This is a genomic window from Streptomyces sp. NPDC053474, from assembly GCF_044544845.1.
Classification (GTDB): domain Bacteria; phylum Actinomycetota; class Actinomycetes; order Streptomycetales; family Streptomycetaceae; genus Streptomyces.
The window spans coordinates 171,314-226,579 of the sequence record NZ_JBITXV010000012.1 but is presented as its reverse complement, the minus strand read 5'-3'; the positions used below and the strand labels follow the sequence as shown (position 1 = coordinate 226,579).

At 72.9% G+C, this 55,266-nt stretch carries 54 protein-coding genes (2 of these 54 only partly in view); 29 read left to right on the top strand and 25 right to left on the bottom strand.

The window, feature by feature from the left end; translation table 11 throughout:
- The 3 genes from ACIG3E_RS27985 to ACIG3E_RS27975 form a co-directional block, all read left to right on the top strand.
- Positions 1–217: the 3' end of a LuxR C-terminal-related transcriptional regulator gene (locus tag ACIG3E_RS27985; RefSeq protein WP_399621966.1), read on the top strand. The gene continues 1,574 nt to the left of window position 1, outside the view; only the last 217 of its 1,791 coding nucleotides appear in the window; its start codon lies off the left edge, out of view; the stop codon is at positions 215–217.
- A 144-nt stretch (positions 218–361) separates the two neighbouring features.
- Positions 362–805, top strand: coding sequence for a peptidase inhibitor family I36 protein (locus ACIG3E_RS27980; RefSeq protein ID WP_399621962.1), 444 nt, complete (start codon positions 362–364; stop codon positions 803–805).
- Positions 806–868: 63 nt separating this feature from the next.
- Positions 869–1,789 (top strand): hypothetical protein, encoded by a 921-nt coding sequence (locus ACIG3E_RS27975; RefSeq protein ID WP_399621960.1) that lies wholly within the window; start codon positions 869–871, stop codon positions 1,787–1,789.
- On the opposite strand, the gene ACIG3E_RS27970 is transcribed toward ACIG3E_RS27975, so the two are convergent.
- Positions 1,764–3,251, bottom strand: a complete 1,488-nt coding sequence (locus tag ACIG3E_RS27970; protein ID WP_399621957.1) for an amidase — start codon at positions 3,249–3,251, stop codon at positions 1,764–1,766. The two genes, ACIG3E_RS27975 and ACIG3E_RS27970, sit on opposite strands and share 26 nt — an antisense overlap.
- Positions 3,252–3,576: 325 nt before the next feature.
- Here ACIG3E_RS27970 and ACIG3E_RS27965 point away from each other — a divergent pair, with 325 nt between their 5' ends.
- The gene (locus ACIG3E_RS27965) at positions 3,577–4,347 is read left to right on the top strand and encodes a phosphotransferase (protein WP_399621954.1); all 771 of its coding nucleotides are present in this window, start codon (positions 3,577–3,579) and stop codon (positions 4,345–4,347) included.
- Between the two features lie 216 nt (positions 4,348–4,563).
- On the top strand, positions 4,564–6,561 hold the full coding sequence (locus ACIG3E_RS27960) for an alkyl/aryl-sulfatase (RefSeq protein WP_399621952.1): 1,998 nt from the start codon (positions 4,564–4,566) through the stop codon (positions 6,559–6,561).
- Between the two features lie 56 nt (positions 6,562–6,617).
- Here ACIG3E_RS27960 and ACIG3E_RS27955 read toward each other — a convergent pair whose 3' ends face one another.
- Both ACIG3E_RS27955 and ACIG3E_RS27950 read right to left on the bottom strand, forming a co-directional pair.
- On the bottom strand, positions 6,618–9,032 hold the full coding sequence (locus tag ACIG3E_RS27955) for a penicillin acylase family protein (protein WP_399621949.1): 2,415 nt from the start codon (positions 9,030–9,032) through the stop codon (positions 6,618–6,620).
- A gap of 106 nt (positions 9,033–9,138) precedes the next feature.
- Positions 9,139–10,794, bottom strand: coding sequence for a hypothetical protein (locus ACIG3E_RS27950; protein WP_399621946.1), 1,656 nt, complete (start codon positions 10,792–10,794; stop codon positions 9,139–9,141).
- A gap of 226 nt (positions 10,795–11,020) precedes the next feature.
- On the opposite strand from ACIG3E_RS27950, the gene ACIG3E_RS27945 reads away from it, so the two are divergent.
- Positions 11,021–11,599, top strand: a complete 579-nt coding sequence (locus tag ACIG3E_RS27945) for a hypothetical protein (protein ID WP_399621943.1) — start codon at positions 11,021–11,023, stop codon at positions 11,597–11,599.
- Positions 11,600–11,752: 153 nt separating this feature from the next.
- Here the strand turns inward: ACIG3E_RS27945 and ACIG3E_RS27940 are convergent, their stop codons facing one another.
- Positions 11,753–12,160 (bottom strand): hypothetical protein, encoded by a 408-nt coding sequence (locus ACIG3E_RS27940; protein WP_399621941.1) that lies wholly within the window; start codon positions 12,158–12,160, stop codon positions 11,753–11,755.
- A gap of 144 nt (positions 12,161–12,304) precedes the next feature.
- Here ACIG3E_RS27940 and ACIG3E_RS27935 point away from each other — a divergent pair, with 144 nt between their 5' ends.
- Positions 12,305–14,536: a helix-turn-helix domain-containing protein gene (locus ACIG3E_RS27935; protein WP_399621939.1), complete on the top strand. Its 2,232-nt coding sequence runs from the start codon at positions 12,305–12,307 to the stop codon at positions 14,534–14,536.
- Between the two features lie 94 nt (positions 14,537–14,630).
- The gene (locus ACIG3E_RS27930; RefSeq protein WP_399621935.1) at positions 14,631–15,365 is read left to right on the top strand and encodes a VOC family protein; all 735 of its coding nucleotides are present in this window, start codon (positions 14,631–14,633) and stop codon (positions 15,363–15,365) included.
- A 113-nt stretch (positions 15,366–15,478) separates the two neighbouring features.
- Here the strand turns inward: ACIG3E_RS27930 and ACIG3E_RS27925 are convergent, their stop codons facing one another.
- Entirely contained in the window at positions 15,479–17,245 is a 1,767-nt protein-coding gene (locus ACIG3E_RS27925) for a chitinase (RefSeq protein ID WP_399621933.1), read from the bottom strand.
- A 253-nt stretch (positions 17,246–17,498) separates the two neighbouring features.
- Here ACIG3E_RS27925 and ACIG3E_RS27920 point away from each other — a divergent pair, with 253 nt between their 5' ends.
- Genes ACIG3E_RS27920 through ACIG3E_RS27910 form a run of 3 tightly spaced genes read left to right on the top strand, consistent with a single transcriptional unit; the run spans position 17,499 to position 19,911 of the window.
- Positions 17,499–18,035: a hypothetical protein gene (locus ACIG3E_RS27920; RefSeq protein ID WP_399621930.1), complete on the top strand. Its 537-nt coding sequence runs from the start codon at positions 17,499–17,501 to the stop codon at positions 18,033–18,035.
- Positions 18,036–18,037: 2 nt separating this feature from the next.
- The gene (locus tag ACIG3E_RS27915) at positions 18,038–19,249 is read left to right on the top strand and encodes a histidine kinase (protein WP_399621928.1); all 1,212 of its coding nucleotides are present in this window, start codon (positions 18,038–18,040) and stop codon (positions 19,247–19,249) included.
- The gene (locus ACIG3E_RS27910) at positions 19,246–19,911 is read left to right on the top strand and encodes a response regulator (RefSeq protein WP_399621926.1); all 666 of its coding nucleotides are present in this window, start codon (positions 19,246–19,248) and stop codon (positions 19,909–19,911) included. Before ACIG3E_RS27915 ends, ACIG3E_RS27910 begins: the two co-directional genes overlap by 4 nt.
- 42 nt (positions 19,912–19,953) lie before the next feature.
- Here ACIG3E_RS27910 and ACIG3E_RS27905 read toward each other — a convergent pair whose 3' ends face one another.
- On the bottom strand, positions 19,954–20,271 hold the full coding sequence (locus ACIG3E_RS27905) for a hypothetical protein (RefSeq protein WP_399621924.1): 318 nt from the start codon (positions 20,269–20,271) through the stop codon (positions 19,954–19,956).
- A 117-nt stretch (positions 20,272–20,388) separates the two neighbouring features.
- On the opposite strand from ACIG3E_RS27905, the gene ACIG3E_RS27900 reads away from it, so the two are divergent.
- Both ACIG3E_RS27900 and ACIG3E_RS27895 read left to right on the top strand, forming a co-directional pair.
- Positions 20,389–21,897: an acyl-CoA synthetase gene (locus ACIG3E_RS27900; protein WP_399621921.1), complete on the top strand. Its 1,509-nt coding sequence runs from the start codon at positions 20,389–20,391 to the stop codon at positions 21,895–21,897.
- Between the two features lie 124 nt (positions 21,898–22,021).
- The gene (locus ACIG3E_RS27895; protein WP_399621919.1) at positions 22,022–22,360 is read left to right on the top strand and encodes an SCO0607 family lipoprotein; all 339 of its coding nucleotides are present in this window, start codon (positions 22,022–22,024) and stop codon (positions 22,358–22,360) included.
- A gap of 40 nt (positions 22,361–22,400) precedes the next feature.
- Here the strand turns inward: ACIG3E_RS27895 and ACIG3E_RS27890 are convergent, their stop codons facing one another.
- Positions 22,401–22,736 (bottom strand): cupin domain-containing protein, encoded by a 336-nt coding sequence (locus ACIG3E_RS27890; RefSeq protein ID WP_399621917.1) that lies wholly within the window; start codon positions 22,734–22,736, stop codon positions 22,401–22,403.
- Between the two features lie 71 nt (positions 22,737–22,807).
- Between ACIG3E_RS27890 and ACIG3E_RS27885 the strand changes: the two genes are divergently transcribed.
- Together ACIG3E_RS27885 and ACIG3E_RS27880 are read left to right on the top strand one after the other, a co-directional pair.
- Entirely contained in the window at positions 22,808–23,743 is a 936-nt protein-coding gene (locus tag ACIG3E_RS27885) for a GlxA family transcriptional regulator (RefSeq protein ID WP_399621914.1), read from the top strand.
- Positions 23,740–24,084, top strand: a complete 345-nt coding sequence (locus ACIG3E_RS27880) for an alpha/beta hydrolase (RefSeq protein WP_399621912.1) — start codon at positions 23,740–23,742, stop codon at positions 24,082–24,084. Before ACIG3E_RS27885 ends, ACIG3E_RS27880 begins: the two co-directional genes overlap by 4 nt.
- 27 nt (positions 24,085–24,111) lie before the next feature.
- Here ACIG3E_RS27880 and paaK read toward each other — a convergent pair whose 3' ends face one another.
- The 4 genes from paaK to ACIG3E_RS27860 all read right to left on the bottom strand — a co-directional run bounded on the left by paaK (position 24,112) and on the right by ACIG3E_RS27860 (position 27,633).
- Positions 24,112–25,413: a phenylacetate--CoA ligase PaaK gene (gene paaK / locus ACIG3E_RS27875; RefSeq protein WP_399621910.1), complete on the bottom strand. Its 1,302-nt coding sequence runs from the start codon at positions 25,411–25,413 to the stop codon at positions 24,112–24,114.
- Positions 25,414–25,560: 147 nt separating this feature from the next.
- The gene (locus tag ACIG3E_RS27870) at positions 25,561–26,379 is read right to left on the bottom strand and encodes an SAM-dependent methyltransferase (RefSeq protein ID WP_399621907.1); all 819 of its coding nucleotides are present in this window, start codon (positions 26,377–26,379) and stop codon (positions 25,561–25,563) included.
- A 144-nt stretch (positions 26,380–26,523) separates the two neighbouring features.
- Positions 26,524–26,736: a DUF397 domain-containing protein gene (locus ACIG3E_RS27865; RefSeq protein ID WP_138967539.1), complete on the bottom strand. Its 213-nt coding sequence runs from the start codon at positions 26,734–26,736 to the stop codon at positions 26,524–26,526.
- A 21-nt stretch (positions 26,737–26,757) separates the two neighbouring features.
- Entirely contained in the window at positions 26,758–27,633 is an 876-nt protein-coding gene (locus tag ACIG3E_RS27860) for a helix-turn-helix domain-containing protein (RefSeq protein WP_399621904.1), read from the bottom strand.
- 395 nt (positions 27,634–28,028) lie between these two features.
- Between ACIG3E_RS27860 and ACIG3E_RS27855 the strand changes: the two genes are divergently transcribed.
- Together ACIG3E_RS27855 and ACIG3E_RS27850 are read left to right on the top strand one after the other, a co-directional pair.
- Positions 28,029–28,502, top strand: a complete 474-nt coding sequence (locus ACIG3E_RS27855; protein WP_399621902.1) for an ATP-binding protein — start codon at positions 28,029–28,031, stop codon at positions 28,500–28,502.
- 123 nt (positions 28,503–28,625) lie between these two features.
- Entirely contained in the window at positions 28,626–29,369 is a 744-nt protein-coding gene (locus ACIG3E_RS27850) for a hypothetical protein (RefSeq protein ID WP_399621900.1), read from the top strand.
- A gap of 5 nt (positions 29,370–29,374) precedes the next feature.
- On the opposite strand, the gene ACIG3E_RS27845 is transcribed toward ACIG3E_RS27850, so the two are convergent.
- The 3 genes from ACIG3E_RS27845 to ACIG3E_RS27835 form a co-directional block, all read right to left on the bottom strand.
- Positions 29,375–29,845, bottom strand: a complete 471-nt coding sequence (locus ACIG3E_RS27845; RefSeq protein WP_399621897.1) for a GNAT family N-acetyltransferase — start codon at positions 29,843–29,845, stop codon at positions 29,375–29,377.
- Positions 29,846–29,890: 45 nt separating this feature from the next.
- Positions 29,891–30,925 carry a PucR family transcriptional regulator gene (locus ACIG3E_RS27840; protein WP_399621894.1) on the bottom strand — a complete coding sequence of 345 codons (1,035 nt, stop codon included), beginning with the start codon at positions 30,923–30,925 and terminating at the stop codon, positions 29,891–29,893.
- Positions 30,926–31,000: 75 nt separating this feature from the next.
- Entirely contained in the window at positions 31,001–31,858 is an 858-nt protein-coding gene (locus tag ACIG3E_RS27835) for a universal stress protein (RefSeq protein WP_399621891.1), read from the bottom strand.
- A gap of 241 nt (positions 31,859–32,099) precedes the next feature.
- Between ACIG3E_RS27835 and ACIG3E_RS27830 the strand changes: the two genes are divergently transcribed.
- The 5 genes from ACIG3E_RS27830 (at position 32,100) to ACIG3E_RS27810 (ending at position 38,934) form a co-directional block, all read left to right on the top strand.
- Positions 32,100–32,633 carry a hypothetical protein gene (locus tag ACIG3E_RS27830; RefSeq protein ID WP_399621889.1) on the top strand — a complete coding sequence of 178 codons (534 nt, stop codon included), beginning with the start codon at positions 32,100–32,102 and terminating at the stop codon, positions 32,631–32,633.
- 146 nt (positions 32,634–32,779) lie between these two features.
- Positions 32,780–34,828: a restriction endonuclease gene (locus ACIG3E_RS27825; RefSeq protein WP_399621886.1), complete on the top strand. Its 2,049-nt coding sequence runs from the start codon at positions 32,780–32,782 to the stop codon at positions 34,826–34,828.
- A gap of 65 nt (positions 34,829–34,893) precedes the next feature.
- Complete coding sequence (locus tag ACIG3E_RS27820; protein ID WP_399621883.1) at positions 34,894–35,736, top strand: endonuclease/exonuclease/phosphatase family protein; 843 nt, start codon at positions 34,894–34,896, stop codon at positions 35,734–35,736.
- Between the two features lie 263 nt (positions 35,737–35,999).
- Positions 36,000–38,294 carry an FGLLP motif-containing membrane protein gene (locus tag ACIG3E_RS27815; protein ID WP_399621880.1) on the top strand — a complete coding sequence of 765 codons (2,295 nt, stop codon included), beginning with the start codon at positions 36,000–36,002 and terminating at the stop codon, positions 38,292–38,294.
- 82 nt (positions 38,295–38,376) lie between these two features.
- Positions 38,377–38,934 (top strand): 2'-5' RNA ligase family protein, encoded by a 558-nt coding sequence (locus ACIG3E_RS27810; protein ID WP_399621877.1) that lies wholly within the window; start codon positions 38,377–38,379, stop codon positions 38,932–38,934.
- 4 nt (positions 38,935–38,938) lie between these two features.
- Here ACIG3E_RS27810 and ACIG3E_RS27805 read toward each other — a convergent pair whose 3' ends face one another.
- The 6 genes from ACIG3E_RS27805 to ACIG3E_RS27780 all read right to left on the bottom strand — a co-directional run bounded on the left by ACIG3E_RS27805 (position 38,939) and on the right by ACIG3E_RS27780 (position 42,611).
- Complete coding sequence (locus ACIG3E_RS27805; protein ID WP_399621874.1) at positions 38,939–39,973, bottom strand: DNA topoisomerase IB; 1,035 nt, start codon at positions 39,971–39,973, stop codon at positions 38,939–38,941.
- A gap of 40 nt (positions 39,974–40,013) precedes the next feature.
- Positions 40,014–40,427 (bottom strand): SRPBCC family protein, encoded by a 414-nt coding sequence (locus tag ACIG3E_RS27800; protein WP_399621872.1) that lies wholly within the window; start codon positions 40,425–40,427, stop codon positions 40,014–40,016.
- Between the two features lie 79 nt (positions 40,428–40,506).
- Positions 40,507–40,833, bottom strand: coding sequence for a plasmid stabilization protein (locus tag ACIG3E_RS27795; RefSeq protein ID WP_399621869.1), 327 nt, complete (start codon positions 40,831–40,833; stop codon positions 40,507–40,509).
- A gap of 310 nt (positions 40,834–41,143) precedes the next feature.
- Positions 41,144–41,503, bottom strand: coding sequence for a DUF6479 family protein (locus ACIG3E_RS27790; RefSeq protein WP_399621866.1), 360 nt, complete (start codon positions 41,501–41,503; stop codon positions 41,144–41,146).
- A 206-nt stretch (positions 41,504–41,709) separates the two neighbouring features.
- Positions 41,710–42,402, bottom strand: coding sequence for a UdgX family uracil-DNA binding protein (locus ACIG3E_RS27785; RefSeq protein WP_399621864.1), 693 nt, complete (start codon positions 42,400–42,402; stop codon positions 41,710–41,712).
- Between the two features lie 14 nt (positions 42,403–42,416).
- Entirely contained in the window at positions 42,417–42,611 is a 195-nt protein-coding gene (locus tag ACIG3E_RS27780) for a hypothetical protein (protein ID WP_242728142.1), read from the bottom strand.
- A gap of 455 nt (positions 42,612–43,066) precedes the next feature.
- Here ACIG3E_RS27780 and ACIG3E_RS27775 point away from each other — a divergent pair, with 455 nt between their 5' ends.
- The 5 genes from ACIG3E_RS27775 (at position 43,067) to ACIG3E_RS27755 (ending at position 47,063) form a co-directional block, all read left to right on the top strand.
- On the top strand, positions 43,067–43,588 hold the full coding sequence (locus tag ACIG3E_RS27775; RefSeq protein ID WP_399621860.1) for a hypothetical protein: 522 nt from the start codon (positions 43,067–43,069) through the stop codon (positions 43,586–43,588).
- Positions 43,589–43,781: 193 nt separating this feature from the next.
- Positions 43,782–44,264, top strand: coding sequence for a hypothetical protein (locus ACIG3E_RS27770; protein WP_399621857.1), 483 nt, complete (start codon positions 43,782–43,784; stop codon positions 44,262–44,264).
- Positions 44,265–44,271: 7 nt separating this feature from the next.
- Positions 44,272–45,288: a hypothetical protein gene (locus ACIG3E_RS27765; protein ID WP_399621855.1), complete on the top strand. Its 1,017-nt coding sequence runs from the start codon at positions 44,272–44,274 to the stop codon at positions 45,286–45,288.
- 163 nt (positions 45,289–45,451) lie between these two features.
- The gene (locus ACIG3E_RS27760; RefSeq protein WP_399621852.1) at positions 45,452–46,117 is read left to right on the top strand and encodes an HAD family hydrolase; all 666 of its coding nucleotides are present in this window, start codon (positions 45,452–45,454) and stop codon (positions 46,115–46,117) included.
- A gap of 178 nt (positions 46,118–46,295) precedes the next feature.
- Positions 46,296–47,063 carry an aminoglycoside phosphotransferase gene (locus tag ACIG3E_RS27755; protein ID WP_399621849.1) on the top strand — a complete coding sequence of 256 codons (768 nt, stop codon included), beginning with the start codon at positions 46,296–46,298 and terminating at the stop codon, positions 47,061–47,063.
- Between the two features lie 36 nt (positions 47,064–47,099).
- Here the strand turns inward: ACIG3E_RS27755 and ACIG3E_RS27750 are convergent, their stop codons facing one another.
- The 4 genes from ACIG3E_RS27750 to ACIG3E_RS27735 all read right to left on the bottom strand — a co-directional run bounded on the left by ACIG3E_RS27750 (position 47,100) and on the right by ACIG3E_RS27735 (position 51,230).
- On the bottom strand, positions 47,100–47,399 hold the full coding sequence (locus ACIG3E_RS27750; RefSeq protein WP_399621846.1) for a twin-arginine translocation signal domain-containing protein: 300 nt from the start codon (positions 47,397–47,399) through the stop codon (positions 47,100–47,102).
- A 150-nt stretch (positions 47,400–47,549) separates the two neighbouring features.
- Positions 47,550–48,335: an SDR family NAD(P)-dependent oxidoreductase gene (locus ACIG3E_RS27745; protein ID WP_399621844.1), complete on the bottom strand. Its 786-nt coding sequence runs from the start codon at positions 48,333–48,335 to the stop codon at positions 47,550–47,552.
- A 32-nt stretch (positions 48,336–48,367) separates the two neighbouring features.
- A complete protein-coding gene (locus ACIG3E_RS27740; RefSeq protein ID WP_399621841.1) occupies positions 48,368–49,726 on the bottom strand; it encodes a cytochrome P450 in 1,359 nt (452 codons plus the stop codon).
- A 1-nt stretch (position 49,727) separates the two neighbouring features.
- Positions 49,728–51,230 carry a prenyltransferase/squalene oxidase repeat-containing protein gene (locus ACIG3E_RS27735; RefSeq protein ID WP_399621838.1) on the bottom strand — a complete coding sequence of 501 codons (1,503 nt, stop codon included), beginning with the start codon at positions 51,228–51,230 and terminating at the stop codon, positions 49,728–49,730.
- A 611-nt stretch (positions 51,231–51,841) separates the two neighbouring features.
- On the opposite strand from ACIG3E_RS27735, the gene ACIG3E_RS27730 reads away from it, so the two are divergent.
- Positions 51,842–53,293, top strand: a complete 1,452-nt coding sequence (locus ACIG3E_RS27730; RefSeq protein WP_399621835.1) for a DUF4334 domain-containing protein — start codon at positions 51,842–51,844, stop codon at positions 53,291–53,293.
- Positions 53,294–53,406: 113 nt separating this feature from the next.
- Complete coding sequence (locus ACIG3E_RS27725; RefSeq protein WP_399621832.1) at positions 53,407–53,610, top strand: hypothetical protein; 204 nt, start codon at positions 53,407–53,409, stop codon at positions 53,608–53,610.
- Here ACIG3E_RS27725 and ACIG3E_RS27720 read toward each other — a convergent pair.
- A protein-coding gene (locus ACIG3E_RS27720; protein WP_399621829.1) for an AfsR/SARP family transcriptional regulator crosses the window boundary here: on the bottom strand, positions 53,607–55,266 show its 3' portion. The gene runs 980 nt beyond the window's last position; only the last 1,660 of its 2,640 coding nucleotides appear in the window; its start codon lies beyond the right edge, outside the window; its stop codon occupies positions 53,607–53,609. The two genes, ACIG3E_RS27725 and ACIG3E_RS27720, sit on opposite strands and share 4 nt — an antisense overlap.

Sequence of the window (55,266 nt, the reverse complement as noted above, 5' to 3'; positions counted from 1 at the left end):
GGCGCAGCGGGGCCTGGGCGTGTCCGCGCTCTCCCGGCGGGAACACGAGGTCGCGCTCCTCGCGGCCTCCGGGTTGCCCAGCAAGGTCATCGCCGAGCGCCTTTCGTTGTCGGTGCGGACCGTCGACAACCACCTGGGCCGCGTGTACGCCAGGCTCGGCGTCTCCGGCCGCGCCGCACTCGCGGTCCTCATCGGCCAACACCCGGGGCGGACTTGAGTATTGATTACTCAAGACATCGCGAACTCGTACTGCATAGCCTTCCCTGTGTCTTCGATTTTCCCCGAGGAAAGGCGCTGTCAGGGGCCTTGCGAAAGGCCCCTGAACGACCAGGAGAAGGAATTCGGGAGAGAAGGAAATGGCATGAGGATTCCCACATCAGTGAAGGCCGCGATGGCGACCGCCATCGCTTCCGCGGCGGCTGTCATCGGTCTTTCCGCTCCGGCCGACGCGGCGGGCGGCGACGGCGTGTGCCAGGTCCGGGAATGGTGCCTGTACGCCTCCGTGAACCTCGGTGGGTCGCTGTACGACTACAGCGGCGGGGACACCAACTACAGCAACGAGAAGTTCCTCACCGCCGGTGTCGGCCAGTTCCGGGCCGTGGCCAACAGGGCGCTGTCCGGCGACAACAGGAACTTGACCATGTACGTCCAGGCGTTCACCGGACCCAATTTCACGGGAACGCGCGGGGTCGCGGCTCCCGGAACGTCCGGGACGTTCGCGCGCACGTACTTCGCCAACCTCGAATCGCACTACTTCTCAAGGGGTCCGGCAGGCGTGGCCCCGGCTCCGGGCCTGCTCCGCTGATGCCACTCCGGTTCCCCGCCCGGCGCACCGGGCGGGGAACCGGTTCCACCGAACGGAGACCCCATGCAGCTCACCGCGCAGCGAGTCGCCGCCGCGCTGCTCCTGACCGCCTTGTCGGCGGCGACCGGCTGTAGCAGCGGTTCCGACGCCGGTCCCGCCTCCGGCGCCGAGCCCGAGGTGAAGTCGACGCCGACCACCCTGGCGGCCGCCTCCCTGAAGCTTCCCCTCGATACGTACCAGTTGTCATCGGACGAGCTCGACCGGCTGGCCGCGGCGCAGAACACGCTGGTCGCGCGGTGCATGCACCGCTTCGGCTTCGCGTTCCGCATGCCGGACCCGCCGCCTCAGCCCGAACCACCGGACGGCAACGAGCGGCGCTACGGGACGACCGACAGGGCCGCGGCCGCGAAGTACGGCTATCAGGCGAAGCCGCCGCCGCGCGGGAAAGCACCGGCCTCGAAAGCAGCTCCCACGAGCGATGACCCCGCGGAGACGTCCGTACTCCTGGGAAAGGGGCAGCGGTCGTGGAAGGGAAAGCCCATCCCCGAGAAGGGCTGCGCGGGTGAGGCGGCGCGGGGGCTGTCGTCCGGCGCTCCGCCCCTCTCCGACAGCGAGACGTCGACAGCGCAGAATCTCTCCGCGGAAAGCTTCACGCGCTCACAGCAGGACTCCCGGGTACGCGCGGTGTTCGCCCAGTGGGCGCAGTGCATGAAAGCGAGGGGTTACGACTACGCGACACCCCTCGACCCACCGGGGGACCCTCGCTTCACCGAGCGTGTCACGGCACAGCAGATCGAGACGGCGAACGCCGATATCACCTGCAAGAAGAAGTCCAATCTGGTCGGTGTGTGGTTCGCGGTGGAATCGCGCTACCAGAAAGACCTGGTCGCGGAGAACCGGAGCACGCTGGACAAACTGAGGCGGAGCAACCAAGCACAGCTCGCCGAAGCGGCGCGCGTCACGGGCAGGGCCACTCCGAGGTGAACGCGCCCGCCGGTGCCGGTGCCTGGAACCCCCCGATCTCCTGCTCAAGCAGTTCGGCCAGCCTCAGTGGCGTGCGGTCCTCGTACATCGGGCCGATGAGCTGTACGCCCACCGGCAGGCCCTCGGGGGAGCGGCCCGTCGGTACGGCGGTGGCGGGGAGGCCGGGCATGGTGGCCACACCGGCCCAGACGAGCTGGTCGAAGTACGGGTACTCGACGCCGTCGACGGCGACGCGGCGTCGCAGCGGGTCGGGGTGGTGATCGTGGGGGAACGCGGGGGTGGGCGTGATCGGACACACCACGGCGTCGAACTCGGCGAAGAACTGGCGCCAGCGGTGGCGGTGGAGCTCGCGGCGGCTGTTGGTCTCCAGCCAGTCGCGGTGGGTGAACACCATGGCGCGCAGCCGCACCGCGTCGAGGCTCTGGTCGTCCGCGCTCAGTTCCGCGGCCCGGGCCCGGAGCGTCTCGTACGCGTCGATGGGGAAGCGCGCGATGGAGCCCGAGACGAGCAACTGCATGTAGACCACGGCGGCTTCGGCCAGGTCGGGCAGCAGTGGGCTGTGTCGTTCGACGCGGGCGCCCGCGTCGACGAGCGCGTCGGCCACGCGCCGCACGCCCGCCCGTACGGCGGCCCCGGTCGCAATGAACGGATGCTCGTCGAGGACCAGGACGCGGAAGTCGCGGAGCCGCTCGTGGCGCGCGGGCGGCAGCGTCACCTCGTGCGCCACACCGAGCGTCAGCGGGTCCGGTCCGGCCATGACGTCGAGCAGGAGCGTCAGGTCGCGGGCGGTGCGCGCCATCGGTCCGACGACGGCCAGTTCGCTCTCGATCGGCAGCGCGGGTGACGGCGGCGGGACCATGCCGCGGTGCGCCGCGAGGCCGAGCGTCGGCTTGTGCGCGTAGACGCCGCAGAAATGCGCGGGGGTGCGCAACGAACCGGCGAGGTCCGAGCCGATGGAAAGCGACCCGAATCCGACGGCCAGGGCCGCCGCCGAACCGCCGGAGGAGCCGCCCGACGTGCGGCTGTGATCCCATGGATTGTTGGTCGTGCCGTAGATCTCGTTGAAGCTCTGAATGTCCTGCAATCCCAGAGGCACATTGGTTTTGCCGAGCAGCACCGCGCCCGCGTCCTTGAGGCGCGATACCTGCACCGCGTCCTCGGCCGGAAGATGGTCGCGGTACTGCGGGATGCCCCAAGTCGTGGGCAGCCCGGCCATGTTGTACGACTCCTTGACCGTCACCGGAAGGCCGAGCAGCGGCCGGTCCTCCCCGCGGGCACGCGCCTGGTCGGCGTCGCGCGCGGCGGCCCGCGCACGGTCGAAGTCCGGCACGCAGATCGCGTTGACGGCCTCGTCGTCCCGCTCAATGCGGGCGATCACCTCGTCGGTGAGTTCCACTGACGTCACTTCACCGGCGCGCAGGGCAGACATGGTCTCTTCGGCCGTAGAAAATTTCCATTCCATGAATCAGACCGTAACGAGGGTACTGAGAAGCCATAAAATGGCTTTTCCCGCAACGGTTTCGCATGGCTGAATCATCACGGCCAGGCGCGGCCAGGCGCGGTCGTCGACGGTCAGAAAGGGCTCGTCCACCACAGCCGCCGGTGTGGCGCGCCTGCGGCTCCAACCGGCCCGCCGCTCCAACCGGCCCGCCGCTCCAACCGGCCCGCCGCTCCAACCGGCCCGCGGCTCCAACCGGCCGGTCCCACCGGAACGCCAGAGACGTGATCGCCCCACCCGTGTACGGTCGGCCAAGGCCCGGTCCTGGATCTTGGAAGGCGAGGCACGCATGACGGAACGGCAGGAATTCCGCGGTGGGGTGAACGTCGTGCACCGCCACGGCGACGTCGTCCACCGACCGGCGTCCCCAGCGGCACCAGCGATCCACCGCTTGCTGGACCACCTTCACGAGCAGGGGTTCCACGGCGCACCGGAGCCACGGGGCTTCGACGCCGAGGGCAACGAAGTGCTCACCTTCCTCGACGGCGAGGTGCACACCGCGCTCACGCCGCAGCTGCGTACGCCCGAACTCCTCACCTCCGCAGCCGTACTGCTGCGGCGACTCCACGACGCCACCGCCACCTTCCCACCGCGTCCCGACGACCGCTGGTCGCTCCCGGCCCGACAGCCGACGGAGGTCGTGTGCCACGGTGACGCAGCCCCGTACAACTGCGTGGTGAAGGACGGCGTGGCCGTCGGATTCATCGACTTCGACGCGGCGCACCCGGGACCACGCGTCTGGGACGTCGCCTACGCCGTCTACCGGTTCGCGCCGCTTCAGGGTCCGGACAACCCCGAGGGCTTCGGCACACCACAGCAGCAAGCAGGCCGGGTCGCCGCCTTCTGCCGGGCCTACGGCCCTGGTGTGGGCGCCGAGGTGATCGACGCCGTTCCCGAACGGCTGCACGCCCTCCTGGACTTCATGCGCGAACAGGCCGCGTCGGGCAACGAGGCGTTCCAGCGGCACATCGCCGAAGGCCACGCGGACCTGTACGAGGCGGACATCCGCTACGTGCGTGCCCACCGCGACCTTCTGCGGGCCGCCTTCGACGATCGGTGAAGCGGACCATGCGAGAGCCTGGCCGATTCAGCCCCTTTTGAGACTGATTGGGGGCTGCAAGGATCCGAACCACCGGACTGCTGAGGTGGAGAGCCCACGTGCTGAGGCGGAGAGCCCACGCGGCGTCCGCACACGCCGACGCCGCGGTCCGGAGCGCAGTTCTACGGGGCACCCAGTGCGTGCCGGGCCTGCCCGGCCGAGCGAAGGGAAAGACCGTTGACTGATTCCGAACACAGCGCGGCCCAGCCCGCGACGTCCTTGACGAGGGACCTGAACGCCGCGGTCACCGTCCCCCCGACGGATCAGGATCCGGAGGCGGCGCTCGCGGCGAAGGGCCAGCTCGTGGCGCTGCCCGCGGACTTCACCGTGGAGCGGGAGGGCAGCGACATCCCCGCGTGGAGCCTGGGCCCGTACGCGTTCCTGACCGGCCAGGCACCCGACACGGTCAACCCCAGCCTGTGGCGCAACGCGCTCCTGAACATGAAGACCGGCCTGTTCGAAGTCGTCGAGAACGCCGTCTACCAAGTGCGGGGGATGGACCTGTCCAACATCTCCTTCCTGGAGGACCCCACCGGCGCCTCCCAGGAGATCGTGGTGGTCGACCCGCTGATCAGCGAGGAGTGCGCGGCAGCGGCCTGGAAGCTCTACCGCGAGCACCGCGGCGCCGAGCGCACCATCCGCGCTGTGATCTTCACGCACTCCCACCTCGACCACTACGGCGGCGTGCTGGGGCTGTTCGACGACGGTGTGCTGCCGCAGGGCGTGGACATCATCGCTCCGGAGGGGTTCCTGGAGCACTCGGTGAGCGAGAACGTCTACGCCGGAAACGCGATGCAGCGCCGCGCCCTGTTCATGTACGGCGCCCTGCTGGACCGCTCCGCGCGGGGACAGGTCGACGCGGGCCTCGGCAAGTACAACTCCGTGGGCCTGTCGGGCCTGCTGCCCCCGACCTGCACGGTCACCCCGGAGATCGCCGTGCCCCACAACATCGTCTCCTTCGGGCCGGTGAACCTGGAGTTCCAGCTCACCCCGGGCACCGAGGCCCCGGCGGAGCTGAACTTCTACCTCCCCGACATCCGTACGGTGTGCATGGCCGAGAACGCCACTCCCACCCTGCACAACCTCTACAGCCTGCGCGGGGCCCAGGTCCGCGACGCCAAGGCGTGGTCGCAGTACCTCGCCCAGTCCGTCGAGTGGTACGGCGACCGCTCGGACGTGCTGTTCGCCAGCCACTTCTGGCCCCGCTGGAAGAGCGAGGGCGGCAACGAGATCGTCGACTTCCTCACCAGCCAGGCCGACCTGTACCGCTACCTCCACGACCAGTCCCTGCGCCTGGCCAACCACGGCCGGACCATGACCGAGATCGCCGAGGACCTCGACACCAACGTGCCGGGCGGCCTCGCGGGCCAGTGGTTCAACCGCGGCTACTACGGCACTCTCAACCACGACATCAAGGCCGTCTACCAGCGCTACCTCGGCTGGTACGACGGCAACGCCGCCCATCTGCACACCCTGCCGCCCGAGCAGGCCGGACCGCGGTACGTCGAGGCGATGGGCGGCGCCGCGCAGGTCGTGTCGCTGGCCCGGGAGGCGTTCGACAACGCCAAGAGCGCGGACGACTACCGGTGGGCCGCCGAACTCCTGAGCCACGCCGTCTTCGCCGACCCCACCGACCACCAGGCCCGCAGGCTGGAGGCCGACGTCCTCGAACAGCTCGGCTACCAGGCCGAGAGCGGCCCTTGGCGCAACTTCTACCTCGCCGCCGCGCACGAGCTGCGCACCCGGCCCGCCGACGGCACCCCGCCCGGCCTCCCCTCCCCGCAGATCATCACCCGGCCCGTCCTCGAGGCCATGAGCCTGGAGATGGTCTTCGACTACCTGGGCATCCGCCTCAACGGGCCCGAAGCCGCCACCCACCCCCTGACCATCGGCTTCACCGTGACCGGCGGCCTGGCCGACGACCCCGACCAGTGCACCGTCCAGCTCCGCAACGGCGTCCTCGTCTACACCCCCCGTACCGCACCGGACTCCGCCGACGCCACCTACACCCTCACCCGCACCGGCCTGAACGACCTCGTCATCGGCGCCACCACCCCCGACCAACTCCTGACCGACGGCACCCTCACCGTCACCACCGGCACCATCGCCCCCTTGAACACCTTCACCGAACTCCTGGACACCTTCGAGTACTGGTTCGGCCTCACCACTCCCTGACCTGTGCGAGGGGCCACCCCCGCCACGGGACCGGCGGGGGTGGGCTCGCCCCGGCCTCAGCGCTCGCGCACCTTCACCACCTTCAAGCCGGGCGCCTTGCGGATGTCCCGCTCGCAGAACCGTGACCTCACCCAGCGCTCGCCGGAGTACAGGCGCGTCTGGTCGCTGTAATGCGGGGAGCGCGGGTTGGACGACTGGGAGTAGGTCAGGAGCGTGCGCGCCCTGGGGCAAGGAGAGGCGTCCCAGCCGACGGCCTGGATGTGGCTGGAGCCGCTGCCGACCTCTGTGTAGCCGCCGCTCGCCGGGTTCCAGCGGCCCTCGATCTTGTTCCAGACGCCGAGGGACTCCGTGCCGCCGTGGATCGGCAGGCGCTGTCCGTCGCGTACGACGAACTGGTGGTCACCGAGGCGGGCGTCCAGCGGGATGCCCGCGGCGCGCAGCTCCGCCACGGCGTCGGCGAGCGCGGTGGCGAAACCGGGCGCGTCGGTGTTGAGGGAGCGGGGAGTGCGGACCGGATCGGACGGGCTGAAGGGCACCTTCCACAGCTGGGCGCCCGGCACCTGCACGCGCAGGGCGCGCCAGAACCGGTCGAAGAGCAGCGCGCCCCGCGACCCGCTGTCCATCGTGCGGTCCCAGGCCTTGAGCACGTCACAGGCCGCGCGCACGTCGACGGCCCGGCCGTCGCTGCCCGTCGCCGACCCGGAGGGCAGGGCCGCGCAGGCGCGCGCGGCGTCGGCGGCGGCCAGGTCACCGGCGGGCGCGCGGTTCGTGAACTGCTGCCGCTGGAGGTCCTTGACCGTCAGGCCGCCCCGGCGGGCCATCGCGGCGACGTCCTCGACGGCGCCGCGCGTGCGCGTCGTCCGCTCGGTGCCGATGGTGCCGAAGATCCGCTCGTAGCCGGTGAGGGGCTGGTCGGCGTTGGACAGCCAGGCGCTGTCGTTGGAGTTCTCCGCGTACGGGGCGTCCTTGAGGGTGGGCATGCGCGACGGCCCGAACGTGCCGGGCTGGAGGGCGTCCTCGTCCGAGCCGAGCGCGCAGTCGCGCCGGGAGCCGTCCAGGACGGCCACGCCCGCCACCGGGTACGTCAGCTTGCCGAGCGGGGTGGAGCAGCGCGCGGCGAGGTCGTCGGTGACGCGCGGCAGGATCTGCGACTGGGTGAGCAGCGAGTGCCCCGCGCGGTCCGCGGCGACGGTGTTGACCCAGGGCAGCCCCTGGGTGTCGCGCAGCGCGCGCAGCACGCCCTTGACCGAACGGGCCTTGCCGAAGCGCAGGTTGGCGTCACCGGCGCGCAGTTGCGCGGCGTTGGGGTCGTTGAGCGCGTACGCGGTCCGCGCGGTCCACGGCAGGGGCAGCTGGGAGCCGAGCGAGGTGACGACCGGGCCGTAGCGGGTCCACCACTGGGTGCGGGTGACCGGAGCGCCGCCCCGCACGGGCACGGACACAGTCCGGCGCGTCATCCGCTCCCGCTCGCCGTCGACGAGGTACGCGGTGGGATCGGTGGGGTCGAGCGTCAGCTCGTGCACGGAGAACGGGACGCCGGTCGCCACGGTGTGGCTCCACGCCACGTGGCTGTTGAAGCCGATGTTGACGACGGGGGTGCCGAGCAGCGCCCCGCCCGAGACGTTCAGCTCGCCCGGGATGGTCTGCTGGAGCTGCACGAAGCGACGGCTGCCTTGCCAGGGGTAGTGCGGGTTGCCGAGCAGCAGACCGCGGCCGCCCGCCGTCGTCCTGCCGCTGAAGGCCACGGCGTTGGAGCCCATGTCGGCGCCCTCGCCGCCGGGCGCGAGCAGCCGCCGCGCCGCCTCGGCGGTTCCGCGCGGGTCGGGGGAGCGGCGCGGCGCGCCGGGGCCCGGCGGGGTCGCCCCGGTGATGCCGTCGACGGCCCGGCCCTGACCGCCGAGCATCGACACCGCGTGGCCGAGGCGGGCCACGTCCAGGGCCGAAGCCGGCCGCACCCAGTCGGCCTTCGCGCACGCCGGGTCCGTGACGCGGTGCTGCCGCAGCCACGCGTTGTAGCCCGCGGCCAGGCCGCGCATCAGCTCCTTGGCGGCGCGGCTCGGACCGCGCGGCGCGGGCTGCTTCAGGAGCTTCTCCACCGTGCCCGCCTGCCGTACGCCTCGGAAGTACAGGTCGCTCGCGAGGTTCGTGGTCGCCGACGACAGGCCGCCGCCCGGGTCGCCGTCCGGCCCGAAGTGGCGCGAGCGCTCGCCGCGTACGGTGGTGAAGCTCTGGGCGAGCACGCACACCTGGTCGGCGGCCTGGGCCCAGCCGGTGCCGAAGCCGAGGCTCGCGTAGTCCTTGGCGAGGATGTGCGGGACGCCGTACTCGGTGTAACGGATGGTGGCGGAGAGGCCGCCGCCCGACAGTCGCTCGCCGCCACCCGGCGCGGCCGCCGCCGTGGCCGGCAGCAGGGCCGAGGCGGTCAGCAGGGCCGTGCCCAACGCCACGACGGGTCTGGTACGCATGCGCATCGTGCCTCCCAACTACAGTGAGAGCAGTGGCCGTTGGAGCGTACCAACCGGTACGTAACGTGTCTGGAGGGCGTACGCCAGGTGGTCCGTGGGGCGTGCGGTTCCTTCAGTGCCGCGCGGCCCACTCCGCGCGGGCGGCGCGCACCTCGTCGAGGGCCTGGCGGTGGCCGCCCTCGCGGGCGCGGTGCTCGGCGCGGTCGAGCAGGGCGGCGGCCCCGGCCGGGTCCGCGGCGGTGCGGACCCGGGCCAGCGCGGTGAGGGCGAAGGCCAGGACGGTGCCGCCGAAGGGCTCGGCCAGCTCGACGGCGGCCCGCGCCAGGCGCTCCGCCTCGACCGCGTCGCCCAGGGACAGCTGGAGTTCGGCGAGGTTGGCCCGCTCGAACGCCGTGGCCGTGGGGCGGCCCGCCTGCTCGGCCAGGGCGAGGGCGCGGCGGCCGTGGCGCAGGGCCTGGCGGAGGTCGCCCGCGCGGCGCGCGTTCTCCCGCAGGACGGAGAGCACGGTGGCGAGCAGGGCCGGGTCACCGGACGCCTCGGCGGCGTCGAGGGCCTGCTCGGCCGGGGCGACCGCCTGCTCGAAGCGGCCAAGCAGGCCGTTGCAGGCGGCCTGCTGAGCGAGGGAGCGGGCCAGGAGCGCGGAGCGCGCGGACGGGGGAGGCGCCGGGGCGAGGCCCGCGGTCGCCGTCGGCGGGGCACTGCCCACGGCGGCCTGGGCGGTGCGCGCCGCGTCGAGGCCCGCCTCGTACGCGCCCTCGTAGAAGAGGACCAGGGACCGCGCCATGTGATGCGCGGCCCTGACCTCGGCCGGGGCCGCCGGGCCCGGCGCGTGGGCGCGCAGGCTCGCGTGGGCCTCGGCCGGGCGGTGGCGGCGCGCGAGCACCTCCGCGAGGCGGGCGGCGGCGAGGGCGCAGGCGTCGGCGTGGCCGCGCAGTGCGTACGCGGCCAGGGCCTGCCGCAGCACACCGATGGCCTCGTCGTAGCGGCCCGAACGGTCAAGGGTGAGCGCCCAGTCGAGGCGGACGCGCGCCGCCTCGAGGTCGACGTCCTCGCGCGGGACCGCGCGCTCCCGGCGCCGGGAAGCCTCGTTGAGGACCCGGCGGGCCCGGTCGTCGGCGGGGGCCTGGTCGAGGACGCGCCGGGCGACCGTCGCCGCGCGCACCGGATCGCTCTCGGCGAGGTGGCGCTCGGCGAGCGCGAGGCCCGTCGCGGCCCGCAGGTCGGCCAGGCGGGTGCGCCGGGCGTCGGCCCAGGCGGCGTAGCGGTCCTCGGGGAGCAGCTCGCCGGTGAACGCCTCGAACGCGGCGGTCAGTTCGGGCACGCCCCCACACCTCAAGGCGTTGTCGGCCAGGGTCTCGACACGGTCCGCGTCGATGAGCACGGCCCCCGGCACCAGGCGCAGCAGTGATCCGTCGGCGGTGAGGTAGGAGGACGCGGCGCGGGGCCTGAGCTCGGGCTCCAGGGCGTGGCGCGCGGTGTGCAGGGCGACGCGCAGGTTCCGCAGCGCGGCACCCAGCTCGGCGTGCGGCCAGCAGGCGGCCATGACGTGCTCGCGGTGCAGCTGGTGCCCCGGGGCGAGGGCCAGGAGCTTCACCAGGGTGCGGGCGCCGGGGCGCGGCCAGCGCGCGGCGGGCGGTACGCCCAGGGGTCGCTCGGCGCGGAAGCCGCCGAGCAGATACAGATGCAGCGGCCCGGCGCCCGCACCGGCCGCGCCGTCGTCCGCGTGGGCCCCGCTCCCTCTGTCGTACGTGCGTGCTGACGTGGTCATGGGGTGCAGTTTCTCCGGCCGGGCACGCGGCCACGCCTGTTACGGGTGAATTACTGGCCGGAACTCGCTGGTCATCGCGGCATGTCACGGGCGGGCCGGGTGCGTGATCACGACGTTGTCGCGCGGGGAGTCGATTGCCGGTCGCTTCCGCGTTGACCTGCGATAACTCCCTTCCTGAAGATGTCCAGCGAGCCCCAGGAGCCCCTTGAGTCCTACTGGAGGAAACATGAAGCGACCCCAAGCCCTCGCCATGAGTGTCCTGTTGCTGCTGTCGGGCAGCGCCGTGGCGGCCAGCGCCGCCGACGGCTCCTCGGCGGGGGCCTCCGCCCACCACAGATCCCCGGCCGCGGCCTGGTGCGTGAAACAGGGCGGCAAGGCGCAGGTCCAGGTGCCGTACTACACCAAGACCGGCACCCAGATCGTACGCCTCGGCGGCGAACGGGAGATGTGCGTGTTCACCGCGGACGACGGCTCGAAGCTGACCATCGCGGCGGACACGCTCGCCGCCACGAAGCCGACGCTCGCCGCCCTCGCCTACGTCCACAAGCCCGCCGACCCGGGCGGCCACCCCGGCAACCCGTCCCTCGGCTATTGCAAGGCCCTCAACGGCACGGCGATGTACGGCCCCCGGGCGACGGACGGCGGCGGCTGGGCCAAGAAGGGCGAGACGAACCCGGAGAAGGCGATCCCCGGCTGCATGTTCGGCGACGGTTCGGTCATCGACGCCTGGGCGCTGAAGTACCACTCGGGCGGTGTGGTCCGGGGAGCGGACCTGACGAAGAAGTTCCGCGCGGACCTTCCGTAAGGGGGGGGCGGACGCGGGGCGGGGGCGGCTCAAGTGGCGGTGCTGTAAGGTCCCTTCCCCGCACGCGCCCCGGTCTCCGCGGCCGACGCCCGGGACGGCTGCCGGGCGGTGGGCGCCCCTCCATCGGGCGTCCGGGCGCCCTTCCACCGGGCGTCAGCTCAGCAGCGGCAGGACGAGGGCGAGCACGATGAACGTACTGGTGAACGCGGTGGCCGCGGAGGCCAGTCGCTTCGGCCTGCTCAGCGCGGCGGCGGGCGGTCCCGCGGCGGGCGCGGGGGCCGGGCCGGTGACGTCGTACGCGACGAACCCGAGGAAGAGCGCCAGGGCGACGGTGACGACCGTGACCGCGACACGGGAGGCCCTGGGGCGCCCGTCCCCGAGCTCAAGGGTGGCGGCGACCGTGCACACATCGGTGATCACGGCCATGGCGGACGCCCCGGCCGCGCCCCAGGCCCTGGCGCGACCGGCGCCGTCCGCCAGCGCGAGGCGGAAGCCCACGCGCGCGCAGACCGCGGCGGCCAGGGAGGTGCACCCCAGGAGCACCGCGACGACGACGGACACCAAGACCCCCTCGGGGCGAAGTGCCCTGCGGGCACGACGAGGGGACAGGGCTGACGGTGGCGTCCCCTCCCACCACTGTCCCAGAGTTTCTGAGACAATGGAAACAACGCAGTTGAACGGCGATGCCGGGGGTGGTGATCCAGCATGACGGCGCGACGCGCCGGACGTCCCATGGCCGCGCTGCGACAGGACCTGTCGCCCGCGCTCCGCTCCTTCGCCGTCGAACTGCGGCGCCGCCGCGCGGAGTCGGGGCTGACCCTGCGCGAACTCGCCCGCTCCATCGAGCTGAGCCCCGCCTCGCTGTCCCGGGTGTTCAACGGCGAGCGCCTCATGAGCGAAGCCGATCTGCGCCGTCTCACGTCCTCCCTCGGCCTGGCCGAGGACGATACGAGGGCGCTGGAGCTGCGGCTGCGCCAGGCGCGTGCGGAAGAGGAGGCGGCGACAGACAGCCGGGCAGCCGGACGGAGCGATCTGCACGACCATCTCCTGGTGCTGCGGGAGGAGTCCGGTCTCAGCCTGCGCGAGATCGCCCAGCGCCTGGAAGCCGCCGGAACGCGCCTGGGGAAGTCCACGATCGAGCGGGCGCTCCGCGACCCCGCTCCCGCGCTGCCCCACGCCCTCCAGGTGGCCGAGGCCCTGATCGGTACGCTGCCGGACGCCGAACGCGAGCCCGCCACCCAAGGAGTGCTCCGGGCCGCCCGCGCCGCCGTCACCCCCCCTGCCGTACAGGACACCTCACGACCGATCAGCCAGTGGGACCCGCTCGACCTGGAAGTCCACCCGGCGCTGCGCCCGGCGTCCACGGCCGTCGGACAGACGCTGCCGGGATACGTCCCGCGCGCCCACGACCGGGCCCTGGCCCGCGTGGTGTCGGCCGCCGCCGAGGGCACCAGCGGCATGGCCGTCCTCGTCGGGTCCTCCTCCACCGGCAAGACCCGTGCCTGCTGGGAAGCGGTCAAGCCGCTCGCGCCGAAGGGCTGGCGCCTGTGGCACCCGGTCGATCCCACGCGCGCCGACGCGGCCCTGCGCGGCCTCGACGACGTGCGTCCCCGGACGGTGGTGTGGCTCAACGAGACCCAGCACTACCTCGGCCAGCCCCGCCACGGCGAGCGGCTCGCAGCCGCGCTGCACGACCTGCTCGTACGGCCCGGGCGCGGCCCGGTCCTCGTCCTCGGCACCCTGTGGCCCGCGTACGCGCACCAGTACACCGACCCGCCCGCGCCCGGAGCACCCGATCCGCACCCTCAGGCCCGCGACCTGCTCGCCGGACGCCTCATCCCCGTCCCGGACGCCTTCGACCAGGACGCGCTGAGGTCCGCCGGTGCCCTGGCGCGGCACGGCGACGCGCCCCTCGCGGAGGCCCTCGCCTGGAGTCACGCCGGGCGCGTGCCGCAGTTCCTCGCGGGCGGTCCGGAACTCCTGCGCCGCTACGACACGTCCACCCCGGTCGCGCGAGCTCTCCTGGACGCCGCGATCGACGCCCGCCGCTACGGCGCGGGAGTCGCGCTGCCCCTGTCCTTCCTCACCGAAGCGGCGACCGGTTACCTCACCGACTCCGCGTACGACGGCCTGACCGGTGACTGGGCCGTGGGGGCGCTCGCCGAAGCCACCGCGCCCGTCCACGGCCGCATGGCGCCCTTGCGGCCGCTGCGGCCCGGCCCCGCGCGGGAACGGAGAGACCCTGAAGCCTCGCCCGCCGACCAAGCGTTCCGTCTCGCCGACTACCTGGTACAGGTCGGCCGCACCGCACGCCGGACGCGGTTCCCACCCTCGTCCTTCTGGTACGCGGCCTACGCACACCTGCCCGCCGGGGATCTCTTCGCCCTGTCCACGGCGGCCTTCAGGAGTGCCCGGCTGACGTGGGCGAACCAACTGATCCGTCGTACGGCCGACTTGGGCGGTCCCGTCGTGGCAGGCACGGCCGCCCTCTACTCGAAGGCCGCCCTGACGGAGAGGTCGGGCGACCTCGAAGGCGCCGAGCGGCTGTACCAGCAGGCCGCCGAGGCCGGGGACCCGCTGGCCCTGTTCCGACTGGCCCAGGCGTACGAACGGGCGGGCGACACGGAAGGCGTCGAACGCCTGGCCCGAAGCGCGGCGGACGCCGAGGGATTCCCCCCTCTCCCGGACGCGGACCCGCGTGCCGGGGAGGGCGCCGAACTCCTGTACCGCCGAGCCGCCGAGACCGGCGATCCCCACGCCCTCCTCCGCCTCTTCCGGATGCGCGAGCGGGACGGCGACCCCGTGGGCGCCGAACACGTGGCCCTGAAGGCCGCCGACGCCGGATACGCCTGGCTGTTCAATTTCCCCGTGCGGTGGCCCAACGGCCTGGACGCCGACGGCACGATCACGCCTGCCTTCCCGGAGCCCGACGACTGAGGGCACGGCGGCATGACGGCCGCCAGAGGGCACCGAAGCCAGCGTCCCGGGTAACCCAGTGGCGCCTGATCAGTACAGGCATATGATCACCCGCATGGCGACACGACTCGTTCAGATTTCGATGCAGGCTCGGGACAACTCCGCGGTCGGGCGGTTCTGGGCCGAGGCACTCGGCTGGAAGGTCACCGGCGACAAGGGTGCCGAGACCAACGTCGAACCCGAGGGCTTCTCCTACCCGAACGCCGCCGCCGTCTGCGTCGACGTCATCGGGGTCCCGGAGCCCAAGACGGTGAAGAACCGCGTGCACGTCGACCTCGCCACCACCTCCGCGGCCCACCAGGCGGAACTGGTCGCCCGCCTGACGGACCTCGGCGCGACGCCCGCCGACGTGGGCCAGGGCGACGTCCCGTGGGCGGTCCTCGCCGATCCGGAGGGCAACGAGTTCTGCGTCCTCGAACCTCGGGAGGTCTACCGGGACACCGGGCCGATGGCCGCCGTCGTGGTCGACTGCGCGGACCCCCGCGCCATGGCCGGGTTCTGGGGCGAGGCGATGGACTGGACCGTGCATGAGGTGACCGACGACCGTGCGGCCCTGCGCTCCGCCGAGGGCGTCGGCCCGTACCTGGAATTCCTCCGCTCGTCCGACCCGAAGACGGTGTGGAACCGCGTCCACCTCGACCTCCGCCCCTACGCCGGTGACGACCAGGCGGCGGAGGTGGCCCGGCTCCAGAGCCTCGGCGCGACGCGCGTCGACGTGGGCGGCGACATGGCGTGGACGGTCCTCGCCGACCCGGAGGGCAACGAGTTCTGCGTCCTCACACCGCTCTGAGCGCGCCCTTCCGCGACGGCCGCCCCGGAGGCCGGGCGGGCCGGGACCGCACAGGCCCCAAGGGGCGGACGGACCGTGTGCGGCCCGGCCCGCCCCTCCGGGGCGTTCGTTCGCTACGGAAGGCTGTGCACCTTCGGGCCGACGGCGTTCGACCACGCGTGGCCCGCCGTCGCGTCCCAGTTCGTCGACCACGTCATCGCGCCGCGCAGCGACGGGTAGGTCTTCGACGGCTTGAAGGAGCCGCAGCCGGTGCCGCGGGTCAGGCAGTCCAGGGCGTTGTTCACGACCGACGGGGCCACGTAACCGCTGCCCGCGCCGCGCGTCGACGCCGGGACGCCGATCCCGACCTGCGACGGGTCGAGGCCGCCCTCCAGCTGGATGCAGGCGAGCGCGGTCAGGAAGTCCACGCTGCCCTGGCTGTAGACCTTGCCGTCACAGCCGAGCATCGAACCGCTGTTGTAGTACTGCATGTTGACGACGGTGAGGATGTCCTTCACGTTCAGCGCCGTCTGGAAGTAGCCGCCGGACGTGGACTGCATGTCGATGGTCTGCGGTGCCATCGTGAGCACCAGCTTCGGGCCCGCCTTCGCCGCGAGCTGGCGCAGCGCCTTCGTCATGTAGGTGGGGTTGAGGCCGTTCTCCAGGTCGATGTCGACGCCGTTGAACCCGTACTCCTGCATCAGCGCGTACGCGCTGTTGGCGAACGCCGTCGCGGAGGCGTCACTGTTGACGGAGATGGTGCCCTTCTCGCCGCCGACCGAGAGGATCACGGACTTGCCCGCGGCCTTCTTCGCGGCGATGTCCGCCTTGAAGTCGGCGACGGAGGAGTAGCCGACGGCCGGGTCCAGGTTGAAGGTGATCTGCCCCGGGGTGGTGGTGGCGTCCGCGAACGACACGGCGATGATGTCGTACTGCGAGGACACGTCCCGCAGCTTCTGCACGGTCGCGCCGTTGTTGAAGTTCTGCCAGTAGCCGGTCACCGCGTGCCGGGGCACGGTGCCGTCGCCGCCACCGTCGCCCTTGGGGGTCCGTACGGACACCGCTGTCGACTTCGCCGACTCGCCCGCCGCGTTCGACGCGCTCACTTGGAAGCTGTACGTGGTCTCCGGCGTGAGGCCGGTGACGGTCGTGGAGGCGCCGCTGGCCGAGGCGACCTTCGTGCCGTCGCGGTAGACGGTGTAACCGGTGGCTGTGGACGACGGGGTCCAGGACAGGTCCACCGACGTGGGCGTCGCCGTGCCCGCCGCGAGACCGGCCGGGACGGGCGGTATCTCGACCGGGTCGGGGCCGCCGCCCCCGTCGGGCCCGAAGACGCTCACGTCGTCGACGTAGTACGCGCTCTGCCCGTACCAGCCGTGGGTGTACACGGTGACCGAGGTGGTGTTCGCGCCGGTGGTGAAGCTGGTGGAGAGCTGCTGCCAGGACGAGGTGCCCGGCGTCCAGGTCGACACGTCGGTGGCGCCGGTGCCGCGGGCGCCCAGGTAGGCGTAGCCGCCCTGCACCCAACTGGTCAGCTTGTACGTCGAGTTCGGCTTCACCGCGACGATCTGGGAACACTCGGCGGTGCCCTGGCCGGACGGGGTGGCCTTGAGCGCCTTCGCGCCGCCGTGCACGGGGGACGTGACGGCCACGCCGCTGTTCGCCGCGCAGGTCCAGTTGCTCAGGTCCGCCTCGAACCCGGCGTTCTTGGCGACGTTGACGTCCGCCGCCCCGGCCCCGGCCGCTCCGGTGCTCGCGGCCTTGGTGCCGGTCGCGTGGGTGTCCGCGGACTGCGCGGGCGCGGCGAGCGCGGTGACGGCGAGCGCGGCGGCCGCACCGACGGCCATCGCCGCGCTGATCCTCCGGCGGGCGCCGGGTCTGTCCTGGCGTACACGGTCCACGGGGTGCCTCCTGGGGGGAGAGAGGTGAAGTGCGTGAGCGACGACGGCGGCCACCGCTGTTGCGCAAAGTTGGTCCAGACCAATCGAGTTGTCAAGACCTTGGGACGGGAGAACCTGCGGCGGAGCACCCCACGGCCGTGGCCGCGCAGATCCTGACGCGGCAGGGTGGAGATCGGCGAGGCGGCTGATCTCCACCCCCGGTTCCACCCATGGGTCCAGGTGTTCCGGGCCTCGTCGCAGGAGCCTTGAGGGCATGACGACAACGGAGTGGATCACCGACATCGCCCTCGTCCTGGTCGTCTTCCGGCAGCTGCGGGAAGACCGACTCGACCTCAAGACCTTCCTGGTCCCCCTGGGAATCGTGGCCTTCGTGGCGTACTCGTACCTGGACTCCCTCCCCACCGCGGGCCATGACCTGGTGCTGATCGCGGCCCTGATGGGCGTGGGAGCCGCGCTCGGTGTCGCCGGTGGCGTCTACACCCGGATCCGCACGCTCGACGGACACGTCCTGATCAAGGCGGGGGCGGTATCGGCGATCCTGTGGGTCGCGGGCATGGGCGCGCGGATGGGATTCCAGATGTGGGTCGAGCACGGCGGCGGAGCCGACGACGTGGCCCGGTTCAGCCTCGCGCACCACATCACCGGCGAGCAGGCCTGGGTGACGGCGTTCGTGCTGATGGCACTCACCGAAGTGGTGACGCGCGTGGCCACGATCTTCATACGCAGCCGGAGCCGGAGCCGCGGCCTGACGGTGACCCGCCCCGTGCCCGCCGTCGACCGTGCGGCCTGACCATGCAGTATGTTCTGCCCGTGTCCGCTACGCCGAGTGCCCCGACGCCCCAGCAGGCCGCGGAGCGGGACGCGGGCCCGCGGCCGGTTCCCGGGCAGGACCCGCGGGTGCAGTGGGCCGTGTCCCTCGCCGTCATCGCCGTCGGCGTCCCGACCATCCGGCCCATGGGCTTCAGCGGCCGGGGCCTGGCCGTCGCCGTCCTCTTCGTGGTCAACGCGGCGGCGCTGCTGGCCCGGCGCCTGCCCGAGCACAAGGTTCCCCAGTACCTCGCCCTGGTCTGGCTGTCGCTCGGCATCGTCGCGGCGGCCGCCCTGATCGGCGTCAGCAGCAGCGGCACGAGTTACCTCTTCGCCTTCTTCCTCGCCGGTCACATCGGCTACCGGCTGGAGACCAAGCAGGCCCTCGTGCTCGCCGGGGCCTGCGGCCTGCTCTGCGGCGGCGTCCTGTACTTCCACCTCGGCCCGGGGCACGAGCTGTTGCCCTGGACGCTCGGTCTCACCACCGGCACCCCGGTCCTGATCGGCATCATCAACCGCAGCCAGCGCCGGGCCGTACGGGCGGCGATCGACGCGGCGGAGTCCGCCGAGCGCGCCGCCCGGGCCGAGGCCCGGACCGCCGTGCTGACCGAGCGCAGCCGCATCGCCCGGGACGTGCACGACGTCCTGGCACACTCGTTGGCCGGGATCAACATGCAGCTGGAACTGGCCGACGCGCTGCTCGACACCGGCGACCTGGACCGGGTGCGTGCGGCCAACAACAAGGCCCACGACCTGGTCAAGGAGAGCCTGAAACAAGCACAGTGGACCGTGCACGCGCTGCGCGAGGACGCGCTGCCGCTCCTGGACAGCCTGACCGCGATGCTCGCCTCGACGGGCCATCGCGATGCCCTCACCGTCACCGGAACCGTCCGCGCCGTGTCGGCCCAGGTGACCCAGAACCTGCTGCGCATCGCCCAGGAGGCACTGACCAACGCCGCTCGGCACGCGCCCGGGGGAGAGGTCGGCGTGGAGCTGGAGTTCACCGCCTCATCGACCACGCTGAGCGTCCGCAACCGCCCCGCCACCCGTAAGGTGAGCGTGGACGTCGGCAGCGGAATGGGGCTGATCGGAATGCGCGAACGCGTCGCCCTGCTCGGCGGAACGCTCACCGCGGGCCCGGTCACCGACGGGCCGTACCAGGGCGGCTGGCAAGTGGAGGCAGTGATCCCGGGATGAGTGAACCGACGCAGGAGCCGCGGCGGCTGAGGGTGGTCGTCGCCGACGACCAGGCCGCCGTGAGGGAACCGCTCGCCGCGGTGCTCGGGCTGACCGAGGACATCGACGTCGTCGCGTCCGCCGCGCACGGCGGCGAGGTGCTGACCGCAGTCGCGGCCGGGCCGGTGGACGTCGTCCTGATGGACCTGAGGATGCCCGTGATGGACGGCATCGAGGCAACCCGCCGACTGAACGAGGAGCACCCGGAGGTGGCGGTGGTCGTCCTCACCACCTTCGCCGACGACGACTCGATCCTCGGCGCGCTCGGCGCGGGAGCCCGCGGCTACCTCACCAAGAACGCGGGCCGCCAGGACATCACCCGGGCGATCCGGGCCGCTGCCGCCGGTCAGTCCGTGCTCGACCGCGAGGTCCAGGACCGGCTGCTCGCCACCGTCAGGACCAAGGCGCCCACACGGGGACAGGCCCTGCCCGAGGACCTCACACCCCGCGAACGCGAGGTCCTCGCACTGATCGGCCAGGGCCTGCCCAACCGCGCCATCGCGGAGAAGCTCTTCATCAGCGAGGCCACGGTCAAGACCCACATCAACAACCTGTTCGCCAAGGCAGCCATCCGCGACCGGGCCGACGCCGTCCGCCGCGCCATCGAGGCGGGGCTCGCCTGACGGTGGGCTGCTCCCGTCCCGGAAGGCACCGAGGCGGCCCCCTCAGGGCTCGTACAGAGGCAGGAAGTGAATGACCGCTTCCTCATACGGATGGGCATCCCGGACCGCCTGCTGGACGGCAGGGGCCTGTTCCACCTCACAGACGGACTCGACCCTGCATTCCCTGCCGTGCCGCACCACACCCACCTCCCCGTCATACGGCTGCGCACCGGGCAGCGGCTGCCACCTACCGGTCACGCTCCACACGCTGGAACACCGCGCGTACTCACCCACCCGCCCCGCCCCGGCCGCGTGGAGCGCCTCGACCACCACCTCCACATGCGTCTCCGGAACGGATATCTCGATCTTCAGTCGCGTCATGACCGGGACCCTAACAACGTGCCCTGATGAGCGGCCTGGTCAGCACACCAGGAGCCGTCGCCAAGAGGGCACGGCCCCCCTCTTGACCCCCGCCCCGGCGACCCACAGGATCACGCCATGACGGATGTCCGCAGCAGTACGGTCGACGGGGTCCTGCGGCGTAGTGCACGCCGTTCGCCGCAGGCTGTTGCCCTGAGGTACGGCGAACGGGTGTGGACGTACGCCGAGTTGGATGACGCCGTTTCCCGGGCGGTGCGGGTTCTCGGGGAGAGCGGGCTCGGGCGGGGGGACCGGGTCGCGGCGTACGGGCACAACTCCGATGCCTACCTGATCGGCTTCCTGGCGTGCTCGCGGGCGGGCTTCGTGCACGTGCCGGTCAACCAGAACCTCACCGGCGACGACCTGGCGTACGTCATCGAACAGTCCGGGAGCACGCTGGTGCTCGCCGACCCGGACCTCGCACCCCGGCTGCCGGACACCGTGCGGGTGGTGCCCCTGCGCGACGCGGCCGACTCACTGCTCACGCGGCTCGCCGCCGTGGCGCCGTACGACGGGGAGGAGCCGGACAGCGGCGACCTCGTGCAGCTCCTGTACACCTCGGGCACGACCGCCCACCCCAAGGGCGCCATGATGAGCCACCGCGCCCTGATCCACGAGTACGTCAGCGCGGTGCACGCCCTGGATCTGAAGGCCTCGGACCGGCCGCTGCACTCGCTGCCGCTCTACCACTCCGCGCAGCTGCACGTGTTCCTGCTGCCGTACCTGGCGGTGGGGGCCGAGAACACGATCCTCGACGGGCCCGACGCCGCGCGGATCCTGGACCTCGTCGCGGCGGGCCGCGCCGACAGCCTCTTCGCGCCGCCCACCGTGTGGATCGGGCTCTCCCAGCACCCCGACTTCGCCACCCGCGACCTGAGCGCGCTGCGCAAGGCGTACTACGGCGCGTCGATCATGCCGGTGCCGGTCCTGGAGAGGCTGCGGGAACGGCTGCCGGGGCTCGCCTTCTACAACTGCTTCGGGCAGAGCGAGATCGGCCCGCTCGCCACGGTCCTCGGGCCCGACGAGCACGAGGGGCGGATGGCCTCCTGCGGGCGGCCGGTCCTCTTCGTGGAGGCGAAGGTCGTCGACGTCACCGGCAAGGAGGTGCCCGACGGGACGCAGGGCGAAGTCGTCTACCGCTCCCCGCAGCTGTGCGACGGATACTGGGGAAAGCCGGAGGAGACCGAGGAGGCCTTCCGCGGCGGCTGGTTCCACTCCGGTGACCTGGCCGTGCGCGACGCGGAAGGCTACTTCACCGTCGTCGACCGGGTGAAGGACGTCATCAACTCCGGCGGCGTGCTGGTCGCTTCACGCCAGGTGGAGGAGGCCCTCTACACCCACCCCGCCGTCGCGGAGGCGGCGGTGATCGGCCTGCCGGACGCGCGCTGGATCGAGGCCGTGACGGCCGTCGTCGTCCCGGCCCACGACACGGCACAGGTCACCGAGGCCGAACTCATCGCCCACGCCCGCGAGAAGCTCGCCGCGTTCAAGGCCCCGAAGCGGGTCCTGTTCGTGGACGAACTGCCCCGCAACGCCAGCGGCAAGATCCTGAAGCGGGAGCTGCGGGACCGGTTCTCGGACGGCTGACTCCAGCGGCGCGGTACGCGAACCGCCGACCGCCAGGGCCCGGACCTGAGTACGCGTACTCAGGTCCGGGCGGGCACGTTCGACCACAGTGGGAGGCGGACCGGACAACCCACAGGAGACGACCATGTCCCCCAGCCCCACCCGCCCGCGCACCGCCTCCCGCCGACGGACCCGCACGGCCGTGGTCGCCGCGCTCACGGGAGCCGCCGCCGTCGTCGCGCTCAGCGGCTGCTCCGGCCTCTCCTTCCGGGACGACATCTGCGGCGGCGGTGAGTACCCCGTCATGACCATCGGAGGGACCGGCTCCGCCTGCGTCAAGGACGGCACGAAGGAGCCGAAGGGATACACGCGTTACCCCGAGGGCAAGGTGCCGCAGAAGGTCGACGACAAGTGGGACGTGTACTGGCGCACGCACACCGTCGACAAGAAGGGCGACATCATCGACGCACCGGACGCGGAGTGACCCGGCCCCGGCAGCTCGTCCCCAGCCCTCCGGCTCGTCCCTAGCCCTCCGGATAGAAGACGAACAGCGTGCAGCCGGTGGTCGTCGAGGGCACGTGCCACGAACCGGCCGGGGCGTGCAGGAACGTACCGGGCGGGTAGTCGCGAGCCCCGTCGTTGAAGGTGCCCGCGACGACGTAGACCTCCTCGGGGCCGGGCTCGTGGACGTCGCGGTGCGGCCAGGACGTACCCGCGTCCATCTCCAGCATGGTGGCGTGCGCGCCGGTCGGCCCCCGCCACAGGGGACGGACGCGGATGCCGGGGAACAGCTCGCGGACCGGGGCTTCGGCGGCAGGGACGGAGGTGTAGCCCTCCTGCATGAGTATCTCGGGGTGCATGCCCACCACAGTGCCGCCTCCGAGCCGGGCGGAGCAGAGTCTGCCCTGACGCCATGGGGTACTTTTGTGCCATGCATCGCGTGGTGGCTCTGGTGCGGCCGGTGCAGTCGGTCTTCGAACTCGGCTGCGCCGTCGAGGTCTTCGGCACCCAGCGGCCGGGCGTGCCCCGGCACTACGCGTTCGAGACGTGCGCGGAGGTGCCCGGCCCGGTGCCGACCACGGGTGGGTACGCGATGTCCGTGACGCGGGGCCTGTCGGCGATCGAGGCGGCGGACACCGTGGTCATCCCCGGCTGGCTGCCGGTGGAGGAGCCGCTCTCCGACGGCGTACGCGAAGCGCTGCTGCGGGCGCACGCGCGCGGGGCGCGGCTGGCCACGATCTGCTCCGGCGTGTTCGCGCTGGCCCGCACCGGGCTCCTGGACGGCCGCTCGGCGACCACGCACTGGGCGCGTGCCGAACAGCTGCGGCGCGAGTTCCCCGAGGTGCGGGTGGAGCCGGACCGGCTCTACGTGGACCACGGCGACGTCGCCACCAGCGCCGGCGCGGGCGCCGGGTTCGACCTGTGCCTGCACCTCGTACGGAACGACCACGGGGCCGCGTACGCCGCCCTGCTCGCGCGGCACATGGTGCTGCCGCCGCACCGTGAGGGCGGCCAGGCGCAGTACGCCCCGCCGCCTCCGCCGGGGGACGCGCTCGACGGGCTGCTGGAATGGGCCGACGACCGCCTCGGGACGCCGTTGTCGGTGACCGACCTCGCCGCGCGCCTCGGCGTCTCGCCCCGCACCCTGGCCCGCCGCTTCGCCGACCAGCTCGGCATGAGCCCGGGCGCGTGGCTGCTCTCCCGGCGGGTGGCCGCCGCCCGCACCCTCCTTGAGGAGACGGACCTGCCCGTCGAGGCGATCGCGGCCCGCGTCGGCCTCTCCTCCGCCGTCAATCTGCGGCGCCGCTTCCGCGCCCGGACCGGCACGACCCCGGGCGCCTACCGGCGAGCGTTCCGCGTCCCATGAGCCACCGGCCCGAGCGTCCGGCTGCCGTGCCCGTCGAGTACGTCGCCGGTCCCGGCGGGCACCGCCTGTGCTACCGCGACCACGGCCCGGCACTCCTGGCCCTGCACGGCCACTTCACCGACGGCCGCACCTTCACACCCCTGGCACGGGCCCTGGCGGGCCGGCAGCCGCGCCTCGTGCGCGCCCTCGTCGTCGTGGACATCGGGGCCGCGCGGGCGCGGGACATGGCCCGGCGGCGGGCGCGGGTCCGGCTGGTGGAGCTGGACACCGGGCACACCGTGCACGAGACCGACCCGGAGGGGTTCGCGGGGGCCGTGGGTGGCTTTCTGGCAGGGCTGTGAGTGGGCGTGCGCGCCCGGGGGCCTCCGTCAGGGCTTGCGGTTGCGCATGTCCACGATCCGCTTCACCTTGCCCACCGACCGCTCGATCGACTCGGGGTCGACGACCTCCGCCGAGATGGAGACGCCGATGGAGTCCTTGACCGCCGACTCGACCTCGCGCGCGGCGGTGACGCGGCGCCCGCGCGGCGTGTCCACGCGGGACTCCACACGCACCGTGAGGGCGTCCATGCGGCCCTCCCTGGTGAGACAGAGCTGGAAGTGCGGGGCGAGGCCCGGCGTGCGCAGGATGATCTCCTCGATCTGCGTGGGGAAGAGGTTCACACCGCGCAGGATGACCATGTCGTCGCAGCGGCCCGTGACCTTCTCCATGCGGCGGAAGACCCGGGCCGTACCGGGAAGGAGACGCGTCAGATCCCGGGTGCGGTAGCGGATGACGGGCATGGCCTCCTTGGTGAGCGAGGTGAAGACCAGCTCGCCGAGCTCGCCGTCGGGCAGCACCTCACCGGTGATCGGGTCGACCACTTCCGGATAGAAGTGGTCCTCCCAGATGTGCAGGCCGTCCTTCGTCTCGACGCACTCCTGCGCGACCCCGGGGCCGATCACCTCCGAGAGCCCGTATATGTCCACGGCGTCGATGGCGAACCGCTCCTCGATCTCGTGCCGCATCTCCTCCGTCCACGGCTCCGCGCCGAAGATGCCGACCTGGAGGGACGTGTTGCGCGGATCGATGCCCTGCCGCTCGAACTCCTCCAGGAGCGTGAGCATGTACGAGGGCGTCACCATGATGATCTCGGGGCGGAGGTCCAGGATGAGCTGCACCTGGCGCGCGGTCATGCCGCCGGACGCGGGGATCACCGTGCAGCCGAGCCGCTCCGCGCCGTAGTGCGCGCCGAGCCCGCCGGTGAAGAGGCCGTAGCCGTAGGCCACATGGACCTTGTGGCCGGGCCTGCCGCCCGCGGCCCGGATCGAGCGGGCCACGACGTCCGCCCACATCGACAGGTCCTGCTCGGTGTAGCCGACGAGCGTGGGACGGCCCGTGGTGCCGCTCGACGCGTGCAGGCGCCGCAGCTCTGACTGCTCCACGGCGAACATCCCGAAGGGATAGTTGGCCCGCAGGTCCGCCTTCGTGGTGAAGGGGAAGCGGGCCAGGTCGGGCAGCGTATGGCAGTCGTCGGGGCTGAGCCCCGCCGCGTCGAACGCGGCCCGGTAGAAGGGAACGTTCTCGTACGCGTGCAGCAAGGTGTCCTGAAGGCGCTCGAGCTGCAGCGCTTCGAGCTCCTCACGACCGAGCCGCTCCGCGGCGTCCAGGAGTGCCGGTGTACGCGCCATGGGCGGATACCCCCGTCCGAGCCGGGCGGCCGAGCTATCGGCCGATCTTGTTTCGGGGTCAGTAATTCAAGCTTTCATGGCTTGTGGCAAGGGTCTCGTACCCCGTGCCGTAGCCGCAGCAGCGGGCGCGGTGCGCCCGGCGGGAAACTAGGGTTTGCGGGCGACCGCGCCGTACATGGCGATGTCCTCGTCCTTGATCATTTCACCCTCCGTGCCGTCCGGGCGCCACTTGTGGACCTGGACGATCCCGGGCTCCACCAGGTCCAGGCCTTCGAAGAACCGCCCGGCTTCGGCCCGGGTGCGCAGCCGCATGGGCAGGCCCCGCGCCGCGTATTCGCGTGCCACCCGCGCCACGTCTTCCGGCGCGAAGTCGGCGGTGCCGACGGACATCGCCAGATAGCTGCCCGACGGCAGGGGTTCCAGGAGCCGCTTGACGATGCCGGTGGCGTCGTGCTCGTCGAGGAGGAAGTGCACGATGGCGATGATCGTGAGCGCGACGGGCTGGTCGAGATCCAGGGTCTCGCGCAGCTCGGGGGCGTTCAGGATCGTGTCCGGGTCGAGCATGTCGGCCTCGATGTACGAGGTCATGCCCTCGGTGGTGCTGGCGAGCAGCCCCTGGGACAGCGTGAGCACGATGGGGTCGTTGTCGACGTACACGACGCGGGACGCCGGAGCGACCGACTGGGCGATCTCGTGGAGGTTCGGCGAGGTCGGGATGCCGGTGCCGATGTCGAGGAACTGCCGGATGCCCGCCTCCCGCGCCAGATACGTCACGGCGCGGTCCATGAAGTCGCGGTTGGCCCGCATGTGGATGGGCAGGGCGGGCCACTCCTGGGCCATCACGTCCCCTGCCTCCTTGTCGGCGGGGTAGTAGTCCTTGCCGCCGAGTATGTAGTCGTAGATGCGCGCCGAGTGCGCGCTGGCGGTGTCGATCCGGTCGGCCGGCCATCCGTCGTCGTGCGACACGGCCCCTCCTGTCAGTCGTGATCTCGCCCTGCGGCGAGCTGTGCGTTCAGTTGCGCGGCGTGCCTGTGTGGTGAACCGTTTCGCGGGAGCGGCCCGGGCCGTGCGCGGAACGGGGGAAGAGCTGGGCCCCTAGGGGCCGCCGTCCTAGCAGAGGAAGTCGGCGTCGCCCGCCTTCACGCTCGCGAGGAAGCGGGCCACTTCACGCGGCGTGAGGATCAGCGCGGGCCCGCCGGGGTCGGTCGACTGGCGGAAGGCCACCCGCCCGTCGACGAGCTTCTTCGCCTCGAGGCAGGCGCCTCCGGCGTCATCGCTCCAGGGCTTGCGCCAACCGTGGGCGCCGAGCTCCCGGGAAGGCATGCCGTTGCGTATGGGGTGCACTCACAGCTCCTTACGGATCGCGCCGAGCAGGGCTTCGGTCTTCCGGGCGGGCGCCGCCTGGGCGCCGAGGCGGTCCAGGGCCTCGCGGTAGACCACCACGTCGTCGCCCTTGTCGAGGTAGACGGCCCCGACCAGGCCGTTGACGTAGACGATGTCCGGCAGCTCCGGGGCCTTGAACCGGAAGATGTGGAACGCTCCCGCCCGCATGGCCGGGTGGGGGCCGTTCTTGAAGGGCATGATCTGCAAGGTCACGTGGGGCTGCGCCGTCACCGCGATCAGATGGTCGATCTGCGCGCGCATCACGGCGCCGCCGCCGACCGGCCAGCGCAGCACGGTCTCGTCCATCACGACCCACAGGTGCGGGGGAGCGGCGCGGGTCAGCAGTTCCTGACGCTCCATGCGCAGGGCGACCTGGCGCTCCGTGACCTCGGCCGCGGCGTGCGGGTTGCCCGCGCTCAGCAGCGCGCGGGCGTAGTCCTCCGTCTGGAGCAGGCCGTGGACGAACTGCGACTCGTAGGCGCGGATCTGGTGGGCGGCCTGCTCCAGGCTGAGGTAGGCGGCGAACCAGTCGGGCATCACGTCGCGGTACGAGTGCCACCAGCCGCGCTGGTTGGCCTCGCGGACCGACTGCAGGAAGGTGTCGATCTCGCGCTGGTCCGCGACGCCGTACGTCCGAAGGAGCTTCTCGACGTCGGAGAGGCGCAGCCGCGCCACCTTGGCGGCTTCGAGCCGGCGGATCGTCGAGTGGCTGACGCCGATGGTCTCGCCCGCCTGCTCGTACGTCAGACCGGCGCGCGTCCGCAGGTCCTCAAGGCGCTTGCCGAGGATCATGCGCAGGACCGAGGGGGCGCCGCCCCACGCCGTTCGCGCTGCCATGCCCCACCTCCCCGCACCTGTACGCGGTCGCGCCCGCCGAGGGCGTCTCACCGGTGCCTCGATCGCAGTCTGTCACGATCATCGGCCGATGTGAGCAGCTTGCGCGTGACGAATTGAAAATTTCAACTCAGCGGTTGCAGTCCGCTCTTCACAGGTGTCACAGTGGATGCGCTGTCAGGAGCATCAAGAGACCGTGATCATCATGGAGTTGACGGTCCGTCATGACAGAACGGGCCCGGCCGGGCCCAGGCCATGACTCGCCCACGGTGGTGCCGATCCGGCGCCACCGCCCCGGCGGCCCGACGACGGGCGGAGGGCGAGCACGTACGCGTCGTCACGCCGTGGTGCGTGGCCGACACCGTCGGTGAGGCGACGGCGAACGAAAGGCGACCCACGTGGTTTCCCCCACCCACCCCACGCCTTCGGATCTCGTGCCCGGGCCGCTGCCCGCGCACCGGTCGACCGTGTTCCGTTTACCGGCCGTCGCCGCCTCCGTACGGGCGGCGCGCATCCACGTACGCGAGCGGATGGCGGAGTGGAGCCTCGCCCCGGAAGTCGGCGACGACGCGGTCCTGTTGATCTCCGAGCTCGTCACCAACGCGATCGCGCACGCCTTCGGCGACCACGTGGTGTGCCGGTTGTGCGTGACCGGACAGCGGCTCCGCATCGAGGTCGAGGACCAGGCCCGGGGGGACACGGTGCCCGCGCCGCGCCCACCGGACCTCGACAGGGAGAGCGGGCGCGGCCTCGCGCTGGTGGACGCGCTGGCGCAGGACTGGGGCGTCACGCCGACCGGCGGCGGTTCCGGCCAGATCGTCTGGGCCGAGCTGTCGCCGGTGGCACCGGACTTCGGCGGCGCGGACGCCTGAGGAGCCTGGCGGGCGTCTGAGGGGCTGCCTGCGGACGTCCGGGGGCGCCGCGGACGCCTGAGCAGTGCTTCCGGTACCGGCACGTGCCTGACAGGCGCGTGCCGGTACCCCTAGGTTTTCCCCGTGGACGCGCTCACGTGGATCTCGGCGGCCGTGGCGTTGGCCAGTGCCGCGACGACGGCGTTCCTGGGCTACTGGCAGCAGCGCCGGACAGCCGCGGCCGAGCGGCTCAACTACATGAACCAGTACGGGGCGTCGCTCGCCTGGGCGGCCTTCGACCTCCAGAGCCGCCTCTACAACGTCCTCCGCGGCAGGTACCTGGTCTTCTTCCTGCTCCAAGGCACCGAGCAGGACGCGGAACTGGCCCGGCGCAGCACTGTCTACGTCCTCGCCGAATACCTGGGCTGGGTCGAAATCCTCCGGCGGGACGTCCAGTTCCTCGACCTCGGCGGCAGCCGCCCCAACCGCCGCGTCATGCACCAGCTGTCCCGGATCGCCGAGACCCTCAACAGGTCCACCGCCTACCACGACGAGCTGCGCCTGTTCCGGATCCAGCAGCGCGCCATCGGCAGCGTCATGATCCACCCCGACAGCGAGCCGGGCCGCAGGCGCTGCCTCGACTACGCGGAGTTCTGCGAACGCCTCGACGCCGACGAGCGCTTCAGGGCGTGGTTCGCCGCGGCGCTGGCCGACGTGGACACGATCGCCGCGGACGGCGCGCCCTCCGCGCCGCGCCTCCAAGCGCTACAGCGCCAGCTCGTCGAACTCGTCGACCTGCTCGACCCGGACGGCGTACGGTTTCCGCAGTTCCACCGCCAGCGGTTCGCGGACGACGAGGAGGGCACGGCCCCTTCGCGCGCCTGGTGAGCGGCTCACACCGGCATGGCGCACCGGAAGACCTGCCGCGAGCCGCCCTCCGGCCCCGGCTCCGCGGCCTCGGCCGGGGTGAAGCCGAGGCGGGCGTAGAAGTCGCGCGCGCCGCTGGTGACGGCGCCCGGGTGGTCGGCCCCGAAGGTGATCACCTCGATGGTGCCGGGGCCGGGGCCGAACCGGCGCCCGGCCTCCGCCATCAGCGCCTGCCCCACGCCTTGGCCGCGGGCTTCCGTGGAGACGACGAGCCAGTGGACGTGGTACGTCGGGGCACTCCCGCCGAACAGGAGCCCGCCCAGCAGGCCCGTCCCCGAGGGCGCGGGGGCGACCAGGGCCGAGGAGTCGCCGATGTGGTCCCGCACGGCACGGTGGAAGCCGGGCTCCTCCACCATCGGGCCGAACCAGTGCTCCACCTGGGCCGCCAGGCTCAGGAAGCCGGGGAAGTCGTTCTCAGTCGCGAGTCTGACGATCATCGGGCCAGTGTCACAGGCGCGCGGCCGCCCGGTGCCGTGGGGGCCTCAACTGTCCAGCAGTCGCCACGCCGTGAGGGCGAGGGTGGCGCGGATCAGGCCCGCGGGCGTGGTGAGTTCGATGCCCAGGGCCTTGCCGATCAGATCGAGCCGACGGGCGACGCTGCTGTGGTGCAGATGGAGCCGGTCGGCGGCGCGGCGCAGCGAGCCCGTGGCGCAGTAGGCCTCCAGCGTCTCCAAGTCCTCGGGGGCGTCGGCGACGAGGCCGATCGCGGCCACGTCGGCGTTGCCGCGCGCGGCCTCCCGCGGCACCTGCGCGAGGAGCGCGAGCGCGCCCAGGCCGTCGTAGCGGACGACCGGCCTCCGCTCGGTGGCGAAGCGCAGTGCCGTCCGGGCCTCGCCCCAGGACCGTTCGGGGCTGTCGGCGGTGCCGACGCCCGCGCGCACGCCCGCCGGGAAGCGGTCCAGGTCCACGGCGCTGGCCAGGACGACACCCACGTCACCGAGTGGGGCCGCCTTCACCGGGCGGTCCGGGCAGAGCGCGGCGCTGATCCGGTCGAGCGGAAGGGACGAGCGTACGGCGACGACGCGCAGCGGCACCCCGGCGGCGAACCCCAGCAGGCGCAGCGCGCGGGCCCTGGCCGCCGCGTCGCTGTCGCCGCTGACGGCGAGCTCGACGAGGGCGGGGTCGGCCATGGTGGTACGGGCCGGACCGTACCGCTCGACCACCGCCGCGGCGGCGATGGCGAGCCGGTCGAGGAGCACCTCGTCGAGCGGCCCTGCCGGTCCGGCGCGCTCCAGCCACACCGCGCCGATCTCCTCCTCGTCGAGCGTGACCGGCGCTGTGGAGGACGCGGTCGGCGCTGGAGCGGTCGCCTCGGTGCCGTCGGGCGAGAAGCGGATCGGCCGCCCCGCGCCGTGCAGCCGGATCCCGGCCGCGCACTCGGCGAGGCCCGCCGACGCCCGGGCGAGCGCCGGGAGGTCGACCCGCCGTCGCATCAGCGTGTCGTAGAACATGACGACGCGGATCGCGCCCTCGACATGCGCATCCAGCTGGGAAAGACGTGCGGCCAGTGCCTCCATGAACAGGAGAATAAGCGGCGCTCGGCGCACGGCCCCTGACGGAGCGAGTGCCGCATCCGGCGGTCCGTACGAGGTTCACGCCGGTTGCGGCACGACGGCGACCGGGCAGGCGGAGTGGCGCAGAAGCGTGTGGGCGGTCCGGCCGAGGCGCGGCCCGCGACCTCGCCGGGCTCCGACGACGAGCAGGTCGGCACGGGCCGAGGCGCCGAGGAGCACCCGGTGCGCGGCGCCTTCGACGACGTGCTCGAGCACCTTCATGGAGGGGTGGTCGGCCACGGCGTCGCGCACGGCTGAGGCGAGGCCGTCCGCCGCGCGCCGCTCACCCCCGGCCCGGTGACCGGCGCCGCCGGTCCCGTACAGGGGACGGCGCCACACCCGTACGGCCTCCAGGACGACGTGCCGCCGCTCGGCCTCGTCGACGGCGAACCGGACGGCTGCCGCCGAGAGGCCAACTTCTCCGACGCCGACCACGACGCGCTGCCGCGTCCCGGCCCTGGCCTGGTTGTCGTGGCGGCCGCGGAGCACGATCACCGGGCAGTCGGCCCGAGCGGCGACGCCGAGGCTGACCGAGCCGAGCAGCAGCTCCACGATCCGGCCGCGCCCGCGTGAGGCCATCACCAGCGCGACCGCCTCGCGGCCCTCGCGCAGCAGCGCCGGGATCGGATCCCCGGCGCTGACCCGGACGGAGAGCTTGAGGTTCTCGTCGCGCCGCCGCGCCCGCCGCGCGGCGATGCCGACGACGGTGTCGGCCAGTTCCTCGGCCGACGGATCGCCCCGTACGTCCGCGAGCGTGAGGTCGCCCCCGCCCTCCCGCGACGCGGCGTGCACGAGGCACAGCGGTACTCCGCGCACGGCGGCCTCGTCGGCGGCCCAGTCGACGGCACGAAGGCTGTGCTCGGACCCGTCGACTCCTACGACGAGGGGGAGTTCCATGCACCTCACCTCTTCCGAGGACGCTCAGTGGTGCGTTCCTGTGGGCATCGAGCGGTGCGGAACAACGGCGAACGCGTGGATCGCCGTGGGCAGGCAGGGGGAGACATACGGCGTCACGAGTCACGCCGCTCCGCCAAGATGCTCAGATTCCGTACGCCGGTGACGCGCGGTGCTGCGGCCCGCACGGCGCGGTGGGACGCTTTCGGCAGGCAGCGTACCCACGGCTGTCCAGGGGGATGCGATGCGGACAAGGCGACGCCTCAGGGGCGCGGGCGCGGTGGCCCTCGTGGTGGCTCTCGTGGTCTGCGGCGCGGCGGGCTGCGGCGGTGGCGGCCGGACCCCGTCGGATCAGCGGGGCGGCACCGACGGACCGGCCTCCTCGCTCGCCTCGGCGCAGTCCGACGGTTCGAGCGCGGACGCACCCGGCGACCGGGGCGGTGGCACCGGCGATCACGGCACGGACGGAGACGGCGGGGGAGTGGGCGGCGGCGACGGCCGCGAGGGCGGCGGCGAAGGCGGGGACGACATCCCTCCGGCCTCCGCGCCACCCGTCGCGCCCGGCGAAGGCGAGATCAGCGGTATCGGGGTGTACCCCGGTGGAGACATCGGCGGCGTCGACAGCAGCAGCCCCTCCGTCGACGGGACGACCGGCAGCACCTCCAGCTCACCGCCGCAGCCGTGCGGCGACTCCGGTGGCGGGGGCGGTTCGTGCGCCCCGTCGGCCACGCCCGGATCGTCCGCGGTAGCGCCACCCACGCCGGGCGGCGGATCCTGAAGAGGGTCCGGGACTTTGCCCCCGGCACGTTTGGAGATGCGCGTCGATTGCTGGATAGAGTTGTTCCCTCTTGATTCATCACCGCTGGTCGAGGGGGCGATCGGCGGTCGGTGGACGACTGACGTCCTGGGGAGGGCTTGCCGCGCATGAGTCGTCGCTCTAGTGGTCTGGTCGGTGTCTGGGCCGAGGCGCAGCGCCAGCAACAGCGCCAGAGGGAAGCCGAGGCCAGGCTGCGAAGGGAGCAGGAGCGGGAGGCTCGTGCCCGGCAGCGCCAACAGGCCCGCGACTACCGGGAGTACCGCCAGACGGAGGCCAGGCGGCGGACCGAGGAGCTGGACGCCCAAGTCGAGGCCCTCCAGGGGCTGTTGACGGCAGGGTGTCGCGGGCCCGCCTTCCGGGCGGCCATGCTCCTGCGGGCCGAGGAGGTCGAGCCGTTCTCGCCGGGGCACCTGGCCGTGCCGGTCACCATGCCGGACCCGAACCAGTACCAGGCCCAGGGCGGTTGGACGGCGAGCCGCCGCGCACAGGCGCAGGCCGAGGCGCGGGCCAGGTTCGAACACGACTGGCGGGCCGCGCAGGCGGCGGAGACCCAGCGCCAGCAACAACTCGCGGCGCTGCACCAGCAGTACGCGCAGTGGGCCGAGAGCCAGCTCTCGGAGGTGCGCGGCTACAACGCGAGCATCGCCGAGGTGTCCGCGGGAGTGCGGCGCGGTGACCCCGAGTCCGTGGTGGAGTACTTCTCCGCCGCCCTCTACGCCTCCACCGCCTGGCCCGAGAGCTTTCCGCGCCGGATCTCCGCGGCCTACGATCCGGCGGCACGACAGCTGGTCCTCGACTGGGAGCTCCCTGGCTTCGGCGTCGTCCCCGAGACGAAGGCCGTGCGGTATCTGGTCACTGCCGACGAGGAGAAGGAAACACCGCGCCCGGTGACCCAGCGCCGGTCCCTGTACCGCGACGTCCTCGCGCAGTGCCTGCTGCTCGTCCTGCACGACCTCTTCGCCGCGGACGAGCACGGGGCGCTCGAGTCGGTGGCCCTGAACGGATTCGTGGACGACCACGACCCGGCGACGGGCAGACAGACCGAGATCTTCCTGGCCACCGTCATGGCGCCGCGCTCCACGTTCACGCAGATGCGTCTGGAACAGGTGGACGCGGTGAGCTGCCTGGCCGACGGGCTGCGGGGCCAGCTGACGGCACGGCCGGACCAACTGGTGCCCGTACGCCTCGGACGCAGGCCCCACGACGTGGGCAACCACGTCGTGACCCACGGCGGTGACGGCGACGAACCGGACCTGTACGACATGGATCCGATCGTGTTCGAGTCGCTCGTCGCGGACCTCTTCCGCGCCATGGGCATGCAGGCCGTGATGACGCAGCGCTCGAACGACGGCGGTGTGGACGTCGACGCCCTGGACCCCACTCCGATCCGCGGCGGCAAGATCGTCGTGCAGGTGAAGCGCTACCGCAACACCGTGCCGCCCACGGCGGTGCGCGACCTGTACGGCACGGTCCAGGACCAGGGCGCCAACAAGGGCGTGCTCGTCACCACGTCGGGATTCGGGCCCGGCTCCCACACCTTCGCCAACGGCAAGCCCCTGGAGCTGATATCGGGCAGCGAGCTCGTCGACCTGCTGCACCGGCACGGACTGCACGGCCGCCTCGGCGAGCGCACCGCGCCCTCGCCGCCTCCGGCCCCCGAGCCGCAGTCGCAGGACCACAACGTCCTGGGCATGTCCTGGTCCGGCCCCGTGGCCCTCGACGTGTGCGCTCTGGTCTGCTCGGGCCACCGCGTCCTCAGCGACGACCACTTCGTGTTCTTCAACAACCCCCGGACGCCGGACGGAGCGGTCCGCGCCCACCCCGCCACGCCGCCCGACAAGGCCGCCCTCCGCGTCTCCTTCGAAGCGCTGCCGGACGCGGCGGACCGGCTGGCCCTCGTGGCCGCGATCGACCCCGAGGCCAACCCCGACGCGGACCTGTCGGGCTTCACCGACGCCCGCATCCGCCTGCTGGATCCCGCGCTGACCGAACTCGGACAGCTCGAAGTCTCCGACGGCCGCGCGGGCGAGACGGCCCTGGTCCTGGGGTCCTTCCGCCGCCGGGCGAGCGGCGACTGGGACTTCGTCGTGGGAGGCAAGGGATACCCGGGCGGCCTGGAACAACTGCTGCCGGACTACGGGATCGCCGTGGAGTAGGGGTCCGTCCCCTAACCTCGTGCGGGGAGACGTCAGCTCCCACGTGTCACCCCTTGGAGGAGGCGATGGTGCTCGGAAGGGGCATGCGGTTGCTCGGGGGCGCCCTGGTCGTGGCCTGTCTGGTGCTCATCGGCCCCAGCACACCGAGCGGTGCCGTCTTCGGCAGGTCCCAGCCCGTCGAAGCCGTCCGGGACGTCGTACCGAACCGGGTCATGACCTGGAACATCTGCAATCCCTGCGGCGAGAACAACAACGTCGGCCGGGCAGCGGAGATCGCCGCCCAGGCGCCCCAGGTCATCGGCATGCAAGAAGCCTGCGTGCGGGACGTCGAGAGGATCCGCGACTACCTGGAGGACCTCCACGGGCTCGTCTACCACGTCGAGTACGGTTCGGTCCTCCGCAAGCGCGGCCGCTGCGGAGGATGGCCGTGGAGCCCGGGGGCCTTCGGCCAGGCGATCCTCTCCGCGGCACCGATGACGGACCGTGTGAACGTGGAGTACCCCGACGGCGGCTCCGAGGACCGCGGGTACATGGCCGTCACCACCCAGGTGGGCGGCAAGGCCGTCCGGGTCTTCAACACGCACCTCGCCCAGCGCAGCCAGGAAGCGGTCCGGGCGGACCAGGCCGGTGTGCTCGCCACGGAGGTGGCCTGGCACGACCGCGCGATCGTCCTCGGTGACTTCAACGCCGTGCCGGGCGCTCCCGAGCTCCGCCGGATGTGGGCGCTGGCCACGGACACGGATCCCGAGTGCCACCCCTCGCTGGTCGGCGCCTGCAAGCCGACCACCGACTGGAACCTCACGTTCGACTACGTCTTCCTCCGCGGCATCGCCCCGCTCGAACACCGTGTGCACCCCAGCGCGTACTCGGACCACCACCTGGTGCGGAGCGACCTGGACCTGACCTAGCGCGCCACCGCGGCCGTGCGTCGGGGCGCGCGGCGGAGGAAGGCGTGAGCGGGGCGTGCGCTGGTAGCGCACCGCCCTGCCCAGTGTGTGGTCGCACCACGCTGCGCCCCCCTGGCCGGAAACGGTTGAGGGCCGGTCGTTCGTCTCAAGAGTGGGAGCCGAGGGGGCGCGGCCGGGGGGCCGTGCGGGCGTGGGGGGACACGGCCATGAAGCGGACGGGACGAGTACGGAACTGGCGACTATGGGGGGCGCTCCTGGGAGCGGTGCTCCTCGTCGTCACGGCGGCGATGCCCTGCGTGGCCCTGGTGGGCGGCGATGCGGACCGGGCCGTGGCCACGGCCGGGACGGACCCCGCACCGGGGCCGTCGGGCACAGCCGCGTCCCCCTCGGGGCCGCAGCCCGATCCCCAGCCCACGGCCACCGAGACGGGCGACCCGGAGCCAGGGCCCGATCCCGTGGACCCGTCACTGGGCCCGCAGGGCCAACAGGTACCGCAGGGCGGGACGTTCACGGCGACGGGCAGTGACTTCGACTGCTCCGAGGGGGAGGGCCTCGCGGGCCCGCTGACGTTCACCGTGCAGGGACAGCCGCCGGTGAGCGTGACGGTCGACGCCGGCGGAAGCTTCGCGCAGCAGGTCTCCGTGCCGACGAACGCCACCCCGGGGCGGTACGAGATGACGGCGTTCTGCTCGGCCGTGGCCGACGCGCCCGCCGCCGAAGCCGTGTTCACCGTCGTGCGGGCGGCCCGGCCCGACCCGCGGATCTCCCTGTCGTCCGATGCCGGAGAGCCCGGCGACCACCTGACCGTCACGGGTACGGGCTTCTTGTGCGACGCGGGATCCGGAGCGGACATCCTGTGGGACGGGCAGTCCGTCGCGGGCGGCACGCCCTCCGAGAGCGGAGGCTTCACCGTCCCGTTCCACGTCCCGGCCTCCGCCGCGGAGGGGGGCCACGAGGTGACCGCGACCTGCCGCACCCCGGAAGACGTCCGGGCCTCGGCGACCTACAGGGTGAACCGGCCGGTCACCACACCGTCGGGCCCGTCGGAGGACCCGCGCGAGGTCACGATCCACATGTCCGGCTACCCGGCCGCCTGCGTCAAGGGCGCGATCGTCATCGGCGGGCGCCGACTGGACACCTGGCTGGACTCCGACTCGACCGAGGGCACGGCCGAGCGGGGCCGCTGGGAGCTGATCGACCTCCACGCCCGGATCCCCGCGGCCATGACGGGCCGCCGGGACGTGAGCCTCGACTGCCCGGGACGGGGGCGGGAGAAGGCCGGGGAGATCACCCTTCCCGCACGGGACCAGCTGACGCTCTTCCAACTGCCCCTGGGGTCCACCCGGTTCCCGGAGGGGAAGACAGGGCCGATCACACCGAATCCGTCGAAGAGCCCCACGCGCAGGCCGGGCGGCGGCTCGGGCACGCCGAACGGAGGCAAGGGCCATCACCACCACGGTGGCTCGGGTTCCCCGCACGACGATGACGAGAAGGACCCGAAGGACGCTGACGGGCACGGCTCGACCAGCAAGGATCCGGACCTGGGTCTCGTCGGTGCCCTGCGCACCCCGGCCGACGTGTCCTGGGCCCTGAAGGACCTGGCCGGATCGTTCGGCATGGCCGCCTGGTTCCTCGTGGTGGTCCTCCTGCTGGAGAGGGCCTTCCCCTCCCAGCTGGCCGACAACGCGCTGAGCCGCTGGTGGCTCCGCCGCCAGGAGCAGAGGCGGGCCCGGTCGCCGCGACTGCCCGGGTGGCTCAGGGCGTGCGGGTTCGCGCTCCTCGGCGGCTCTCTGGCCGTCTGGGCCGACACGGACACCACGGTGGGTCCGGCGACCGCGATCAAGGTCGCCGGTGCGGCCATGGGGATGCTGGTCATCCTGCTGGCCTACGAGAAGACCAAGGACACCCTCCAGCACCCGCGCCGGGACGGCATCCGCTCCGAGCTGCGGGTGGTCCCCGCGGGCCTGCTGCTCGCGGGCCTGATGACGGCGATGTCCCGGTTCCTGGAGTTCCCCGTCCCGTACGTCTACGGCCTGGTCGCGGTCTACATGGCCCTCAGGTCACCCCGCCGAAGGGCCGACGACCCCGACGACGGCCTGCCCAAGGGACAGGCGATCCTGATCGGCGGGATCTGCGTACTGGCGGCCGTGGTCCTCATCTGGGTCCTCGGCGCCCCCTTGCTGGAAGCCGCGCGGAAGGAGCACGCCGAGCCCGGAAGCATCCGGTACGTGCTCGCCTACGCCGTGGGACTCGCGGTCGTCGCGGGCATCGAGGTCGTGGTGTTCGGTCTGCTCCCGCTGTCCGGTATGGACGGGCGCAGCCTGAAGGAATGGAGCAAGCCCGCCTGGTACGCCCTCTATCTGGTCGGCCTGACCTTCTTCTTCCACGTCCTGCTGCACAGCCTGCATCCGGGGGTGGGCAGCGAGCTGGCGGTCGACGGGGACCTGCGCTGGTGGACGCTCGGCATAGCCACGGCCTTGTTCCTGGCCTTCGGGGCCGTCTCCGTGGCCTTGCGGTGGTATGTGGGGCGGGTCGAGCGGCGGCCCCAGACGGCCTGACGGGCCCCAGACGGCCTGACGCCGATGGCGCCCGGCGGGCGGGAACGCGGCCCGCCGGGCGCCCGTGCGACCATGGCGTGTCATGACCACAGACGGGGACCTCACCGAAACCGAGCAGGCCGGGCACGGGGCGGGCGGTTGGCCCGACGCGCCCGGTGACACGGCACTCACCATTAAGGTTCCCCAGGCCGATCCGCTGGTCCGGGCCGGGTTCCCCGCCCATGTGACCGTGCTCTACCCGTTCCTGCACGAGAGCCGCGTCGACGCGGCTCTCCAGCGGGAACTCGCCGCGCTCTTCGCCGGGCACGACGCCTTCACCCTGACGTTCGCCGAGTTCGGCCGCTATCCCGGAGTGCTCTACCTGGAGCCGTGGCCGCGCGACCCGGTCCAGGCACTCACCAAGGACCTCACCCAGCGGTGGCCCGAAGCGGTGCCGTACCGGGGGCTCTTCGGCGCGGGACTCGACCCGCACCTGACGATCGCCACCAGCGAGGCCCCCGCCGCGCAAGAGGCCGCGTACGACGAGCTGGAGCGCGAACTCGCTCCCTCGCTGCCGCTGGTCTGCCCCGTACGCGCGGTCGAGCTGATCGTGTGGGACGGCGCGCGCTGGCAGGGCCGAGCCCAGTACCGGCTCGGGTGACGGCTCACCGCCCCTTGGGCGCGCGCCCGGTGCGCAGCATGCGCAGGACGGCTCGCTCGGCGGGCCCCTGCGTCGCCGGGATCCCGTACGTGCCGGTGGCACCGAGGCGCGGCAGGACGGCGGCCACGGTGACGCCCTCCTCGTACAACTCGATGGCCCGGGGGTTGATGTACGAGGCACGGCAGACGGCCGGAGTGTTGCCGAGGTAGGCGGCGACCTCCTGGACGGACCGGCTGATGGCGCGCTTGCGGGCGGTCTCGCTGTGTGCGGCGCCCTGGGACACGGCGAGGGCCACGGCCGCCATGACGGTGGCGTGCCAGGTCCTGAAGTCCTTGGCGGTGATCTCCAGACCGGCCAACTCCTTCAGGTAGGCGTTGACTTCCGCGCTGCTGAGCTCGTGCCAGTCGGGGCGCTCCCAGTAGACGAACAGCCGGTCGCCGCCGCTGCGCCGGTGCGCGAGGGCGCTGAGACTGCGGCACGCGGGCGGGTCGGCGACCGCCTGGACCTGCTCCTTGCCCTGCTTGGAGGGGTAGGTGAACACCACCTCGCCACGCTCGCAGCGGGTGTGCTCGCGCAGCAGGGTGGTGAGGCCGTAGGTGTCGTTGAGATCGGCGTAGCGGTCGCTGCCGATCCGGAAGAACCCCAGGTCGAGAAGGCGTACGGCGGTGGCGAGGACTCTGTGCCGGGTGAGCCCGCGGTCACCCAGGTGTGCTTCCACGGCCTCCCGCACCTTCGGCAGGCGGGCCGCGACGTCGAGGACGTGCTCGTGCTTGGCCCGCTCCTGCTCGGCGCGGAACTGCGGGTGGTACAGATACTGGCGGCGCCCGGCGGCGTCGGTGCCGACGGCCTGGAGATGGCCGTTCGCCTTGGCGCAGATCCAGACGTCCTGCCACGCCGGGGGGATCACCAGCGCCTTGACGCGCTCCAGCTCGGCGCGGTCGCGCACGGGTCGGCCGTGCGGATCGAGGTACCGGAAGCCGCGCCCGTGCCGTTTGCGGGCGTAGCCCGGGTCGGTGGGGCGGCTGTGGGAGAGGCGCACGCGGACCTCCTGGACCTCGGCGGGCGGCCGTCGGCGCGGTTCAGCCCGCCGCGTTGTCGACGCGCAGACGCACCTGCTCCGCCAGGCGCCGGAGGCTGTCGTCCAGCGCGGCGTCGACGGCCTCCTTGCCCGGGTCGTGGCTCTCGTCGAGGAAGGTGAGGTGCACCGTCGCCTCACCGGAGCCGCCGTCGACTGCGGTGACCTGGAGCCAACCGGTGTAGCTGCCCTGGTCGCGGGTGCCCCATTCGAGCCGCATCTGCTCGCGTCGTACGCGTAGTTCGGCGGCGGTGTCCTCGTCCGTGCGGTCCTCGTGCACGGTCACGTCGGGAAGGTGCCCGGCCCGCACGTGGAGGGCGTCCGGCAGCCAGCTGTCGAGCCCGTCGACGTTGGCGGCCTGGTCGAAGACGTACTCGGGCGGCGCGGGCATCGTGCGCGAACGCTCGTACTCGGTCATGGCGGTCCCGTCCTCGGGTGGCGGCCGTACGGCGGGCACGCGTGCCCGCCGTACGCGGACATGAGCCCTCTGGGGAGCCTCAGTGGCCGAGGGCCCGCTTGAGTTCCTTCTTGTTCATCGACGAGCGGCCCTCGATGTTCTTCTTCTTGGCCTCCTCGTACAGCTGGTCGCGGGTGGGGCCCTGGGAGCCGCTGTGCGAGCGCTCGCCGCCGCGCTGGGACGCGGACTTCTTGTCCTGCGTCGAGGTCCTGCTCGCGGTCTTGGACTCGCCGGAGCGCGCCCGCTCCTTGTTGACCGTCCGGGCGGCGATCTCCTTCGCGCGCTTCGTGGACTCCCCGCGCTTCTCCGCGCTCTCCTTGATGTGCTCGTACTGGCGCTCACGCTTCTTGCTGGATCCAGCAGGCATGGGACAACCTCTCTCGGGTTCTGTTTCCTCGACGGTGATTGCGGCGTGGGCGGCTGCTGGCGGACGCGTCCCTGGGCAGGGGACTCGCTCCTCGGCCTGCGCGTGCGTGCGGGGGACGTCGCGGCGTGGCCACTGTGCGGCTTCGACGGAGGCCGCACACGAACATCGGCGCTGCCGCTTCGCGAACGCGCCTCCTGTCCGAAGCACGTTGGTCGTCTGCCCTTCCACTCTCGGGGCAAACGGACGGGGCCGCCTCTCGGGACGTCGAGGGGCGGCCCCGTGGGGCGTCGGTGACGCGTGGTGCAGTCCGCTATCCGAGCCCGCCGCCTCCGAAGCTGCTGCCGCGCCCCTTCCTGTGGTCCTTGGGGTCCTGTGAGGGGCTGGGGTGCGTGCTCGACTGGCCGTAGCCCTCTTTCAGCTCGTGCGGGGTGAGCCAACCGCCGTCGTGAGGCACTTCGTCCGGGTCGCGGTACTCCCGGACCTCCCTGACGGGGCCGTCCTCGGGCAGGTGCGGTTGTTCGTCCGGACGCGGCCGCCTGGCCTCCCGCGCCTGTACGCGGCGGCCCCAGATGAAGGCGGCGATGAGAACGCCGACCACGGCAAGACCGGCAATCCACATCAGCAGCGCCGTGCCGGAGGAAGCAGCGAGTTCCCACTCCATGGTCTTCATATGAGTGTTGTACCCGCCCCCGTGCGAAAAATAGCCAGTCATGTAGGCCTCCCATATGTCCGGGCGGAAATCCGCTCTTTCTTACTATGTCGCTTCGGAATAGGTATTCGCATTCCAAGGGTCGGGTGCCCGGCCTGCTGGCTTCGGAAGCAGCCCGCATGTGCCAGGCGGTATGAAGTTGCGGTGTCCGGTGCCGCCGGGGCGCGTCAGCCGAGAAAGCGGGAGGCGACGCGCAGGTCGGACACGAGCCCCGCGAAGGCCTCGTCGCGGTGCTTGGACCGCAGGACCGCCGAGGGATGCACGGTGGCCAGCAGTCGGCGATCGGCGTTGTCGGCACTGCCGCTCTCCGCCTCGGCGAGCGGCAGATCGGTCCCGGGTGCCAGGGCGAGCAGGGCGCCCCGCGATGCGGTCACTTTGAAGGAATTTCCCAGCAGGGATTTCCCGGCGGTCGCGCCGAGCGCGACGACCAGTTCCGGGTCCACCCGTTTGATCTCGGCCGCGAGCCAGGGGCGGCACGCGGCCATTTCTCCGAGGCTCGGCGCCTTGTGAATGCGGCGCTTCCTGCCCTCGGTGACGGGCGCGAACTTGAAATGCTTGACCGCGTTGGTGACGTAGGTCTGCTCGGCGTCGATCCCGGCCTCGTCGAGCGCCGAGCGGAGCAGCCGCCCGGCCGGACCCACGAACGGCTCGCCCGCCCGGTCCTCCTGGTCGCCGGGCTGTTCTCCGACCAGCATGAGGCGGGCGCGGGCGGGGCCCGCGCCGAACACGGTCTGCGTGGCCTGTGCGTACAGCGGGCAGCCGCGGCAGTCGGCGGCGGCGCGGCGCAGCGCCGGGATCCCGCCCCGCGCGGGCACATAGGGCAGAGCGCTGTCGGCGGCCTGCCCGGTCGAGCGCGGCACGGTGCCCCCTTGGGTCAGCCGAGTGATTCCTCGGGGTGGGCCTGCGTCTGGAGCCGCCAGTACTCGCCCGGGCAGCCTGCGGGGAACGGCGGGAACCGGTGGCCCTTCACATCGGTGCTCCAGTGGTGCCCGGCGCCGCAGTCGCATTCGTAGATCCCGCTGGAGGGCACGATCTCACCGGGATGCCAGGTGGTCTTCTCCTCGCTCATGACTCCAGGTCTACGTCGGGCGCCCGCGCTGCGCGACCCGGGCCGGGGCGGGGCCGCACGGGCTCGGCGCGGCACGGCCGCCAGCAAGGGCCAGGGTGCGCGGCAGCCGCGAGGCGCCCGAGGGGCCGCGTGGGAGCCAGCTCATGACCCGAGGGGCCACAACCGACGCCGCTGGCCCGTGGGCTGGTGCCAGGCTGGCGCCATGGCAGTCCGCGGAGTCTCCGCCACGGCGGTGGCATATGCGGCGCCCCGAGCTGAGGCGTGGCTGGCCTACTGCTCTGACCTGCGCAGGTGTGATTCTGATGCGAGGTGACGCCACCGGTGACACGCATGGCGCCACAAGTGGCTCGCCATGGCGCCATGGATGTGCCATGATGGCGGCATGAGGGGGCGCCCCTCGGTCTCATCGGCCGAGGGGCGCGCGTTTCGCGGAGAACCATCGAAGGGGTCGGACCATGGAGACAGCGCAGAGCCAGCAGCAGGTGGCAGCGCCGGGCGCCGTCACCGCCTTCGCCCGCTTCGTGCTCTGCGGCGGCGGTGTCGGTCTCGCCTCCAGCTTCGCCGTGGCAGGCCTCGCCTCCTGGCTCCCCTGGGCCCTGGCCAACGCGCTGATCACCGTGGTCTCCACGCTCCTCGCCACCGAGCTGCACGCCCGCTTCACCTTCGGCAGGGGCGGGCGGGCGACCTGGAGCCAGCACATGCAGTCGGCCGGATCCGCGGCGGCCGCGTACGTGGTCACCTGCGTGGCGATGTTCGCCCTCCAGCAGCTGGTGGCGGCGCCCGGAGCGGTGCTCGAGCAGGTCGTCTATCTGTCGGCCTCCGCGCTCGCCGGTGTCGCGCGGTTCGTGGTGCTGCGCCTGGTCGTCTTCGCCCGGAACCGCTCGCGGGCCGCGGCCCCCGCCGCCTCTCCCGTGCGGGCGACGGTGGCCCGCGCCGCTGTCCCGGCCGGTCCCGCGGTGCTCTGCCGCGCGGCCTGACGGCTCCCTCCCGACCGGCACGTTGGGACCGGTGCGGCCATGCCGGACGACGTACGGCGTCGAGAGCCCGCCCCGTCCGTCAACGGGCTCAGATTCCCTACGCCGAGCACGCACAGGGCTGCGGACCGCGCGGCCCGGTGGGATCCTTTCGGCAGGCAGCGCAGCGTACGTACGGGCTGTTCAGGGGGGTGCGATGCGGACAGGGCGACGCGTCAGGGGCGCGAGCGCGGTGGGCCTCGCGGTGGCCCTCGTGCTGTGCGGGGCGTCGGGATGCGGAGGCGGGGAAGGGAAGGGGACTCCGTCGGACCCGCACGGCGGCTCCGACCGGTCGGCCTCCTCGCTGACCTCCGCACAGCCCGGTGACTCCAGCGCGCACTCGCCCGGCGGCGACGGAGACGGCGAAGGCGGGGACGACATTCCGCCGGTCTCCGCGCCACCCGTGGCGACGGGAGGCACGGGCGGCGGCTCCGTCGCAGGCATCGGCGTGTACCCCAGCGGAGACACCGGCGGCACCGACGGCGGAACCCAAACCACCTCCGGGGGTCTCTCCGGTGGCGCCACCACCGACCCGCCGCCCCCGTGCGGCGACCCGGGCAGCGCGGCCGTCACCTGCCCACCGTCCCTCACGCCCGAAGTCTCCGAGAGCGGCCCGCCCACGACGGACGACGGCTCCTGAAACGCCGATGACAGCACCGGACCCACCGCCGCGCCGACCCCGCCGTACGACACCACCGCAGGGAGCGGGCCCACGCCGCCGCCCCCGGCCTCGCGTACGCGGCCCGGCCCGCCCGGCCCCGCGCCCGCCCCGGGCGCGCCAGCCACCGGACACGCCCCCCGCCACTCCGCCGGACGCCGACACCGGCGGCCACCTGGAGTACGCCAACTCCCTGCTCGGAGCGGGCTCCTTCGCCGTGGCGCTGATGCTCTACGCGGGCTACCTCTACGTCGACGCGTTCTACAGCTACTTCCACCTCGGCACGTTCGCCGTCGGGTTCGACTCGCTGGAGTTCGCCCTGCGGAGCCTGCGGCTCGTCACGCTGCCGGTGTTCGCCGCCCTCGCGGTGCTCGTCCTCATCCCGTACACGCCGGAGCTGATGTCCCTGCTCGGGGTGGAGCAGCGCCAGGTGCGGGCCGTACGGGAGTACGGCCACACCCTCGCGCGGCTGCACCCCTTCCTCATCGTCGCCGGGGTCGTCCTCATGGCCCTGTGGCCGCTGCTCGGCGGCCTCAACTGGATCGCACCCCTCTGCGTCGCCGTGGGGCTGCTGCTCGGGCAGACCTCGGCGGCGACCGCCCGCTCGCCCCGGCGGCGACGCGCGTGGGAACGGGCCGTCTCCCTCGTGGTCGCCGGGGCGTTCCTGATGTGGGTCGTGGCCCTGGCAGCCGGTGACCTGGGCCGCCGCGACGCGCGGCGCACCTCGCACCGCCTCGTGAACCGCGTGGCCGTCGTGGTCCTCAGCACCGAACGCCTCAGCCTGACCGGCCCCGACGTCGTCGCCGAGGACCTCGGCAAGGGCCTGCGCTATCGCTACCGCTACAGCGGCCTGCGACTCCTGGTGGAGCGCGACCACCGGTACTACGTCCTCCCCCTGGGCTGGCGGGAGGACAGGGACGCGACCTTCGTCATCGAGGACGACGACACGGTCCGCGTCGAACTGCGGCCCGGCGCCCGCGTCGACGGGGCGGGCACGCGGGGCTGACTGACCGCGCGCACCGCAACAGCCAGGTGCGACAGGGCTGTCACAAGCGTCCGAGATCGCTTGACGTCGGGGCGGAGGGAGAGCCGACAGTGTCTGTTGTCGATCACCGGAGCGGGCGCTACGCGCCCGCTGGTGGGACCGCAGCGACAAAGGGGGAGTTCGCATGACAGCGACCTGCGTCATTCTCGACATCGGCGGCGTACTGGAGATCACGCCGGACACCGGATGGGTGAGCCGCTGGGAAGAGGAGCTGGCACTGCCGCCGGGCACCGTCCACGAGCGGATGCGGGACGTGTGGCGCGCCGGGAGCGTCGGGAGCATCGGCGAACGGGAGGTGCGCGCGCAGGTGGCGGCCCGGCTGGGGCTCACCGCGTTCCAGACCGAGGCCTTCATGGCCGATCTGTGGGCGGAGTACCTGGGGACGCCGAACGACGAGCTCATCGACTATGTCCGCGGGCTGCGGGGAAGCTGCCGACTGGGCATCCTCAGCAACAGCTTCGTCGGCGCCCGGGAGCGGGAGTCGGCGCTGTACCACTTCGACGAACTGGTGGAGCAGATCGTCTACTCCCATGAGATCGGCATCGAGAAGCCCGACCCGCGCGCCTTCGAGGCCACGTGTGCGATCTTGGGGGTCAGGCCGGAGAACTGTCTCTTCATCGACGACGCGGCGCCCCATGTCGACGCCGCCCGCGCGGCGGGCATGCGGGCCCACCTGTTCGAGGACAACGCCCGGGCGATCGCGCGCATCGCGGCTCATCTGGACGCCGGGGCCGTGGTTCCTGACCCCGCACGCTCCGGTGACGCGGGCGGGGCCAGCGTGCACCGATAGCCACGGGCCAGGACGGGCAGAAAACCGTTGGTCGGGGAAACGGCGGGGTCATTACCGTGACATCGTTCTGCCTCCTCGACGGCGAAGCGCGGTCATGAGCATCCCTGGACGAGACGTACTCGCTGCCTTCCGGCTTGTCGGTCGGCCCGTTCGGCTGCCCGGTGGGGAGGGGCGGAGCGTGCGCGTGGGGGATGTGGTGCTCAAGCCGACCGGTCCGGCCCCCGAGTTCGCCGAGTGGCTGGGCGACATCATGGCCTCGGTGGTGGAGGACGGCTTCCGTGTCGCGCGGCCCCTGCGTGCGCTCACGGGAGCCTGGAGCCACGACGGCTGGACCGCGTCCCACGTCGTCGCCGGGGTCGAACCCGACCACACCGCCGCACCCCGCTGGGGCGAGATCATCGCCGCGGGGCGCGCCTTCCACCGCGCGCTGGCCCACCTGCCCCGGCCCGGCTTCCTCGACCGCCGCCGTGACGGGTGGGCGACCGGGGACCGGGTCGCCTGGCAGGAGCAGGACGCCGACCTGCTCCCCGCGGTGCGTGCGCCGTACGCCGCGCTGATCGCACTGTTCGGCCCGAAGCCGCAGGCCAGACCCCAGCTCGTGCACGGCGACCTCACCGGCAACGTGCTGGTCGCGCCGGGCCTGGCCCCGGCCGTCATCGACTTCTCGCCCTACTGGCGCCCACCGGCCTTCGGCGAGGCCGTCGTGGTGGCTGATGCCCTGATCTGGCACGGCGCGGGCCCCGACCTGCTCCACGAGGCCGTCGCCGCGAACGGACCCGACGCCGTCGCGTACGTCGCCCGCGCCCTCGTCTTCCGTCTCGTCACGACCAACGAACGCCTCCGCGAGCAGCCGACCGAGCAGTCCCGCGCCACGGTCGCCGAGATCCGCCGCTACGAGGACGCGGCACGGCTTCTCGCCGCCATCGCCCCGCGCCCTGGCAGTTGACACGGTCCGCTGGCCGCTGCCGGAAGCACACGGCCGTCAGCTGCCGATCGTGGCCAGTGCCGGGCGGAAGGAGGAAAGGGCGCCCACCACGTGCTGCGGAGCCGACCACGTATTGCCCACGAGCCTGCTCCACCAGATCTGCTCGTCGCCCGTGACGCCCTTACACGCCATGAACGTCGTGCCGTCGGGCACGCCGTCCCTCCCGCGCGCGGCTGCCTCCGACGCGTGGGCGCCCGGTGCGGCGATCGTCGGTACTCCGGCCGCCGCCGCGGCTGCCGCGCCCACGCGCAGCACCTGGCGGCGGCTGGGTAACGCGTGTGTCTCTGACTCCCTCATCGTTCCCCCTCGGCTTGTGAACTCCGTCAACCCGCCCCTCCGCGGGCGCGGGCACACCGACTATGCCGAGAGGCGCCGGTGGAGCCCAGCCTCCGTCCCGCTCAGCGGGACGGGCGGCAAGGCGGCCCTGGTCACGGCCGTCAGGTCTGGTTATTTGGCCAGATAGCCGCCGTCGACGACGTGGTCGCTGCCCGTGACGTACGAGGCGTCGTCGGACACCAGGAACGCGACGAGGGCGGCCACCTCGGCCGGGTGGGCGGTGCGGCGCAGGGGGAGGGAGCCGACGAGGCCGTCGACGGTGGGGGGCGGCAGCTCCGCGAGCAGGGGCGTGTCGACGACGCCCGGTGACACGGACAGGACGCGGAGCCCCCGATCGGCGTACTCGCGGGCCGCGGTCCGGGTGAGGGCGAGGACGCCCTGCTTGGCGGCGGCGTACGCGGCGTGGCCCCGGAAGCCCGAATGCGCCGCGATCGAGGCGAGGTTGACGATGACGCCCCCCGGCGCCATCGCGGGGAGCTGGCAGCGCAGGGCGTGGAAGACGCCGTAGAGGTTCACCTTCATCACGGTGTCGAAGTCGGCGGGCGAGAGGTCGGCCAGCGGGTCGAGCGGGCCCATGACACCGGCGCTGTTGACCGCGACGCGCAGGCCCCCGCGCAGGCCGGTGGCTTCCGTGACGACGAGGCCGACGCTGTCGGGGTCGGTGACGTCGACGCGGCGGGGCAGGGCGGTGCCACCGGCCGCGGCGATCTGCCCGGCCACCCGCCGCGCGCCCTCCTCGTCGAGGTCCGCGACCACCACGACGGCTCCCTCCGCGGCGAACCGCGTCGCGCACGCGGCGCCGATCCCGGAGGCGCCGCCGGTCACCAGGGCGACCCGGTCGCGCAGCCGGGCGGGCCCCGGGCCCGCGTCGGCCGGCGGCTGTGCGTGCGTTGTCATGGGTGGCTCCTCACCGGGGCGTACGGGGTGGGTCAGGACGGGCGGGCGTGGGCCGTGAGCGGCAGGCGGTCGGGGCGCAGGACCGTTCCGGCCAAGGGACGTACGGGGGTGGCACCGGCCGGGGTCAGACGCCGGTGGGCCGTGAACGCGGCCAGGGCCAGGGTCAGTTCGGTCCAGGCGAAGTCCTCGCCGAGGCACAGCCGACTACCCGCGCCGAAGGGGAGGTAGGTGTGGCGTGGAGCCTTCGCGGCGGCCCGGCCCGGCCAGCGGTCGGGAGCGAAGCGGTCGGGGTCCTCGTACACCTGAGGGTCACGGTGCAGGCCGTACGGGCTGAAGAAGACCTCGGCGCCCGGCGGGAGCCGTACCCCACCGAGGGCCACCGGCCGCACCGCGCGCCGCATCAGCAGCCACGACGGCGGATGCAGCCGCAGGGCTTCGGTCAGCACCTGCCGGGTGTAGACCAGGGCGGGCAGGTCGTCGAAGGCGCAGGGGCGCCCGGCGAGCGCGGTGTCCAGCTCGTCGTGGAGGCGCCGCTGGACGTCGGGCCGACGGGAGACCTCGTACAGCGTCCAGGCCAAGGAGGCGCTGACGGTGCCGGTACCGGCGAGGAAGAGGGTGATGAGCTCGTCGGTCACCTCGGCGTCGGTCAGGGTGCCGTCCGGGCCGCCGGTGAGCAGCAGCATCGACAGCAGGTCGCCGCGGTCGTGGCCGGTGGCGCGGTAGGCGTCGACGACGCGGTGCTGGACGGCGACGAGGCGGCGCAGCGGCCCGTCGTCCGGAGGCCGCCATGCCGGAAGGAGCGGGAGGCGCTCGGCCCAGGCGTGCAGCGGGGACAGGGCCAGGCGCATCGCGTGGTACTTGACGGACAGCCAGTCCTTGACGGCGGTGTGCAGGGCGGGGTCCTGAGGCGCCGCGAAGAGGGTGCGCAGCAGGATGTCGAGGGTGAGTCGGTCGATCTCCGGTACCAGGTCGAGCGTGGTCCCGGGCTTCCAGGCCGCGGCCCGGGCCAGGCAGCGCTCGGCCATGACGTCGGCGTAGCGGGCGATCCGGGCGTGGTGGAAGGCAGGCTGCAGCAGGCGGCGGTGGCACAGGTGGCGGTCGCCCGCGGCGGTGATCAGGCCGTCGCCGAGCGGCACGCGCAGCGCGTCGAACATCGCGCCCTTGTCGAAGGAGCGGGCCTGCGACGTCAGCAACTCCCGGACCAGGTCCGGCGAGGAGACGACATGGACCGGGCGCGGGCCGATGTAGATCTTCGACACCGGCCCGTACCGCGGCAGCTCGCGTACGAACCGCAGCGCGTCACCGCGGAACCGTGCGGCGTGCCCGGTCAGCGGCCGCCTGCCGGGCACGACGGGGGCCTCGACGCTCGCGGGCCGGGTGCCGGGCCGCATGTCAGCCGCCCTCCGCCAGGCGTCGCTTCCCGGCGAACAGGCCGTCCGCGGCGAACGCGTGGGTGTGTGTGGGGAAGTGGGTGAGGAGCGGCCGGGGCCCGTACATGAGCGGTACGCCGGGCCAGGTGCCGTCGGCGCGCTGGGTCTCCAGGAGGTAGGCGAGCCCCTCGGCCCAGTAGTCGGCGGCCAGGAGGCCGCCGCGTTCCAGGGCCGCGAGCGCGAGGCCGGTGGCCGCGGGGGCGCTGGGGCCGCCCGCCTCGACGGGCCAGCCGCCGTCGGGGTTGCGGGTCTCGGCCAGCGCCCGGGCGGCGGGGTGACCGGCCTCGGGAGCCGCGCCGTCGACGGCGGGCAGGACCTCGGCGGTCGCGTACGGCAGGCCCCGGTACCACCCGGCGTGCCAGCGCCCCCGGGTGCGGAGGCGCTCGGCGAGCCAGCGGCGCGCGGCGGCCGACCGCGTACGGTGACGGCCCCGGTGGCGGTCGAGCGCGGTGACGACATGGGCGATCACGTCGTCCACGGGAGGATCCCCGGCGGACTGCCAGGTCCGCCACAGCCCGTCGGGCGTCTGCTGCCCGGCCAAGTGCCGCAGCCCGGCCCCGACGGTCGTGCCGGGCACGCCGCTCGCGCCGCCCAGCGCGATCAGGGCGGCCGCGGTGGTGTCGTTGTCGGACTCGACGCCCGAGCGGTACGGCCAGCCGCCGTCCGGGTTCTGCGCCTCGACCAGGAACGCGACGGCGGCCGGAAGGCCCTGGCGGTCGAAGGCCGCCGCGCCGCGAAAGGTCCGCACGGTCAGCGTGGTGTCCCAGACGTCGCTGGTGGCGAAGCGCCAGGTTCCGTCGGGGTGTTGGCTGGTGATCAGGTGCCGGGCGGCGGCGCGGGCGGCGGCCGTGTCGGGCGCGGCGGCCTGGAGCGCGAGCGCCGCGAGAGCGGTGGTGACCGGGTTGGCGAAGAAGTCGCCCGCCGGTGACTGCTCGGCGGCGATCACCCGGGCGGCGCGCCGCGCGGCCGGTCGGTTGCCGTGAACCGCCTCCACCAGGGCGTGGGCGGCCCAGAGTTCCACCCGGGTCCAGCGCTTGAGGCGCCCCGGGGCGGCGAGGGTGGAGGCCAGGAGGGCGCGCAGCGCGGCGGGCCTGGTGCCGCCGCGCGTCGCCCGGCCCGCGTGCAGGGCGATGGCCTGGATCAGCCGGGCACGGGCCGACAGCGCCCGGTCCGCGAAGGAGGGGTGGCTCACGTCTATGGGACCGCCGGTGCCCAGGGCCAGCGACAGCAGCGCCGCCTCCACCGCGTGGGCCACCGGATGGTGATCCTGCGGCACGGCCCCACCCGCGAGCCAGGCCCGCCCCCGCCCGGCCGCCCGGTCGGCACCGGGGTACGGCGAACGGGCCAGGGCCAGCGTGCACAGCGCGGTCTCGGTGATACGCGGCCCCGGCAGGGACGACCACGAGCCGTCGGGCCACTGAGCGGCGAGGACATGCCGAGTAGCGAGGCCGAGCGCACGGTCCACACCCGCGGCGAGGGCGGGTGGCAGGGGCCAGCCTTTGGGTGCGCGCGCCGCGTGTGGCGAAGGCGAGGCGTCTGGCCTCGATGAGGTGCCTGGCGGGGGCGAGACGTCCGGCGTGGCGGACGTGTCTGGCGGAAGCGGTTCATTGGGCGCAGGCGACGCGTGCGGCGGGAGCGAGGTCTTCGGCCTCGGCGAGGTGCCCGGTGGGGGCGAGGCGTTCGGTGTGGGTGTCCTGCGGAGGGGGTGTGGGGCGCTGGGAGCAGCGGGTGCGTCTGAGGGGTGCGAGGCGTCAGGTACGGACGGCGTGTCCGGCCGGAGCGAGGCCTCCGGCGTGAGGGTGGAGTCCGACGGCGGTGGCGGGGGTGACGGTGGTGGCGAGGTGGACGGCGGCGGCTCGCCCGGCGCGGGCGACGTATCCGCGGGCGACAAGCGCGACAACTCCGCGTCAGATAAGGGCTGTAACGGACATTCTGTCGACATCGGGCCTCAATCTCTCGCGATTCCGCCGCCCGCGCCGGATCCGCGGCGGCGGGACGTACGGGTCAGCCGCAAGGCGCAGCGGCTCGGCTCATCGACGTGGCCCCCACGCCCCGCGCGTACGTAGCCTGAACGACGTGGACACCTCATTACCGACCGGCCACCCTCCCTCGGAGATCGTCTCCATAGCGGACACATGCTCCACCGCGCTGCGGAACATGCCGCGCCTGGAGATCTGGCTCAAAGGGCTCGGGCTACCCGTGGACCCCGCGCTCGTTCCGCTGATGTGCCTTCAGACGGCGTTCATGACGCCCTGGCTGACTTCGGAATCGTGCTATCGGATCTCCCGGCTCATGGTCTGGCTGATGGCGATCGACAACGTCCTGGACGCGCCGGACCACGGGGGACCGGGCGGGACCGCCGACCGCGTCCTGTCCTGGCACGGCGTCTTGGAGGAGCACGGCAACGGCGGCCGCGAGGCCGATCCGGTGGCCCGCGCCCTGGCGGAGATCACCGGGGATCTGCACCGCGACGCCCGCCCCGAACTCCTCGCCCTCTGGCGGGAAAGCATGCATCAGACACTCATCGGCATGCGGCACGAGAGCACGGCGGCCCGGACGGCGGCCGGACCCGCACCCCGGCTGGCCGACTACCTGCGGTACGGCACCTGGACCATCGGCGTCGAACAGCAGGTCACCGCCGTATGGACGCTCCTGGACGAGCCGGACCTGCCACGGCGGCTCCCGGTCCTGCGGAGCGCGCTGCGCGAGGGCGCCCTCGCGATCCGCCTGCTCAACGACCTCCGTGGCCACCAGCGGGAAAGGGCCGAGGGAAAGGTCGACGCGCTGGCCCTCGGCATGAGCGAGCAGGAGGCGTACGACCGTGCCGGGAAGGCGCTGGAAAGCTGTCGGCGCACCCTGGCCCCGCTCAGCTCGGCCGGGTACGGTTCCGCGGTGGCCCTGGAGAGGGCCGTGCTCTGGCACGCGCGGATGTACCACCACTCCGACCCCGTACGGCCCGGCGCCGGCGCCCCGCTGCCGGGCCGCGCCACGGACATCCGGCACACACCGTCCGGCCCCCGGCCGAGGGAGGTCCAGCCCATGAGCATCCAGCGCCCGGAAGAGGAACTTCTGGACGTCATCGCGTCCGGCAAGGAGTGCGACACCACACGTCTCGCGGAGTTCTTCGACCGGCTCGAACCGGTCGGCCCCGAACTCCTCGTCGGCACCTGGCAGGGCGGCGGCTTCGAGCACACCAGCGAGAACGCCGCGCTGCTCGCCAAGATGCGGTGGTACGGCAAGCGGTTCGTCGACGCCGATCACGTCGAGCCGCTGCTCTGCCGCGACGAGGACGGAACCGTCTACTCGTACGAGGAACTGGGCCTCGCGAGGCTCCATGAGGTCGTCCACCGCGGCAAGCAGTCCACGGCGATGGTCTATGACCAGCTGCCCATCGTCGACCACTTCCGGCGGCTCACCGACGACGTGCTCCTCGGCCTCATGGACAAGAAGGGGGCGCCCGAGGACTTCTACTTCCACCTCACCCGCGTACCGGCGCCGACGTCGGAGCCGCCCGGCGAGGCCGGGTAGCCATCGGGACCGTCGGTCCCGCCCGCGGGGGCGCCGGTGTGCATCCTTCGGCCTACCGGCAGGTCCGACCGGCGGACGATGTCCCCGACCTGGGCGCGGGCGACGCTGAAGGCATGAAGGACATCATCGCCATCGTGGGTTGGGTCGTCGGCATCCAGGGCGCCCTCGGGTTCCTGGGCCGGGTCTTCGGAGGGGACTCCTGGGGCCTCATCCAGAAGTGGTGGGACGTGCCCACGGCCGGGTACGCCGTGCTGTTCGTGGTCGGGGCCGCGCTCGCGGTCTACGGAGAGCTCGGCAAGGCGCGGGCGCGCCGCTAGGACCCTTGTGCGCCGTCCGGCGCCGGGCGGCGCAGCAGGGTGCCCAGACGTTGCAGGCCTTCCGTGGTGGTGAGGGACTCGCCCGTGGCGTCCGCGGTGCGCATCAGCGGCGTCATGACCGTGACGTCGGGCTGCCGGGAGCCGAGCGCCGTGTACAGGCGTGCCACGTACTGGGCGACGGCCGCGGGGCTGTCCGGGTCCTGGAGGTCGCCCGCGAACCCTGCCGCCTCGTGCATGGTGCGCTCGGCCTCCTCGGGCCGGTCCGTCGCCCAGAGCACCAGGGACAGGAGGATGCCCGACATGTGGTGGCGCAGGGCGTCGTCCGTCTCGGCGGCGCAGGCGAGCGCCGTGCGCAGATCGGCCTCCGCCGCCTCGTGCCGTGCCGCGAGGAAGGAGAGCCAGGCGCGGGTGTGCAGGGCACGGGCCCGGTACTCCGGGTCCCCGTGCGCGTGGGCCCGCTCGGCGGCGGCCCCCGCGATCCCGCTGATCTCCAGGTAGTGGGCGCGGCCCATGAAGTGCCCGCTGACCGCGACGATACCGAGCAGCTCGACACCCGTGCGCAGGGCCTGCGGACCCCAGGGGAGCAGCTGGTTGACCGTGGCGGTGAGCAGGGCGTGTTCGGCGCCGAACCACTCCCGCACCTCTTCGGCCCCCGCGAAGGCCACGCCGGAGTGCCGCACGGGCCGCAGCCAGGCGCGCGGGGTCTCGGCGGGCACGACGGCCCGCGCGGCCCGCAGCGCGGTGGCGATCAGCAGCTCCGCCACGCGCACGAGCGCCGCCTCGTGCTCCTCGGGACGGTCCGTGTGCCCGGTGCCGTGGCGGGCGTAGAGCCGCAGCAGGTCGTGGAAGCGGTAGCGGTCCGGGGTGTGCGACTCGAGCATGCCCGCGTCCACGAGCGTCTCGGCGAGGTGTTCCGCGGTGCGTTCGTCCGTGTCCAGGAGCGCGGCCGCCACGGCCAGCGGGAGGTCCGGCGCGTCGGACAGGGCGAGCAGCCTGAAGGCGCGGGCGGCGTCGGGGGACAGCGCCCCGTAGCCGAGGTGGAACGCCGACGTCACGGCCAGGCCTCCGACGCGCAGTTCGTCGAGCCGGGCCCGCTCGTCCTGGAGGCGCCGTTCGAGCGAGGCGATGCTGCGGCCCGGGCGGCCGTCGAGCCGGGACGCCGCGATGCGCACGGCGAGCGGCAGCCGCCCGCAGGCCTCCACGAGGGCCCGCGCGGCCTCCGGTTCGGCGGCCACCCGCGCGGGGCCGACGATCGCGGCGAGCAGCGCAAGCGCCTCGGACTCGGGCGGTACGTCGAGGTCGAAGCGGTGCGCGCCCGGGAGCGCCAGGTCGCGGGAGCGGCCGGTCACCAGGACGGCGCAGCCCGCCGTGCCCGGCAGCAGGGGCCGGATCTGCTCGGCGTCCAGGGCGTTGTCGAGGACGAGCAGCACGCGCCGGTCCGCGAGGAGGGTGCGGTAGAGCGCGGCCCGCTGTTCGAGGCCCAGCGGGATCCGGTCGGACGGGGTGCCCAGGGCCGCCAGGAAGTCCGCGAGGACGCTGGCGGGGTCGGCGGGGGTGCTGCCCGCGCCGAGATCCACGTGGAGCCGTCCGTCGGGGAACTCCTCGCCCAGGGCGTGCGCGACGTGGACGGCGACGGTGGTCTTGCCCACGCCCGCC

Bases quoted from the DNA above. Each gene is read 5' to 3' on its own strand.
- ACIG3E_RS27980 (WP_399621962.1), top strand. From the start codon at position 362: ATGAGGATTCCCACATCAGTGAAGGCCGCGATGGCGACCGCCATCGCT.
- ACIG3E_RS27975 (WP_399621960.1), top strand. From the start codon at position 869: ATGCAGCTCACCGCGCAGCGAGTCGCCGCCGCGCTGCTCCTGACCGCC.
- ACIG3E_RS27970 (WP_399621957.1), bottom strand. From the start codon at position 3,251: ATGGAATGGAAATTTTCTACGGCCGAAGAGACCATGTCTGCCCTGCGC.
- ACIG3E_RS27965 (WP_399621954.1), top strand. From the start codon at position 3,577: ATGACGGAACGGCAGGAATTCCGCGGTGGGGTGAACGTCGTGCACCGC.
- ACIG3E_RS27955 (WP_399621949.1), bottom strand. From the start codon at position 9,032: ATGCGCATGCGTACCAGACCCGTCGTGGCGTTGGGCACGGCCCTGCTG.
- ACIG3E_RS27950 (WP_399621946.1), bottom strand. From the start codon at position 10,794: ATGACCACGTCAGCACGCACGTACGACAGAGGGAGCGGGGCCCACGCG.
- ACIG3E_RS27945 (WP_399621943.1), top strand. From the start codon at position 11,021: ATGAAGCGACCCCAAGCCCTCGCCATGAGTGTCCTGTTGCTGCTGTCG.
- ACIG3E_RS27935 (WP_399621939.1), top strand. From the start codon at position 12,305: ATGACGGCGCGACGCGCCGGACGTCCCATGGCCGCGCTGCGACAGGAC.
- ACIG3E_RS27930 (WP_399621935.1), top strand. From the start codon at position 14,631: ATGGCGACACGACTCGTTCAGATTTCGATGCAGGCTCGGGACAACTCC.
- ACIG3E_RS27920 (WP_399621930.1), top strand. From the start codon at position 17,499: ATGACGACAACGGAGTGGATCACCGACATCGCCCTCGTCCTGGTCGTC.
- ACIG3E_RS27915 (WP_399621928.1), top strand. From the start codon at position 18,038: ATGCAGTATGTTCTGCCCGTGTCCGCTACGCCGAGTGCCCCGACGCCC.
- ACIG3E_RS27910 (WP_399621926.1), top strand. From the start codon at position 19,246: ATGAGTGAACCGACGCAGGAGCCGCGGCGGCTGAGGGTGGTCGTCGCC.
- ACIG3E_RS27905 (WP_399621924.1), bottom strand. From the start codon at position 20,271: ATGACGCGACTGAAGATCGAGATATCCGTTCCGGAGACGCATGTGGAG.
- ACIG3E_RS27900 (WP_399621921.1), top strand. From the start codon at position 20,389: ATGACGGATGTCCGCAGCAGTACGGTCGACGGGGTCCTGCGGCGTAGT.
- ACIG3E_RS27895 (WP_399621919.1), top strand. From the start codon at position 22,022: ATGTCCCCCAGCCCCACCCGCCCGCGCACCGCCTCCCGCCGACGGACC.
- ACIG3E_RS27890 (WP_399621917.1), bottom strand. From the start codon at position 22,736: ATGCACCCCGAGATACTCATGCAGGAGGGCTACACCTCCGTCCCTGCC.
- ACIG3E_RS27885 (WP_399621914.1), top strand. From the start codon at position 22,808: ATGCATCGCGTGGTGGCTCTGGTGCGGCCGGTGCAGTCGGTCTTCGAA.
- ACIG3E_RS27880 (WP_399621912.1), top strand. From the start codon at position 23,740: ATGAGCCACCGGCCCGAGCGTCCGGCTGCCGTGCCCGTCGAGTACGTC.
- paaK (WP_399621910.1), bottom strand. From the start codon at position 25,413: ATGGCGCGTACACCGGCACTCCTGGACGCCGCGGAGCGGCTCGGTCGT.
- ACIG3E_RS27865 (WP_138967539.1), bottom strand. From the start codon at position 26,736: ATGCCTTCCCGGGAGCTCGGCGCCCACGGTTGGCGCAAGCCCTGGAGC.
- ACIG3E_RS27860 (WP_399621904.1), bottom strand. From the start codon at position 27,633: ATGGCAGCGCGAACGGCGTGGGGCGGCGCCCCCTCGGTCCTGCGCATG.
- ACIG3E_RS27845 (WP_399621897.1), bottom strand. From the start codon at position 29,845: ATGATCGTCAGACTCGCGACTGAGAACGACTTCCCCGGCTTCCTGAGC.
- ACIG3E_RS27840 (WP_399621894.1), bottom strand. From the start codon at position 30,925: ATGGAGGCACTGGCCGCACGTCTTTCCCAGCTGGATGCGCATGTCGAG.
- ACIG3E_RS27835 (WP_399621891.1), bottom strand. From the start codon at position 31,858: ATGGAACTCCCCCTCGTCGTAGGAGTCGACGGGTCCGAGCACAGCCTT.
- ACIG3E_RS27830 (WP_399621889.1), top strand. From the start codon at position 32,100: ATGCGGACAAGGCGACGCCTCAGGGGCGCGGGCGCGGTGGCCCTCGTG.
- ACIG3E_RS27825 (WP_399621886.1), top strand. From the start codon at position 32,780: ATGAGTCGTCGCTCTAGTGGTCTGGTCGGTGTCTGGGCCGAGGCGCAG.
- ACIG3E_RS27820 (WP_399621883.1), top strand. From the start codon at position 34,894: ATGGTGCTCGGAAGGGGCATGCGGTTGCTCGGGGGCGCCCTGGTCGTG.
- ACIG3E_RS27810 (WP_399621877.1), top strand. From the start codon at position 38,377: ATGACCACAGACGGGGACCTCACCGAAACCGAGCAGGCCGGGCACGGG.
- ACIG3E_RS27800 (WP_399621872.1), bottom strand. From the start codon at position 40,427: ATGACCGAGTACGAGCGTTCGCGCACGATGCCCGCGCCGCCCGAGTAC.
- ACIG3E_RS27795 (WP_399621869.1), bottom strand. From the start codon at position 40,833: ATGCCTGCTGGATCCAGCAAGAAGCGTGAGCGCCAGTACGAGCACATC.
- ACIG3E_RS27790 (WP_399621866.1), bottom strand. From the start codon at position 41,503: ATGAAGACCATGGAGTGGGAACTCGCTGCTTCCTCCGGCACGGCGCTG.
- ACIG3E_RS27780 (WP_242728142.1), bottom strand. From the start codon at position 42,611: ATGAGCGAGGAGAAGACCACCTGGCATCCCGGTGAGATCGTGCCCTCC.
- ACIG3E_RS27775 (WP_399621860.1), top strand. From the start codon at position 43,067: ATGGAGACAGCGCAGAGCCAGCAGCAGGTGGCAGCGCCGGGCGCCGTC.
- ACIG3E_RS27770 (WP_399621857.1), top strand. From the start codon at position 43,782: ATGCGGACAGGGCGACGCGTCAGGGGCGCGAGCGCGGTGGGCCTCGCG.
- ACIG3E_RS27765 (WP_399621855.1), top strand. From the start codon at position 44,272: ATGACAGCACCGGACCCACCGCCGCGCCGACCCCGCCGTACGACACCA.
- ACIG3E_RS27760 (WP_399621852.1), top strand. From the start codon at position 45,452: ATGACAGCGACCTGCGTCATTCTCGACATCGGCGGCGTACTGGAGATC.
- ACIG3E_RS27750 (WP_399621846.1), bottom strand. From the start codon at position 47,399: ATGAGGGAGTCAGAGACACACGCGTTACCCAGCCGCCGCCAGGTGCTG.
- ACIG3E_RS27745 (WP_399621844.1), bottom strand. From the start codon at position 48,335: ATGACAACGCACGCACAGCCGCCGGCCGACGCGGGCCCGGGGCCCGCC.
- ACIG3E_RS27740 (WP_399621841.1), bottom strand. From the start codon at position 49,726: ATGCGGCCCGGCACCCGGCCCGCGAGCGTCGAGGCCCCCGTCGTGCCC.
- ACIG3E_RS27725 (WP_399621832.1), top strand. From the start codon at position 53,407: ATGAAGGACATCATCGCCATCGTGGGTTGGGTCGTCGGCATCCAGGGC.